At 72.5% G+C, this 43,205-nt stretch carries 33 protein-coding genes (1 of these 33 only partly in view); 18 read left to right on the top strand and 15 right to left on the bottom strand.

Annotated elements, in window-relative coordinates; all coding sequences use genetic code 11:
• Positions 1 to 257: 257 nt before the first annotated feature.
• Positions 258 to 1,433, bottom strand: coding sequence for a PP2C family protein-serine/threonine phosphatase (locus IG64_RS24320; protein ID WP_037859831.1), 1,176 nt, complete (start codon positions 1,431 to 1,433; stop codon positions 258 to 260).
• 162 nt (positions 1,434 to 1,595) lie between these two features.
• On the opposite strand from IG64_RS24320, the gene IG64_RS24315 reads away from it, so the two are divergent.
• Entirely contained in the window at positions 1,596 to 2,837 is a 1,242-nt protein-coding gene (locus tag IG64_RS24315; RefSeq protein ID WP_107474342.1) for a GNAT family N-acetyltransferase, read from the top strand.
• Between the two features lie 31 nt (positions 2,838 to 2,868).
• Here the strand turns inward: IG64_RS24315 and IG64_RS24310 are convergent, their stop codons facing one another.
• Entirely contained in the window at positions 2,869 to 3,678 is an 810-nt protein-coding gene (locus IG64_RS24310) for an Fpg/Nei family DNA glycosylase (protein WP_037859829.1), read from the bottom strand.
• 428 nt (positions 3,679 to 4,106) lie between these two features.
• The gene (locus IG64_RS24305; protein WP_037859828.1) at positions 4,107 to 4,592 is read right to left on the bottom strand and encodes a ribose-5-phosphate isomerase; all 486 of its coding nucleotides are present in this window, start codon (positions 4,590 to 4,592) and stop codon (positions 4,107 to 4,109) included.
• A 292-nt stretch (positions 4,593 to 4,884) separates the two neighbouring features.
• Here IG64_RS24305 and IG64_RS24300 point away from each other — a divergent pair, with 292 nt between their 5' ends.
• The gene (locus IG64_RS24300; RefSeq protein WP_037859827.1) at positions 4,885 to 6,363 is read left to right on the top strand and encodes an amino acid permease; all 1,479 of its coding nucleotides are present in this window, start codon (positions 4,885 to 4,887) and stop codon (positions 6,361 to 6,363) included.
• Between the two features lie 83 nt (positions 6,364 to 6,446).
• On the opposite strand, the gene IG64_RS24295 is transcribed toward IG64_RS24300, so the two are convergent.
• Positions 6,447 to 7,028 (bottom strand): biotin transporter BioY, encoded by a 582-nt coding sequence (locus IG64_RS24295; RefSeq protein ID WP_037859825.1) that lies wholly within the window; start codon positions 7,026 to 7,028, stop codon positions 6,447 to 6,449.
• A 323-nt stretch (positions 7,029 to 7,351) separates the two neighbouring features.
• On the opposite strand from IG64_RS24295, the gene IG64_RS24290 reads away from it, so the two are divergent.
• The 4 genes from IG64_RS24290 to IG64_RS24275 all read left to right on the top strand — a co-directional run bounded on the left by IG64_RS24290 (position 7,352) and on the right by IG64_RS24275 (position 11,274).
• Complete coding sequence (locus IG64_RS24290; protein ID WP_158771632.1) at positions 7,352 to 7,699, top strand: hypothetical protein; 348 nt, start codon at positions 7,352 to 7,354, stop codon at positions 7,697 to 7,699.
• Between the two features lie 352 nt (positions 7,700 to 8,051).
• The gene (locus IG64_RS24285) at positions 8,052 to 8,957 is read left to right on the top strand and encodes a TauD/TfdA dioxygenase family protein (RefSeq protein ID WP_037859819.1); all 906 of its coding nucleotides are present in this window, start codon (positions 8,052 to 8,054) and stop codon (positions 8,955 to 8,957) included.
• A 122-nt stretch (positions 8,958 to 9,079) separates the two neighbouring features.
• Positions 9,080 to 10,477, top strand: a complete 1,398-nt coding sequence (locus IG64_RS24280) for an amino acid permease (protein WP_037859816.1) — start codon at positions 9,080 to 9,082, stop codon at positions 10,475 to 10,477.
• Positions 10,478 to 10,632: 155 nt separating this feature from the next.
• On the top strand, positions 10,633 to 11,274 hold the full coding sequence (locus tag IG64_RS24275; RefSeq protein WP_037859813.1) for a superoxide dismutase: 642 nt from the start codon (positions 10,633 to 10,635) through the stop codon (positions 11,272 to 11,274).
• 130 nt (positions 11,275 to 11,404) lie between these two features.
• On the opposite strand, the gene IG64_RS24270 is transcribed toward IG64_RS24275, so the two are convergent.
• Complete coding sequence (locus tag IG64_RS24270) at positions 11,405 to 12,076, bottom strand: DsbA family protein (RefSeq protein WP_037859811.1); 672 nt, start codon at positions 12,074 to 12,076, stop codon at positions 11,405 to 11,407.
• Positions 12,077 to 12,240: 164 nt separating this feature from the next.
• Between IG64_RS24270 and pepN (IG64_RS24265) the strand changes: the two genes are divergently transcribed.
• Together pepN (IG64_RS24265) and IG64_RS24260 are read left to right on the top strand one after the other, a co-directional pair.
• Positions 12,241 to 14,826, top strand: a complete 2,586-nt coding sequence (gene pepN / locus IG64_RS24265; RefSeq protein WP_037859809.1) for an aminopeptidase N — start codon at positions 12,241 to 12,243, stop codon at positions 14,824 to 14,826.
• 206 nt (positions 14,827 to 15,032) lie between these two features.
• Complete coding sequence (locus tag IG64_RS24260; RefSeq protein ID WP_037859807.1) at positions 15,033 to 16,091, top strand: hypothetical protein; 1,059 nt, start codon at positions 15,033 to 15,035, stop codon at positions 16,089 to 16,091.
• 81 nt (positions 16,092 to 16,172) lie between these two features.
• Here IG64_RS24260 and IG64_RS24255 read toward each other — a convergent pair whose 3' ends face one another.
• Both IG64_RS24255 and IG64_RS24250 read right to left on the bottom strand, forming a co-directional pair.
• Entirely contained in the window at positions 16,173 to 17,318 is a 1,146-nt protein-coding gene (locus IG64_RS24255; RefSeq protein ID WP_037859805.1) for a serine hydrolase domain-containing protein, read from the bottom strand.
• A gap of 100 nt (positions 17,319 to 17,418) precedes the next feature.
• Entirely contained in the window at positions 17,419 to 17,886 is a 468-nt protein-coding gene (locus tag IG64_RS24250; protein WP_037859802.1) for an NUDIX hydrolase, read from the bottom strand.
• A 480-nt stretch (positions 17,887 to 18,366) separates the two neighbouring features.
• Between IG64_RS24250 and IG64_RS24245 the strand changes: the two genes are divergently transcribed.
• Complete coding sequence (locus IG64_RS24245; RefSeq protein ID WP_037859800.1) at positions 18,367 to 21,699, top strand: S8 family serine peptidase; 3,333 nt, start codon at positions 18,367 to 18,369, stop codon at positions 21,697 to 21,699.
• Between the two features lie 537 nt (positions 21,700 to 22,236).
• Complete coding sequence (locus IG64_RS24240; protein WP_037859798.1) at positions 22,237 to 23,253, top strand: aspartate-semialdehyde dehydrogenase; 1,017 nt, start codon at positions 22,237 to 22,239, stop codon at positions 23,251 to 23,253.
• 23 nt (positions 23,254 to 23,276) lie between these two features.
• Here the strand turns inward: IG64_RS24240 and IG64_RS24235 are convergent, their stop codons facing one another.
• Positions 23,277 to 23,792: a DUF1203 domain-containing protein gene (locus IG64_RS24235; protein WP_051813298.1), complete on the bottom strand. Its 516-nt coding sequence runs from the start codon at positions 23,790 to 23,792 to the stop codon at positions 23,277 to 23,279.
• 112 nt (positions 23,793 to 23,904) lie between these two features.
• On the opposite strand from IG64_RS24235, the gene pepN (IG64_RS24230) reads away from it, so the two are divergent.
• On the top strand, positions 23,905 to 26,484 hold the full coding sequence (gene pepN / locus IG64_RS24230) for an aminopeptidase N (RefSeq protein WP_037859794.1): 2,580 nt from the start codon (positions 23,905 to 23,907) through the stop codon (positions 26,482 to 26,484).
• 252 nt (positions 26,485 to 26,736) lie between these two features.
• On the opposite strand, the gene IG64_RS24225 is transcribed toward pepN (IG64_RS24230), so the two are convergent.
• From IG64_RS24225 to IG64_RS24215, 3 genes are all read right to left on the bottom strand, one after another.
• Entirely contained in the window at positions 26,737 to 27,657 is a 921-nt protein-coding gene (locus tag IG64_RS24225) for a LysR family transcriptional regulator (protein ID WP_037859793.1), read from the bottom strand.
• A gap of 49 nt (positions 27,658 to 27,706) precedes the next feature.
• A complete protein-coding gene (locus IG64_RS24220) occupies positions 27,707 to 28,717 on the bottom strand; it encodes a DMT family transporter (protein WP_078884194.1) in 1,011 nt (336 codons plus the stop codon).
• A 160-nt stretch (positions 28,718 to 28,877) separates the two neighbouring features.
• On the bottom strand, positions 28,878 to 30,407 hold the full coding sequence (locus IG64_RS24215) for an FAD-dependent monooxygenase (RefSeq protein ID WP_078884193.1): 1,530 nt from the start codon (positions 30,405 to 30,407) through the stop codon (positions 28,878 to 28,880).
• Positions 30,408 to 31,026: 619 nt separating this feature from the next.
• On the opposite strand from IG64_RS24215, the gene IG64_RS24205 reads away from it, so the two are divergent.
• On the top strand, positions 31,027 to 31,740 hold the full coding sequence (locus tag IG64_RS24205) for a TetR family transcriptional regulator (RefSeq protein ID WP_078884192.1): 714 nt from the start codon (positions 31,027 to 31,029) through the stop codon (positions 31,738 to 31,740).
• A 232-nt stretch (positions 31,741 to 31,972) separates the two neighbouring features.
• Here IG64_RS24205 and IG64_RS24200 read toward each other — a convergent pair whose 3' ends face one another.
• The 4 genes from IG64_RS24200 to IG64_RS24185 form a co-directional block, all read right to left on the bottom strand.
• Positions 31,973 to 32,233 carry a hypothetical protein gene (locus IG64_RS24200; protein ID WP_037859790.1) on the bottom strand — a complete coding sequence of 87 codons (261 nt, stop codon included), beginning with the start codon at positions 32,231 to 32,233 and terminating at the stop codon, positions 31,973 to 31,975.
• An 82-nt stretch (positions 32,234 to 32,315) separates the two neighbouring features.
• Entirely contained in the window at positions 32,316 to 34,565 is a 2,250-nt protein-coding gene (gene malQ, locus IG64_RS24195; protein WP_037859789.1) for a 4-alpha-glucanotransferase, read from the bottom strand.
• Positions 34,566 to 34,844, bottom strand: a complete 279-nt coding sequence (locus IG64_RS24190) for a hypothetical protein (RefSeq protein WP_051813302.1) — start codon at positions 34,842 to 34,844, stop codon at positions 34,566 to 34,568.
• 355 nt (positions 34,845 to 35,199) lie between these two features.
• Positions 35,200 to 35,736, bottom strand: a complete 537-nt coding sequence (locus IG64_RS24185; protein WP_037859785.1) for an HNH endonuclease — start codon at positions 35,734 to 35,736, stop codon at positions 35,200 to 35,202.
• 347 nt (positions 35,737 to 36,083) lie between these two features.
• On the opposite strand from IG64_RS24185, the gene IG64_RS24180 reads away from it, so the two are divergent.
• The 6 genes from IG64_RS24180 to IG64_RS24155 all read left to right on the top strand — a co-directional run.
• Positions 36,084 to 37,184, top strand: coding sequence for a mechanosensitive ion channel family protein (locus IG64_RS24180; RefSeq protein WP_037859784.1), 1,101 nt, complete (start codon positions 36,084 to 36,086; stop codon positions 37,182 to 37,184).
• 319 nt (positions 37,185 to 37,503) lie between these two features.
• Entirely contained in the window at positions 37,504 to 38,715 is a 1,212-nt protein-coding gene (locus IG64_RS24175; RefSeq protein ID WP_037859781.1) for an ROK family transcriptional regulator, read from the top strand.
• Between the two features lie 90 nt (positions 38,716 to 38,805).
• Entirely contained in the window at positions 38,806 to 40,143 is a 1,338-nt protein-coding gene (locus IG64_RS24170) for an ABC transporter substrate-binding protein (protein WP_037859780.1), read from the top strand.
• A gap of 7 nt (positions 40,144 to 40,150) precedes the next feature.
• Positions 40,151 to 41,092 carry a carbohydrate ABC transporter permease gene (locus IG64_RS24165; protein WP_037859779.1) on the top strand — a complete coding sequence of 314 codons (942 nt, stop codon included), beginning with the start codon at positions 40,151 to 40,153 and terminating at the stop codon, positions 41,090 to 41,092.
• A 2-nt stretch (positions 41,093 to 41,094) separates the two neighbouring features.
• A complete protein-coding gene (locus IG64_RS24160) occupies positions 41,095 to 41,991 on the top strand; it encodes a carbohydrate ABC transporter permease (RefSeq protein ID WP_037859777.1) in 897 nt (298 codons plus the stop codon).
• A gap of 5 nt (positions 41,992 to 41,996) precedes the next feature.
• Positions 41,997 to 43,205 carry the 5' portion of a 6-phospho-beta-glucosidase gene (locus tag IG64_RS24155; RefSeq protein ID WP_037859774.1) on the top strand. The gene runs 57 nt beyond the window's last position, so only the first 1,209 of its 1,266 coding nucleotides appear in the window; its start codon is at positions 41,997 to 41,999; its stop codon lies beyond the right edge, outside the window.

Genomic DNA, 43,205 nt, shown 5'->3' with positions numbered 1-43,205 from the left:
AACGACCCCAGATCATCACTCGACCCACGCGAATCACGCATCAACGTCGACAACGTCTGCGCACCCATGTCGAACTTCACGCCGAACTCGCCTCCCCCAACAGCACACCAGGACTCACGCTCACCGCGGATCCGGCCCGGCGGGGTCCGGAGCCACGGCACAGCTGGGTTCCATCTCTACCAACTCACGCCGCGGCGGGGCAGTCCGGGGTCGCGATGTACACAGATGCATTACAAACCGGCCAGGGTGGCCAGTCCTCAGCGGACCGCGGCGGTCGGGCCCTCGCGGCAGATCAGCAGCAGGGCACGGTCGTCGTTGACGTCCTTGGCCACCGCCTCGATCAGGTGCCAGGTGGCACCGTGGAAGCCGCCGGCGACATAGCGGTCGGCCTCTCCGGTGAGGCGGTCGATGCCCTCGGCGATGTCGCGTTCGGCGGTCTCCACCAGGCCGTCGGTGAACAGCATCAGGACGTCACCGGGGCGCAGGGAGCCCTTGACGGAGTCGAACTGGGCACCGTCGTACACCCCGAGGAGCGGTCCCTCGGCGGCCTTCTCCTCCCAGCGGCCGGTGCCCGCGCTGAGCTGGAGGCCCGGCGGGTGCCCGGCGGAGTACAGCTCGTAGTCGCCGGAATCGAGGTCGAGGACCAGGTGGATGGAGGTGGCGAAGCCCTCCTCCCAGTCCTGGCGCAGTAGGTAGCCGTTGGCGGCGGGCAGGAAGGCGTGCGGGGGCAGGCTGCCGAGCAGACCGCCGAACGCGCCCGAGAGCAGCAGGGCCCGCGAACCGGCGTCCATGCCCTTGCCGGAGACGTCGGTGAGGACGACCTCCAGGGTCCGGCCGCCGTTGGTACGGGCGGCGACCACGAAGTCGCCGGAGAAGGACTGGCCGCCGGCCGGGCGCAGTGCCATCTCGTGGTGCCAGCCGCCGGGCAGCTGGGGCAGCTGGCTCTGCACGCGGATGCGTTCGCGCAGGTCGAAGAGCATGGTGCCGCCGCGCCGCCAGGGCACGCCCACCCGGCTGCGGAACTGGGCGATCAGCAGCCCGAAGAAGCCGCAGGCGGCGACCACCAGCACCACGCCCGGGGTGACCCGGGAGGGGCCTTCGGTGTAGGGGCCGAGCCGTACCGACTCCACGATCAGGGCGGTGGCCGCCGCCGCGTACAGGCCGAGCAGGCTGGCCGGGCGCAGCAGGAGGCCGCCGGCGACGATGGGCAGCACGAGCGCGACCGGGGAGAACCACACCGAGTCGACGAGGGTGAGCGCCGCGATCACCGGGATGGTCAGCAGCAGGCCGCCGAGCGCGATCCAGTCCGAACCGTCGCCGCGGAAGTAGTCGACGGCGGCTCTGCGCACGCCGACGCGGACCCGGTGCCACTGCATCTTCCACCGGGCCGTGAACGTCTCGGCTTCCGCGCGCCGCCCTCGTCCTGCTGCCATTAGTTCGGGACCCTATCCATCGGAGCCGCCGGTTGGCACGGGAGGTCCGACTTATCCCCCGTCCGGGGCTCGACTTCACAGTGAACTTCACGGTGAGCAACCGCGCCGCCACTCCGGCGAAATCTGTTCGACCGGGGCCCGGGCCGCTGGTAGGGATGGCCTATGGCGACTGACCTTGCGACCGAGCTGAGAGTGCTGCGACCGGACGAGTGGGACACGTGGTACGGCCACCTGATGCGTGCCTTCGGCGGGGTTCCGGAGCCGGCCGAGGAGCTGGAGCTGTACCGGAGTCTCACCGAGTACGACCGTTCGCTGGGCGTCTGGGACGGGGAGGCGTGCGTGGGCTCGGCGGGGGCGTTCAGCTTCCGGATGACCGTGCCCGGCGGCGCCCTGGTGCCCGTGGCGGGCGTGACGATGGTCGGCGTGGCCGCCACGCACCGGCGGCGCGGTGTGCTGACGTCGATGATGCGGCGGCAGTTGGACGACGTACGGACCTGGGGCGAGCCGCTGGCGGTGCTGACGGCCTCGGAACCCGGCATCTACGGACGGTTCGGTTACGGAACGGCCAGCTTCCAGCTGAGCGCCGAGATCGACACGGGCCGGGCCGTACTGTCCGTTCCGGCCGGCACGGACGGCGTACGGCTGCGGTACGTGGCGCCCGCCGACGTGCTCGACGCGTGTGAGGCGGTGTACGCGCGGCTGGTGCCCGGCCGGCCCGGGATGCTGGCCCGGCGGCCCGGCTGGGAGCGGCTGGGGCTGCTCGACCCGGAGAGCCTGCGCGAGGGCGCCTCACCGCTGCAGTGCGTGGTCGCCGAGCGCGACGGGGAGGTCACGGGGTACGCCCGCTACCGGGTCAAGCCCGGCTGGGAGTCCGGCGTGCCCGAGGGCACGGTGGTGCTGGACGTTTTGGACGCGCTCGATCCGGCGACCGACGCGGCGCTGTGGCGGTTCCTCTTCGACATCGACCTGACGTCGAAGCTGTCCGTCGGGAACCGGCCGGTCGACGACGCCTGGCAGTACCTGGTGTCCGACATCCGGCGGTGCCTGCCGCGGCTGCAGGACACGCTGTACGTGCGGCTCGTCGACCTCGGGGCGGCGCTGGCCGCGCGGACGTACCAGGCGCCGGTGGACGTCGTCCTGGAGGTCGAGGACGCGTTCTGCGGCTGGAACACCGGGCGGTGGCGGCTGAGCGGCGACGCGAAGGGCGCGGTCTGCGAGCGGACGTCCGAGGCGGCGGACCTGGCGCTGTCGGTACGGGAGCTGGGGGCGGCGTACCTCGGTGGTGTGCCGTTGACGGCGCTGGCCGCGGCCGGGCGGGTGCGGGAGCTGCGCGGTGGGGCGCTGGCGGAGGCGTCCGTGGCGTTCGGGTCTGCTGTCGCCCCCTGGCTGCCGCACGGGTTCTAGTCGTCCTCCGGCGGCGTTCCCGGGGCCGGGGTCACCGGTTCTGGCAGGTGGGGCACCAGAAGAGGTTGCGGGCGGCCAGGTCCGCGGTGCGGATCTCCGTGGTGCAGACGTGGCAGGGCAGGGTCGCCCGGCGGTAGACGTAGACCTCGCCGCCGTGGTCGTCCACGCGCGGCGGCCGGCCCATGGCGTGCGGGGTGTGCTCGGGGCGGACCGTGTCGATGCGGTTGTTGCGGACGCCCTCGCGCATGAGGGCGACGAGGTCCGTCCAGATCGCGTCCCACTCGGCCGGGGTGATGTCCCTGCCCGCGCGGTACGGGTCGATGCCGTGCCGGAAGAGGACCTCGGCGCGGTAGACGTTGCCGACGCCCGCGATGACCTTCTGGTCCATCAGCAGCGCCGCGATCGTCGTACGGCTGCGGCTCACGCGGGCGTAGGCGGCGGCCGGGTCTGCGTCGGGGCGCAGCGGGTCGGGGCCGAGGCGGTCGTGTATCGCCTGCTTCTCGGCGTCGGTGACCAGGGCGCAGGTCGTGGGGCCCCGGAGGTCGACGTACGACGTCGCGTTGGCGAGGCGGAGGCGGACGGTGTCCGTGGGCGGGGGCGCGGGGGCGTCGCCGAAGGTGACCTTGCCGAAGAGGCCGAGGTGGATGTGGATCCAGTCGGCGGCGCGGAAGCCGAGGAAGAGGTGTTTGCCGTGGGCCTCGGTGCGGGTGAGTTCCGCTCCGGTGAGGAGGGCGGCGGCGTCGGTGAACTTGCCCTGCGGGCTGGTGACGCGGGTGGGGGTGCCGGTGAAGCGGGTGGCGTAGTCCTGGGCCAGCCGGTGGATGGTGTGCCCCTCTGGCACGGTGCGGTGTCCTTCCCTGCGGTTGCCGGCCCGTCCCGGGCCCGCTGTTTCGGGCCGGGGTGGGGAAGCCGGCCTCCCGGGCTGCGGCCCGGACCCCTCGGTCTCCCACTCGACTCGGTGAGCTGAGAAGGCGTCCTCCCCGGGCTGCGCCTCCGGCCCCTCGGTCTCCCGCCCGCCCATTCGGCTCGTGGGCTGAAAAGGCGCCCTCCCGGGGCTCCGCCCCGGACCCCGGTCTCCCGCCCGCCCGACTCGGTGGGCGACAAGGCACCCTCCCGGGGCTGCGCCCCGGACCCCATGCGGGGGCTGCGCCCCCTGCACCCCTCGCGGGGCTCCACCCCTGCACCCCGGCGCGGGGGCCTCGTCCCCGCCCACGGGGCTGCGGCTCCGCCGTCTCCCCCAGCGTGGGGAACGGCGGAGCCGGTCCTCTCCTACTGCTGCGGGTGGTGCGCCGGGATCGGCGGGAGTTCTCCGGTCGTCTCGTACGCCGACAGCATGTCGATGCGGCGGATGTGCCGCTCGTCACCGGAGAAGGGGGTGTTGAGGAAGGTCTCGACGAACTTCGTCGCCTCCTCCACCGAGTGCATGCGCGCACCCACGGCGACGACGTTGGCGTTGTTGTGCTGGCGGCCGAGGGACGCGGTCTCCTCGCTCCAGGCGAGGGCGGCCCGTACACCCTTGACCTTGTTGGCCGCGATCTGCTCGCCGTTGCCCGAGCCGCCGATCACGATGCCGAGGGAGCCGGGGTCGCCCGCCGTGCGCTCGGCGGCGCGGAGGCAGAAGGGCGGGTAGTCGTCCTGGGCGTCGTAGATGTGCGGTCCGCAGTCGACGGCCTCGTGGCCGGCCGCCCTGACCCATTCGACGAGGTGGTTCTTGAGTTCGAAGCCCGCATGGTCCGAGCCGAGATACACGCGCATGGTCCGAGTGTGACACGGCGGGTGCGGGGCGGGCGGCTCGGGTCGGGAGCGGCGGCCCCTCCCGGCGGCACGGGGAAAGCGGCCGGGATTTGTCCGGGACGGGTCACCGGGCGGGTACGCGCCGTGTCCGTAATACCGCCGAGGGATATCCGAGCCGGGCTACAAACCTCAAGGAAAGCTCAAGTAACGATTACGTTTCGAAGGTTCACGAATTCCGTCACCTCGGATTCACTGGATCGACTCGTGCACCGCTCGCACGCGTAACCGCACACCGGCGCAAAAGGAATCCCCCATGACCTCGCAGCCGACCCTGCAGCAGTCTGGAAGCGGCCCAGCGAACCCGGACGGACACGGTTCCGGGCTCCAGGCCGGACTCAAGAACCGCCATCTCACCATGATCGCCATCGGCGGCGTCATCGGTGCCGGACTCTTCGTCGGCTCCAGCTCCGGCATCGCCACCGCCGGACCCGGCATCCTCCTCTCCTACGCCCTCGTCGGCACCCTCGTCGTCCTCGTGATGCGCATGCTCGGCGAGATGTCCGCCGCCAACCCCACCTCCGGCTCCTTCTCCGCGCACGCCGACCGCGCGCTCGGCGGCTGGGCCGGCTTCTCCATCGGCTGGCTGTACTGGTTCTTCTGGGTCGTCGTGCTCGCCGTGGAGTCCACGGCCGGCGCCAAGATCCTCTCCGACTGGATACCGGCCGTCCCGCAGTGGGGCTGGGCGCTCATCGTCATGCTGGTGCTGACCGCGACCAACCTGGTCTCCGTCGGCTCCTACGGCGAGTTCGAGTTCTGGTTCGCCGGGATCAAGGTCGTCGCCATCGCCGCGTTCATCGTCGTCGGTCTGCTGGCCGTCTTCGGCGTGCTGCCCGGCGTCCACGCCGACCAGGCCTCCTTCTCCAACCTGACCGGCCACGGCGGCTTCCTGCCGCACGGCCCCGGCTCGATCCTCACGGGCGTGCTGCTCGTCGTCTTCTCGTTCATGGGCAGCGAGATCGCCACGCTGGCGGCCGGTGAGTCCGAGGACCCGCAGAGCGCGGTCACCAAGGCGACCAACAGCATCATCTGGCGCATCGCCGTGTTCTACCTCGGTTCGATCCTCGTCGTCGTCTCCCTGATCCCCTGGAACGACAAGGCGATCACCGACAAGGGCTCCTACGTCGCCGCCCTCGACTCCCTGGGCATCGCGCACGCCGGCCAGATCATGAACTTCATCGTGCTCACCTCGGTGCTGTCCTGTCTGAACTCCGGTCTCTACACCGCTTCCCGCATGGCCTTCTCGCTCGGTCAGCGCGGGGACGCGCCGAAGGTGTTCGCCCGGACCACCGGCCGCGGTGTGCCGAGGACCGCGATCCTCGTCTCGGTCGCCTTCGGCTTCGTGGCCGTGTTCTTCAACTACAAGTTCCCGGACACCGTCTTCCTCTTCCTCGTCAACTCCTCCGGCGCGGTCGCCCTGTTCGTCTGGCTGGTGATCTGCTTCTCGCAGCTGCGCATGCGGCGGATCATCCAGCGCGAGGCGCCGGAGAAGCTGGTCGTCAGGATGTGGCTGTACCCGTACCTGACCTGGGCCGCGGCCCTCCTGATCGTGTTCGTCCTCGGGTACATGCTCACCGACACCGAACACGACGGCCGGGAGACCGTACTGCTGTCGCTGCTGGTGGCGGCGGTCGTGCTGGTGATCGCCGTGGTCAAGCAGAAGCTGGCGGGCGGCCACGGCCACCGGGCGGCGGCCGACGAAGCCGCCGGGACCGAGCAGATCCCGGCCGGCTGACCCGCCGGGGGCGGTCCTGGAAAAGCGGAAAGCGGGGGAGCCCCAAGGAGGCTCCCCCGCTTTCCGCTTTCCGGTACGCGCTGTCAGCGCCGGCCGGCGAACTTCCAGGCGGCCGGCAGCGCGCCCATCGCCAGGGCCGCCTTGAGGGCGTCGCCGACCAGGAACGGGGTGAGGCCCGCGGCGACGGCGGCGGAGGCGGACATGCCGGTGGACAGGGCCAGGTAGGGGACGCCGACGGCGTAGATGACCGCTTCACCGAGGATCATCGTGCCGGCCATGCGCCAGGCCGTGCGGTCGGCGCCGCGGCGGGCCAGCTCGCCGACGACGGCGGAGGCGATCAGCATGCCGAGGACGTAGCCGAAGGAGGGGGCGCCCGCGCCCGAGCCGCCCTCCGCGAACCACGGCACGCCCGCGACGCCGGCGAGCGCGTACAGCATGAGGGAGAGCAGACCGCGGCGGGCGCCGAGCGCGGTGCCGACCAGCAGGGCGGCGAAGGTCTGGCCGGTCACCGGCACCGGGGAGCCGGGCACGGGCACGGCGATCTGGGCGGCGATCCCGGTGAGGGCGGCGCCGCCGAGGACGAGGGCGGCGTCCCGGACTCGGGAGGAGGGCAGGAGGTCGGCGAGGACCTGGCCGGTGCGGACGGGGGCGGCAGCGGTGCTCATGGGGACTCCGCGGGGTGAGGGCAGTCGGGAACACCGCGACGCTATCCCAGCGCGCTCGAGCCGATCACCGTCTGCGCTCGACAAAGGGTGGAACGCGGGCTTGGTCGGCTCCGGACAAAGACCGTCGCTTACACCTGGTCCGGCGTGACGCCGGTCACTGAGGTGGGGTGGTCTTCCCTGCACGGGGACGGCGTACGGGGGCGCCGTCCTTCTGTAAGGTCCCGCCAAACCGGAGACGGCGCCCGACGATCCGAGGGGAGTCACCGTCACAGCGGAAGCGGAGCCCGACGATCCAGGGGCAAGCCACCGTCAGGGCAGAAACGGTGTCCGACGACCCAGGAGGGCGGGGCGGGCGTCCGCACGTGCCCGCCGGACTGGACGGCCGCCGGTTCGTGGCCGACGGGGCGCACCTGTCGGTGCCGTGCACCACGGTCGCGCCGCTCGACCAGGAGACGGTGGTGGTCACCGAGGTGGACGCGCTGTGCCGGGGCGACTGCCTGACGGCGTCAGGGACGCCGTCGGGGCGGAGCGGTACGCGTGCCGTGGTGCCGACCGCTTTCACGGATTCCGTGCTCGCGGTGACGGGCGGTTCGGTGGCCCTGGACGTGTTCTACCGGGGTCCGCCGAGCGTGTCACATGACGTTCACGGATTCAGAATCTCCGGTCGTTGACAGGGGTTGCGCGGGACCGGGAGCATTCATCCATGAGCCCGCTCACGAGCTGTCGCACTCTTTGTTGCTGACCCGTTGACGCGCCCCGGAGCGCATTTCCTCCGGTTCTCCTCGCGTGCTCCGCACCGATCCTCCGTGCGCGAATTCCCTTGGCGTCGCCCGGCCCTGACCGTCTGTCTTCCCGCTCGTCCTCCCGCTCGCCCTCCGTATTCCGCCGCCCGGAATCGCGCACGTCTGCCACCCCGTGAACCCACGGAGTTCTGCCATGCCGTCCGCACCGGTGTCCGGATGCGGCCGGCGCCCGGCCGTCCGCCCGTCCGCCGGTCCGTCCGTCCGTCTGAAGGGAACTTCCATGTCCATCGAGATCCGCAAGGTCACCGCGCGCATCGGCGCCCAGGTCACCGGGGTCGACCTGTCCCGGCCGCTCGGCACCGGGACCGTCGCCGCGCTCCGGGAGGCGCTGAACGTCCACAAGGCGCTCGTCTTCGACGACGTGCGGCTGGACGACGCGGGCCAGGAGGCCTTCGCCCGCCACTTCGGGGACCTCACCACCGCCCATCCGACCGTGCCGGCCGTCGAGGGCGCCCCGAACGTGCTCCCCGTGGACAGCGAGCGGGGCCGCTCCAACCACTGGCACACCGACGTGACGTTCGTGCTGAACCCGCCGCAGGCCAGCACCCTGCGCAGCATCACCGTGCCGCCGTACGGGGGCGAGACGCTGATCGCGAACGCCGCCCGGGCCTACCGGGACCTGCCCGAGCCGCTGCGGCGCCTGGCCGACACGCTGTGGGCGGAGCACACCAACGACTACGACTACGCGGTCCCGGACGAGGCGGTCGACGCGGCCGAGGCGGACCGGCGCGCCCAGTTCACCTCGATCCGGTACCGCACCGCGCACCCGGTGGTCCGGGTGCACCCGCTGACCGGCGAGCGCGGACTGTTCATCGGCGGGTTCGCCCAGCGGATCGTGGGCCTTTCGGTGCCGGAGTCCCGCAAGATCCTGGACCTGCTCCAGGCGTACGTCACCCGCCCGGAGAACGTGCTGCGCTGGCGCTGGTCGGAGCGCCAGCTGGTGCTGTTCGACAACCGGATCACGCAGCACTACGCCATCGACAACTACGACGGCCTGCCGCGCCGGCTGAACCGGGTGACGGTGGCCGGGGACGTCCCGGTCGGTGTCGAGGGCAAGGAGAGCCACTCCCTGGAGGGGGACGCCTCGCACTACACGCCCCTCGCGTCGGCGCCCGCCGCGGCGTAGCGTTCCGTGCACACTGCGTAGGGCAGGTGTCCGGATGGTGGGCAGCGGCTTCCCCGGAGCGGACGGGCTGCCCAGACTGTGGGAACTTTTGCCCCCTCTCCCCCCACTGGACGAGCGCGCCCATGCCCAGCAGCAGCACCCGCGCCAGCACCGCCGCCGGGACGACCCCGGCGGCGGAGGCGGCCCCCCTGTCCCACGGCCTCAAGCAGCGCCATCTGTCGATGATCGCCCTCGGCGGGGTGATCGGCGCCGGGCTGTTCGTCGGTTCCGGCGCGGGCATCGCCGCCGCCGGGCCGTCGATCGTCGTCGCCTACGCCCTCTCCGGCCTCCTCGTGATGCTGGTGATGCGGATGCTGGGCGAGATGTCGGCGGCGTACCCGTCGTCGGGCTCGTTCTCGGCGCACGCCGAGCGGGCGTTCGGCCCGTGGGCCGGTTTCACCGCCGGCTGGTCGTTCTGGGTGCTGTTGTGCACGGCGGTCGGCCTGGAGGGCATGGGCGCCGCGAAGATCGTCACCGGCTGGCTGCCGGGCACCCCGCAGTGGATGTGGGTGGCGCTGTTCATGGTGGTGTTCTGCGGCACGAACCTGGCCGCGGTGAAGAACTTCGGCGAGTTCGAGTTCTGGTTCGCCGCGCTGAAGGTCGGCGCGATCACCCTGTTCCTGGTGCTGGGCGTGCTGGCCGTCGCCGGGGTCCTGCCGGGCACCGACTCGCCGGGCGCCTCGCACCTGAGCGACTTCCTGCCGCACGGCGGCCAGGGCCTGATCGTCGGCCTGCTCGCCTCGGTGTTCGCCTACGGCGGTCTGGAGACGGTCACCATCGCGGCGGCCGAGTCGCAGGACCCGGTGCGCGGTGTGGCGAGCGCGGTCCGCACGGCGATGTGGCGCATCGCGCTGTTCTACGTCGGCTCCATGGCGGTCATCGTCACCCTCGTCCCGTGGAACGCGCCGGAGGTCGTCGAGAAGGGCCCCTACATCGCCGCGCTGGACCGGCTCGGCATCCCCGGCGCGGGCCAGCTGATGAACGTGGTGGTGCTGGTCGCGCTGCTGAGCGCGATGAACGCCAACATCTACGGGTCCTCGCGCATCGCCTACTCGCTGGTGCAGCGCGGGATGGGCCCGCGGGCCCTGGCCCGGGTCTTCGGTGGTGTGCCGCGGATCGCGGTGCTGGTGTCGAGCGTCTTCGGTTTCCTGTGCGTCCTGCTCAGCTACTGGCGGCCCGACGACGTCTTCCCCTGGCTGCTGAACATGATCGGCGCGGTGATCCTGGTCGTGTGGATCTTCATCGCCGTCTCGCAGCTGCGGCTGCGGCGCGCCCTGGAGCGCGAGGCGCCGCAGAAGCTGGTGGTGCGCATGTGGGCCTTCCCGGTGCTGACCTGGGTGGCGCTGGCCGGCATGGCGGCGGTCTTCGTGCTGATGGCGCGGGAGCCGGACACGCGGGTGCAGCTGTACTCGACCGGCGGCATGACGCTGTTCCTGGCCGCGGCCGGCTACCTCTGGCAGCGCACCCGCGCCCGGAACTGACACCGCGCGCCCGGCACGGCGCATCCGGGAGGGCGCATCCGGTACGGCGAGGCCCCCACGTGACACGTGGGGGCCTTCCTGTTGCCCGCGCCCGCATTGTTGTTGATAACTTGTAGTTGCAAGCTCTTTGCAATAACTGCCGGAGGGGATCTGCCATGCCCGTCTACACGCTGCCTGAACTGCCGTACGACTACTCGGCGCTCGCGCCGGTGATCAGCCCCGAGATCATCGAGCTGCACCACGACAAGCACCACGCGGCCTATGTGAAGGGCGCCAACGACACCCTGGAGCAGCTCGCGGAGGCGCGGGACAAGGAGTCGTGGGGTGCGGTCAACGGCCTGGAGAAGAACCTGGCCTTCCATCTGTCCGGGCACATCCTGCACTCCATCTACTGGCAGAACATGACGGGCGACGGCGGTGGCGAGCCGCTGGAGAAGGACGGCGTGGGCGAGCTGGCCGACGCCATCGCGGAGTCCTTCGGCTCCTTCGCCGGTTTCAAGGCCCAGCTGTCCAAGGCAGCGGCCACCACCCAGGGCTCGGGCTGGGGCGTACTCGCCTACGAGCCGCTCAGCGGGCGCCTGGTCGTCGAGCAGGTCTACGACCACCAGGGCAACGTCGGGCAGGGCTCGACCCCGATCCTCGTCTTCGACGCCTGGGAGCACGCCTTCTACCTCCAGTACAAGAACCAGAAGGTCGACTTCATCGAGGCCATGTGGCAGGTGGTCGACTGGCAGGACGTCGCCCGGCGCCACGCCGCCGCCAAGGAACGCGCGAACGTGCTGCTGCTCGCGCCCTGACGTGCGCCCCCGGTCGTCCCTCCTCGTGATCGTCTTCTCACCTTTCACGCGGGCGGGCGGAAAGAAGGAGACCCCCGCGAGGACAGGACTCGCGGGGGTCTTCCCGTAGGAGGGGCCTGTGGCGGAGGCCCTACAGGTTGCTGAAGTCCGGGGCCGCCGTCCGGGTCCGCTTGATCTCGTAGAAGCCGGGGACCGAGGCGACGGCGATGGTGCCGTCCCACAGGCGCAGCGCCTGCTCGCCCTGGGGCACCGGGGTGACGACCGGGCCGAAGAAGGCGATCTGCTCGCCGTCGGCACCGGGCAGCGCGATGACCGGGGTGCCGACGTCCTGGCCGACCTTGTCGATGCCCTCCTTGTGGGAGGCGCGCAGCTCGGCGTCGAACTCGAAGTCCTCCTGGTCGGCGTAGTCGATCAGGTCGGCGGGCAGGCCCACCTCCGCCAGCGCGGCGGCGATCGCCTCCCGGGTGGGGCCCTGGCCCTGGTTGTGGAAGCGGGTGCCGAGGGCGGTGTAGAGCGGGCCGAGGATGTCGTCGCCGTGCTTCTGCCAGGCCGCGGTCACCACCCGGATCGGCGCCCACGCCTTGGTGGTGAGCAGCTCGCGGTACTCCTCGGGCAGCTCGTCCAGCTTCGGCTCGTTGAGGACGGCGAGGCTCATGATGTGCCAGCGGACCTCGATGTCGCGCTGCTTCTCCACCTCCAGCACCCAGCGGGAGGTCATCCAGGCCCACGGGCACAGCGGGTCGAACCAGAAGTCGACGGGGGTCTTGCCGGAGGGGGTCGCCGCGGGGGCGGTCTGGGACATGGCTCTCCTCGGTACGGGGTGTGCGCGTACGGGACGGACCCGGCGGGGCCCTCGCAACGGGAACATCGACCGCCGCGCAGGGAATTCCCTGATGTCGCGGATCTGGACCGCATGGCAGGATCGGTGCTGTCCGCATCCTGAACACATCCGAGGGAGTGCCGTCTGTGCCCGGTGAGAATCTGTCCCGCGACGAGGCCCGGGAGCGGGCCGCCCTGCTGTCCGTCGACGGGTACGAGGTGTCCCTCGACGTGCGGTCGGCGGTCGACGCCGGGGAGGGCGCGGGGCCGCGCACGTTCCGGTCCGTCACCACGATCCGGTTCCGCTGCAACGAGCCCGGCGCGTCCAGCTTCGCGGACCTGATCGCGCCGAGCGTCACGGCCGTCTCCCTCAACGGCAGGGACCTCGACCCGAGCGAGGTCTTCGACGGCTCGCGGATCCTCCTGGAGGACCTGGCCGCCGACAACGAGCTGGTCGTCGACGCGCAGTGCGCCTACTCGCGCACCGGTGAGGGCCTGCACCGCTTCGTCGACCCGGAGGACGGCGAGGTCTACCTCTACACCCAGTACGAGCCGGCCGACTCGCGGCGCGTCTTCGCGAACTTCGAGCAGCCGGACCTCAAGGCGCCGTTCCGCTTCGAGGTGCGGGCGCCCGAGGAGTGGACGGTGTGGAGCAACGGGGCGGGTGAGCGGCACGACGGGGTGTGGCGGTTCGCCGAGACCAAGCCGATCTCGACATACATCACGTGCGTGGTGGCGGGGCCGTACCACTACGTGACGGACTCCTACGAGCGGGTGCTGGAGGACGGGACGCGGCTGGAGATCCCGCTGGGCGCGCTGTGCCGCAAGGGGCTGGCCAAGCACTTCGACGCCGACGACGTCTTCCTCGTCACCAAGCAGGGCCTGGACTTCTTCCACGACAACTTCGACTACCCGTACCCGTTCGGCAAGTACGACCAGGCCTTCGTGCCGGAGTACAACCTGGGCGCGATGGAGAACCCGGGCCTGGTCACGTTCCGCGAGGAGTACATCTTCCGCGGCAAGGTGACGCAGGCCTCCTACGAGGCGCGGGCCAACGTCATCCTGCACGAGATGGCGCACATGTGGTTCGGCGACCTGGTCACCATGGAGTGGTGGGACGACCTGTGGCTGAAGGAGTCCTTCGCGGACTTCATGGGCTCGTTCTCGCTGGTGGGCGCGACCCGGTTCACCGACGGCTGGATCACCTTCGCCAACCGCCGCAAGGCGTGGGCGTACCGCGCGGACCAGCTGCCCTCCACGCATCCGGTCACCGCGGACATCCGTGACCTGCAGGACGCCAAGCTGAACTTCGACGGCATCACCTACGCCAAGGGCGCCTCGGTGCTCAAGCAGCTGGTGGCGTACGTCGGCCGGGAGGCGTTCCTGGAGGGCGCCCGCCGCTACTTCAAGCGGCACGCGTACGGCAACACCCGGCTGGGCGACCTGCTGGCGGTCCTGGAGGAGACCAGCGGCCGGGACATGGGCGCGTGGGCGCGGTCCTGGCTCCAGACGGCCGGCGTCAACGCGCTGACCCCGCAGGTGGTGCTGGACCCCGAGGGGCGGATCCAGGAGCTGGCGGTGGTGCAGGAGGCGGCCGAGTCGCACCCCGAGCTGCGCCCGCACCGGGTGGCGGTGGGCCTGTACCAGCGCTCGGAGGTCGGCGCGCTGGAGCGGTACGCGCGCGCCGAGGTGGACGTGGACGGTGCCCGTACGGTCATCGCGGAGCTGGCCGGGCAGGACGCGCCCGACCTGGTGCTGGTCAACGACGACGACCTCACCTACTGCAAGATCCGCTTCGACGAGACGTCGCTGGCCACCCTGCGCGAGCACCTGGGCGCGCTCACCGATCCGCTCGCCCGGGCGCTGTGCTGGTCGGCGCTGTGGAACCTGACCCGGGACGCGCTGCTGCCGGCCCGCGACTTCATCGCTCTGGTGCTGCGGTTCGCGGGCCGCGAGACCGACATCGGCGTACTCCAGATGCTGCACGCGTGGGCGCAGTCGGCGCTGGTGCACTACGTGGCGCCCGCGTGGCGCGAGACGGGCGGGCGGGCGCTCGCCGAGGGGGCGCTGGCCGAGCTGCGGCAGGCCGAGCCGGGCAGCGAGCACCAGCTGGCCTGGGCGCGTTTCTTCGCGTCGCTGGCGTCGGCACCGGCCGATCTGGAACTGCTGCGGGCCCTGCTGGACGGCACCGAGGAGATCACCGGGCTGGAGGTGGACCAGGAGCTGCGCTGGGCGTTCCTGGAGCCGCTGGCGACGTACGGGGCGGCCGACGAGAAGGCGCTCGGCGACGAGCTGGCCCGTGACGACACCGCCTCCGGCAAGCGGCACCAGGTGCGCTGCCTGGCCGCGCGTCCCTCCGCCGCCGTCAAGGAGCGGGCGTGGACGCAGGTGGTGGAGTCGGACGCGCTGTCGAACGCGCTGGTGGAGGCGACCATCGCGGGCTTCGTGCGGCCCTCGCAGCGGGAGCTGCTGGCGCCGTACGCACAGCGGTACTTCGCGGTGATCGAGCGCGTGTGGCAGGAGCGGTCGATCCAGATCGGGATGGACGTGGTCCGCGGGCTGTTCCCGTCGCTGCGGGACTCGCGCGAGACGCTGGACGCGGCGGACGCGTGGCTCGCCGCGCACGAGGGGGCCGCGCCCGCGCTGCGCCGGCTGGTCCTGGAGGCGCGCGACGACCTGGCCCGTGCGCTGCGCGGGCAGGCGTGCGACGCGGCGGCCGGATCCGCCGGCTGAGCCGTCACCCGGACGGCCGCAGCTCTGGCCACGGCTCAGGCGTGGAGTAACCGTTACAAAGTTCCCGTAACCCCTGGCCCGTCCCTGGACGGACCAGGGGTTTTCGGCATCCGAACATGCGTCCTTTAGTGCAGGGTTGTCCTCATTTGTCGACGGGTGTGTAACAGCGGTTAGCGGGCGGGCCGGGTACGGGAACGTCCCGGGACATGAACCACGACACCCCGCTCTCCCCCCGCCCCCTGAGCCACCTGGCCGAGGCGCACCGCCGGGTCCTGACCACCGCCCAGCTCCGCGCCCACGGCGTGTCGGCGGCCGAGACGACCGAGCAGTGCCGGGCCGGCGGGCCCTGGCAGCAGTTCCTGCCGGGCGTCTACCTGCTCCATCCGGGCCCGCCGACCGGCGAGGAGCGCCTGCGCGCCGTGCTCCTGTACGCGACGCGCGGACCCGTGCCGCGCCCGGCGCCCGGGGTGCCGGCCCAGCCGACCGCGCGGCAACCGCACCGCCCCGCCCACCCGGACGTGATGATCACCGGACTGGCCGCCCTCACCCTGCACGGCTTCTCGGCCGCGCCCGCCCTGCTCGCGCTGGAGAAGATCGACGTGCTGGTGCCGCGGCTGCGGCGGCTGCGCTCGACGGGCTGCGCGCGGGTGGTCCGCACGGCCGAGCCGCCCGTCCCCGAGGTGGTCACGGGCGTCCCGGTGGCCCCGGTGCCGCGTGCCCTGGCGGACGCGGTGGCGCAGTCGCGGGACGCGGTCGCGGTGCAGCGGCTGCTGACGGAGGCGGTGCGCGGCGGGCACTGCGAGCCGGCCGCGGTGGTCCGCGCCCTGACCGCCGCGCGGCTGCTGACCCGCCCGTACGTGGTCGACGCGGTGGACTCGCTGCTCGCCGAGGGCCGCTCGATCGCCGAGGACCGGCTGTACCGGATGGTCGAGGAGCACGGCCTGCCCGACCCGGTGTGGAACGTGGACCTGCGCCTGCCCGGCGGTCCGCACCTGGGCGGCCTGGACGCGTACTGGCCCGATCAGGCGGTCGCCCTGGAACTGGACACCCGCGCGCCGCTCCAGGGCCGCCCCGACGAGGACTCCCTCTGGTCGGAGTACGCCCGCAAGCGCGAACACCTGGAGCGGCTGGGCATCACGGTCGTCCACATCACGCCCAGGAAGCTGCGCGACGCGATGGAGCAGCAGGCGACGGTGGTCCGCACGGCCCTGATGGCGGCGGCCGACCGCGATCCGGCCGCGTACGTGGTGGTGCTGCCGCGGTAGGCCGTCGGGGCGGCGGCGCGGGAGGGGGGAGCGGGGTCACGGACGGCGTCCGTGACCCCGCCGCGCCGGCGCCGGGACCGTTCAGCGGCCGCAGTACTCCGCCTCCACGACCGCGTCGGCGTCGCCCGCCCAGTCGCCGTTGAAGTTGAAGGCCAGGGCGTGGCGGCCGTCGGCGGTGGTCGTCGCCGCCGAGGACGAGCCGTGGATGCCGCCGTCGTGCCCCCACACGTGGACGCCGCAGGAGAGCCGGCGGTCCATCAGGCCGAGCCCGTAACCGATGCCGGGACTGCCGGTGCGCACCGTGGTCCGCATCTCCGCCAGTTGCCGCGGCGGCAGCAGCCGCCCCCGCAGCAGGGCCGTGTAGAAGCGGTTCAGGTCGGCGGAGTCGGAGACCATCTCGCCCGCCGAGGAGGCGAGGGAGGGGTTGAGTTCGGTGACGTCGTACACCGGTCCCGTCGTCTTGTCCGACAGCTTGGAGTAGGCGCGGCCGCTCGGGTGCGCGACGGTGACCCGGGTGCCGGGCAGCGACGTGGCCGTCAGGTGCAGGGGCCGCAGGATGCGCTCGCGGATCTCGTGGGCGTAGGAGTGCCCCGTCACCCGCTCGATCACCATCCCGGCCAGGACGTAGTTGGTGTTGGAGTACTGCCAGGAGGTGCCGGGGGCGAAGTCGGGCCGGTGGGCCATGGCGATCCGCACCAGGTCCTCGGGCCGCAGGGTGTCGTAGCGGTGCGCGAAGAAGCCGTCCTTGAGGAAATGGGCACGGCCGAAGCCTTCGTCGGCCGTGTAGCTGTAGACGCCGCTCGTGTGGTTGAGCAGTTGGCGCAGGGTGATGCGGCGGCCGTCGTGGCCGTGGCCGCGCACCACGCCGGGCAGCCACCGGTCCACCGTGTCGTCCAGCGACAGCCGTCCCTCCGCCTCCAGTCGGAGCAGCACCGTGGCCGTGAAGGTCTTGGTGATGCTGCCCACCCGGTAGCGGTCGTGCGCCCCGCGCGGGGCGCCGGTGCGCAGGTCGCCGACGCCCTCGGTGATGTTCCGGGTGCCCGAGCGGTCCCGCGCGGTCGCCGTCACGCCGGGCACGCCGTCCGCGACGGCGGCCCGGACCGCCGCGCGGGTCGCCTCGTGGCGGCCGTGGCCGTCCGGCGCGGCCGGCGCCCCCACCGCGGGTCCCGCCGCCACCGCCGCCAGCACCAGGGCCGCCGTCCCCGCAAGGCCCGCCCGTACCGACATCGTCTTCCCCTCTCCGCCGTCCGACCGGTTCGCGCTCAAGGACCGGGGACCGGGCGGGACGGTTGCCGGGCGGTGACCCGGTTGAGCGACATCCGGCCGTTCACGCCCCGCCGGACGGTTCCGGTGCCACGCGTCCCGCGGCCGGCCGCTCCCGCCACAGCCGCAGGCCGACGTCGACCAGGCCGACCCGCTCCAGTTCCGGCACCGCGTCCAGGTCGTGCCAGGCCGCCATGTCCGTGGAGCCGCCGGTCTCGTGGCGCAGGTCGCCGCCGGTGACCCGGGCCTCGTAGACGATGCGCAGCCCGTGGAAGTCGGCGTGGCTGCCCAGGGGCCGCGGGTAGGTGCGCCGGATGGAGTCGAGGCCGAGCAGGGCGACCGGCTCGACGGCGTACCCGGTCTCCTCCTCGGCCTCGCGGACCACGGTGTCGTAGGGGTCCTCGCCGTGTTCCATGCCGCCGCCGGGCAGGGTCCACCGGCGGGCGCCGTCCCGCGCGACCCAGCGGGCCAGCAACATCCGTCCGTCCCGCACACACACGGCGTAGGCCGCCACCCGCAACTCCTCACGCATGGGGAGACGTTACGGCAGCGGGCGGAGCGCCGGGGGCCGTTCGGGAGCCGTTCGGGCCCGGCGGGGCGCGCGGGGGCGGACGCGGGGTGGGCGGACGCGGGCCGGTGGCGGGGTGGTTGCCGGGGGGGCGGCGAAGAGGCTGCGGGGGGTGCCCGGGCGGTGCGGTGCGCCTGTCCGGATCGTCAAGGGACGGCAGGGGGACCGGGCGCACGGGCTCCTTCGGCGGGCACCGTGCGAACGCGGGCCGCCACCATGCGCGTTCACCGGCCCTCGACATGTGGCGGAAAAGGGCGCTTTGCCGCCTGGTGTCCGCCGTGGCGCATGGCGGGATTGCGCCATGCGTCCATCCCGCCTCGGTCAACTCTCCCCAAACATTGTCCTCTTGGGTAAAGCTGAGCGATCGTCCGGCACCGATTTCCGGACGACTGCGATCACAACCGGTCGCACCCCGCCTGGTTCCTCCACCGACAAGGGATGCCGATGACCTCCGACTCCCCCCGCGCCCCGGGCGCCAGACGCCTGGCCCGCATCGCCGCGGCCACCGGCGTGGTGGCCGCGCTCTGCGCGGCCGGACCGCTGCCCCTGGCCGCCGCCGCCGACGGCGGCCCCGTCCCCTCCGGTCCGGCCGTCCGGCCGGCGAGCGCGAAACTCGGCGCCGACGACGCCGGCCTGCTCGCCACGGCCAAGGCCGACGGCGCCAAGAACGTCACGATGATGATCGCGACCGCGCCCGGGAAGACCGAGCAGGTCACCCGGCAACTGGACGCGGTCAGGGGCGGCTCGGTCGGTCTCACCCACGACGGGCTCGGCTACGTCCGCGCGACCGTGCCGACCGCCGCGGCCGACTCGGTGATCAGCGCAGCCGAGAAGCTGTCCTCGGTGCACGCCATCGACCTGCGCCAGGAGATACCGCTCGACGACCCGGCACCGGACGCGGGCACCGCCCAGGACGCGCCGGGCGAGAGCGCGCGGGGCAAGGGCGGGCAGGGCAAGGGCGACAGCGCCGCCTACCCCGCGCCCGGCAGGAACACGCCCGCGGCCAACCCGTACAACCCGTCCTTCGAGACGGGCGCCGTCGACTTCGTGCGCCGCGACGCGCAGGCGGACGGCCGGGGCGTCACCATCGGCATCCTCGACTCCGGTGTGGACCTCGGCCACCCGGCGCTCCAGCGGACCACCACCGGCGAGCGCAAGATCGTCGACTGGGTGACCGCGACCGACCCGATCATCGACGGCGACGCCACCTGGCGCCCGATGGTCAACCCGGTCTCCGGGCCGGCCTTCACCTACGGCGGCCAGAGCTGGAAGGCCCCGGCGGGCTCGTACGAGATCAGCACCTTCAAGGAGTCCGCGACCGCGGGCGGCGACGCCAAGGGCGACGCGAACCGCGACGGCGACACCACCGACTCCTGGGGCGTCCTGTACGACCCGGCCGCCGGCACCGTCCGCGTCGACCTGAACAACAACAACGACTTCACCGACGACACGCCGATGAAGCCGTACAAGGACGGTTTCCAGGTCGGTTACTTCGGCACCGACGACCCGAAGACGGACGTCGTCGAGCGGCAGCCGTTCGTCGTGCAGATCCGCAAGGACGTGCCGATGGACCCCTACGGCGGGTCCTGGACCGGCAAGAAGGCCGACTTCGTCAACATCGGCGTCATCGAGTCCGAGCACGGCACCCACGTCGCCGGCATCACCGCCGCCAACGGCCTGTTCGGCGGGAAGATGAACGGCGCGGCCCCCGGCGCGAAGATCGTCTCCTCGCGCGCCTGCACCTGGAGCGGCGGCTGCACCAACGTGGCGCTCACCGAGGGCATGATCGACCTCGTCGCGAACCGCGGTGTCGACATCGTCAACATGTCCATCGGCGGTCTGCCGGCGCTCAACGACGGCAACAACGCGCGCGCCGAGCTGTACACCCGTCTGATCGACACCTACGGCGTCCAGCTCGTCATCTCCGCGGGCAACTCCGGCCCCGGCGCCAACACCATCGGCGACCCGGGCCTTGCCGACAAGGTGATCTCGGTCGGCGCCGGCATCTCCAAGGAGACCTGGGCCGCGAACTACGGCTCCGCCGTGCGGACGCGGTACGCGATGATGCCGTTCTCCTCGCGCGGCCCGCGTGAGGACGGCGGCTTCACCCCCACGCTGGTCGCCCCCGGCGCGGCGATCAACACCACCCAGACCTGGCTGCCGGGCTCCCCGGTCGCCGAGGCGGGCTACCCGCTGCCGGCCGGCTACTCGATGCTCCAGGGCACCTCGATGGCCTCCCCGCAGGCCACCGGCGCCTCCGCGCTGCTGCTGAGCGCCGCCAGGCAGCAGCACATCGACCTGACCCCGGCGAAGCTGCGCACCGCGCTCACCTCGACCGCCCACCACATCCCGGGCGCCCAGGCCTACGAGGAGGGCGCCGGCCGGATCGACGTCGTGGACGCCTGGAACGCGATCCGCCGCGGCGCCGACGCCCACGAGTACACGGTCCGGGCCCCGGTCGACACCGCGATCGACCAAGCCCTGAAGACCCCCGGCTACGGCACCGGCCTCTACGACCGCGAGGGCGGCCTGAAGGCGGGCCAGCAGAAGACCTACGACATCACGGTCACCCGCACCTCCGGCCCGGACCGGGCGGTGTGGCACACGCTGCGCATCGCGAACAACGCCGACCACACCTTCCGTGTCGTCGGTTCGCCCCTGGTGCGCCTGCCGCTGAACGAGCCGGTGACCGTCAAGGTGCAGGCCGCTCCCCGCTCGGCGGGCCTCAAGAGCGCGATCCTGGAGGTCGACGACCCCTTCACCACCGGCGTCGACCGGCAGATCCTCACCACCGTCGTGGTCGCGGACCCGGTCCGGTACACCTACTCCGACACGTCCTCGGTGGAGCGCAACAGCACCCGCTCCTACTTCCTGACCGTGCCCGAGGGCGCCAAGTCGCTGGAGGTCGCGATCGGCGGGCTGAAGGACAAGAGCCAGACCCGCTTCATCGCCGTCCACCCCTACGGCGTCCCGGTCGACAACACCTCGACGCCCTACTGCTACAACAACTACCTCGACGGCAACGGCTGCAGGCCCGACGTCCGCTCCTACGCCGACCCGCAGCCGGGCGTGTGGGAGGTCGAGGTCGAGGCGCGCCGCACCTCGCCGCTGCTCGACAACCCCTACCGGCTGGACGTCGCCGTCCTGGGCGCGTCCTTCGACCCGCAGACCGTGACCGTGCCCGAGGCGAAGGCCGGCACGCCGGTCACCGCCTCCTGGAAGGTGACCAACGCCTACGCCGCCCTGGACGGCAGGCTGGCCGGCGGTCCCCTCGGCTCCGCCAAGTCGGACCGGCCCACCGTGCGCAACGGTGAGAAGCAGACCACGACCGTGACCGTCCCCGAGGGCGCCAAGTCGCTCGACGTCGCCATCGGCGGGGTCTCGGACAAGTCGGCCGACCTGGACCTGGTCGTCTACGACGCGAGCGGCAAGGAGGTCGCGAAGTCCGCGGACGGCGACTCCGAGGAGTCGGTGTCGATCGCCTCGCCGGCGGCCGGCACGTACACCGTGGAGGTCACCGCGTACTCGGTGCCCTCCGGTTCCACGGCGTACGACTACCGGGACGTGTTCTTCTCCGCCGCGCTCGGCACCGTGTCGGTGGACGAGTCGGCGGCGGTCAAGCTGGGCACCGGGGCGTCGGCGACGGTGACCGGCCAGGTCACCGCCGCGGCGCAGGCGCCCGAGGGACGCGAGTTCTTCGGGCAGGTGCAGCTGGTGAACGCGCGGGGCACCGTCGCGGGCACCGGCAGCGTGAAGATCGGCAAGGTCCTGCCGTAACCACGGCGACCGGTGCCGGTGGCCGCGGCGGCCACCGGGACCGGTCGGACCGGTAGGACCGGCGGGGCCCGGGACCAGTGGGGCCCGGGACCAGTGGGGCCCGGGACCAGTGGGCCCGGGACCAGTGGGACCGGTCGGGGAGGGCGGGCGTCCGTGCGGGCGCCCGCCCTTCGCCGTTCCCGGCCGTTCCCGGCCGCCGCCCTCGCCAGCCCGGCCGCCCCGGCCGTCCGTCCCCCGGCCGCCCGCGCCGTTGCGTACGTCACATCGCCGTATACGGCCGGATCGCACGGGCAGGCACGGAGCAGCACAGCTTGCGGTCCGCGCGCCCGGGCGGACGAATTTCTGCAGCTCACCCGGGGTGAGCGCCGCAGAACCGCAACCGCGCGGCTGCCGGACTCGTCCCTTTCGGCGGGACGCCGGCGGGCACGCGGCGCAAAGAAGTGGACACCCGGGCCGGGGCCGGCCGCATGATGGAAAGGCCGCGGCCGGGCGACACGCACGGCACACGCACGTACAGCACACGCCAAGGGAGACACCGTGAGGGTCGGAATCGTCGGAGCCACCGGTCAGGTCGGCACGGTCATGCGCAGGATCCTCGCGGAGCGCGACTTCCCGCTCACACAGCTGCGCCTGTTCGCCTCGGCCCGCTCGGCGGGGACGGTCCTGGACGGCGTGACGGTCGAGGACGCGTCGACCGCCGACTACACCGGCCTGGACATCGTGCTGTTCTCTGCGGGCGGCGCCACCTCCAAGGCGCTGGCCGAGAAGGTCGCCGCGCAGGGCGCCGTGGTGATCGACAACTCCTCGGCCTGGCGCCGCGACCCGGACGTGCCGCTGGTGGTCTCCGAGGTGAACCCGCACGCCGTCGCGGACCGCCCCAAGGGCATCATCGCCAACCCGAACTGCACGACGATGGCCGCGATGCCCGTGCTGAAGCCGCTGCACGCCGAGGCCGGGCTCGAGGGCCTGGTCGTCGCCACCTACCAGGCGGTGTCCGGCTCGGGCCTCGCGGGCGTGGCCGAGCTGCACGGCCAGACCCAGAAGGTCGTCGCGGACGCCGACAAGCTGACCCATGACGGCGCGGCCGTGGACTTCCCCGAGCCGTCCGTCTACAAGCGCCCGATCGCCTTCAACGTGCTGCCCTTCGCCGGCAACCTCGTCGACGACGGCCTGAACGAGACCGACGAGGAGCAGAAGCTCCGCCACGAGTCCCGCAAGATCCTGGAGATCCCGGAGCTGAAGGTCTCCGGCACCTGCGTGCGCGTACCGGTCTTCTCCGGCCACTCCCTCCAGGTCAACGCCCGTTTCGCCCGTCCGATCAGCGTGGAGCGCGCCACCGAGCTGCTGTCCGGCGCCCCGGGCGTCGCCCTCTCCGACATCCCCACCCCGCTGCAGGCCGCCGGTCAGGACCCGTCCTACGTCGGCCGCATCCGCCGCGACGAGACGGCGGACAACGGCCTGGCGCTGTTCATCTCCAACGACAACCTGCGCAAGGGCGCGGCCCTGAACGCGGTGCAGATCGCGGAGCTGGTGGCGGCCGAGCTGAAGGGCTGACCGGCCGGCCGCCCGCCCCGGCGTCAGGGCCTGCGCACCTCGTAGAGGAAGCAGCCGTACTCGACGGCCCGGACGTGGACCAGTGCCACGTCCGGATCGTCGAACGCCTGCGCGATGGCGGCGCCGAGGTGCGCGGCGCCCGGCTCCACCAGCCGCCCGCCCAGGATGCGCCCCCCGGCCGAGTAGCGGCGCACCACCCGATGCGCGTTCGTGAAGGGAAGGTCCGCGCCCTGCGGCCCCGCACACTCGCGCCCGTGGACGAAGACGGGCCCCTGCTCGTCGTACGCCCCCGGCGCGGCGCCCGTCTCGGCCGCCCAGCGCCGCAGCGGCGCGTAGCTGACCAGCGCGATCACCTCGCCCGGCGCGCTCCTGCGCAGGCAGCAGCGCAGCGGCGCACCGCCCTCCTCGTCGGTGAACGGCGCCGCCGGGCGTCCGGCGTCGTCCCGCTCCCGCAGTCCGGCCAGCACGGCCGGGCCGATGGCACGGGCGCGTCCGACCGCCCGCTCTTCCACTTCTCGCGTCGCTTCCGCTGTCGTCATGCCTCCAGGCTCGCCTGTTCGAACGCCGTCCACCGGCGGAAATCGGTCGTCGCGTCGGGCGCGGGTCGCATGGAAGGATGACGCAATCCACACATCACGAGGAGATGACCGCGTGCCTGGCACAAACCTGACTCGCGAAGAGGCGCAGCAGCGGGCGAAGCTGCTCACCGTTGACTCGTACGAGATCGATCTCGACCTCTCCGGCGCGCAGGAGGGCGGTACCTACCGGTCCGTGACCACGGTGCGCTTCGACGTCGCCGAGGACCGCGCCGAGTCCTTCATCGACCTGATCGCCCCGGCCGTCCACGAGGTGACCCTCAACGGCGACGCGCTGGAGCCGGCGGAGGTCTTCAAGGACTCCCGCATCGCCCTGCCCGGCCTGCTCCAGGGCCGCAACGTCCTGCGGGTCGTCGCCGACTGCGCCTACACCAACACCGGTGAGGGCCTGCACCGCTTCGTCGACCCGGTCGACGACCAGGCGTACCTGTACACGCAGTTCGAGGTGCCGGACGCCCGCCGGGTCTTCGCCTCCTTCGAGCAGCCGGACCTGAAGGCCACCTTCCAGTTCACCGTGAAGGCGCCCGAGGGCTGGACCGTCGTGTCCAACTCGCCCACCCCCGAACCGCAGGACAACGTCTGGGTGTTCGAGCCGACGCCGCGCATCTCGACGTACATCACCGCGCTGATCGTCGGCCCGTACCACAGCGTGCACAGCACGTACGAGAAGGACGGGCAGTCCGTGCCGCTGGGCATCTACTGCCGGCCCTCGCTCGCCGAGTTCCTCGACGCGGACGCGATCTTCGAGGTCACCCGGCAGGGCTTCGACTGGTTCCAGGAGAAGTTCGACTACGCCTACCCGTTCGCCAAGTACGACCAGCTCTTCGTGCCCGAGTTCAACGCGGGCGCGATGGAGAACGCGGGCGCGGTCACCATCCGCGACCAGTACGTCTTCCGGTCCAAGGTGACCGACGCGGCGTACGAGGTGCGGGCGGAGACGATCCTGCACGAGCTGGCCCACATGTGGTTCGGCGACCTGGTCACCATGGAGTGGTGGAACGACCTGTGGCTGAACGAGTCGTTCGCCACCTACACCTCCATCGCCTGCCAGGCGCACGCCCCCGGCTCGCGCTGGCCGCACTCGTGGACGACGTTCGCCAACTCCATGAAGACGTGGGCCTACCGGCAGGACCAGCTGCCCTCCACACATCCGATCATGGCGGACATCAACGACCTGGACGACGTCCTCGTCAACTTCGACGGCATCACCTACGCCAAGGGCGCCAGCGTCCTCAAGCAGCTGGTGGCGTACGTCGGCATGGACGAGTTCTTCCGCGGCGTGCAGGCGTACTTCAAGCGGCACGCCTTCGGCAACACGCGCCTGTCCGACCTGCTGGGCGCCCTGGAGGAGACCTCCGGGCGCGACCTGAAGACCTGGTCGAAGAAGTGGCTGGAGACGGCCGGTATCAACATCCTGCGCCCGCGGATCGAGACGGACGCGGACGGGGTCATCACCTCCTTCGCCGTCCGCCAGGAGGCCCCCGCGCTGCCCGCCGGCGCCAAGGGCGAGCCGGTGCTGCGCCCGCACCGCATCGCGATCGGCCTGTACGACCTCGACGAGGCGAGCGGCAAGCTGGTGCGCGCCGAGGACGGCCGGATCGAGCTGGACGTGGACGGCGAACTGACCGCCGTACCGCAGCTGGCCGGCCGGCGCCGTCCGGCGGTCGTCCTGCTCAACGACGACGACCTGTCCTACGCCAAGGTCCGCCTGGACGAGCAGTCGCTGGCGTTCGTCACCGAGCACCTCGGCGACTTCGCGTCCTCGCTGCCGCGCGCCCTGTGCTGGGCCTCCGCCTGGGACATGACCCGCGACGGCGAGCTGGCCACCCGCGACTACCTGTCCCTGGTGCTGTCCGGGATCGGCAAGGAGTCCGACATCGGCGTGGTGCAGTCGCTGCACCGCCAGGTGAAGCTGGCCATCGACCTGTACGCCGACCCGGCCGCCCGCGACGCCCTGCTCACCCGCTGGACCGACGCCACGCTGGCCCACCTGCGCGCCGCCGAGGCGGGCAGCGACCACCAGCTCGCGTGGGCGCGCGCCTTCGCGGCGACCGCCCGCACCCCCGAGCAGCTCGACCTGCTCAACGCCCTGCTGGAGGGCACGCAGACCATCGAGGGCCTGGCCGTCGACACGGAGCTGCGCTGGGCGTTCGTGCAGCGGCTCGCGGCGGTGGGCCGGTTCGACGAGGCGGAGATCGCCGGCGAGTACGAGCGGGACCGGACCGCCGCCGGTGAGCGGCACGCGGCCACCGCCCGCGCCGCCCGGCCGACCGAGGAGGCCAAGGCGGAGGCCTGGGCGTCGGTCGTCGACTCCGACAAGCTCCCGAACGCCGTCCAGGAGGCGGTCATCGCGGGCTTCGTCCAGACCGACCAGCGCGAGCTGCTGGCGCCGTACACCGAGCGGTACTTCGAGGTGCTCAAGGACATCTGGGCCTCCCGCTCCCACGAGATGGCCCAGCAGATCGCGGTCGGCCTGTACCCGGCGGTCCAGGTCGAGGAGGACACGCTGCGCCGCACCGACGAGTGGCTGGCCTCCGCCGCCCCGAACGCGGCCCTGCGCCGGCTGGTCTCCGAATCGCGCGCGGGTGTCGAGCGCTCGCTGAAGGCCCAGGCGGCGGACGCGGCCGCCAAGTAGCGGCGGCGCGACAGGCGCGGTACCGCGCCGTACGCGCGGCACGGCATGCGGGGAGCGCCCGGTCTCGGCCGGGCGCCCCCCTCCTTGCCGGTACGACGCCCCGGCACGGCATGCGGGGAGGGGGCGCCTGGTCTGGGCCGGGGCGACGCCCCGTCTGGGGTGGGGCTCTCTTGCCGGTGGGACGCCCGGTTCGAGTTTCGCCCCCTTGCCGGGTGCCGGTGCCGGTGCGGCCGGGCCGCGGTCGTCCGGGGGTCAGGCCGGCTGTTCCTCGCCGGTGAGGCCGGCGGCCGCCGTCCGCAGGGCCGCCAGGACCGTCCTGCGTGCGGGCGCGTCCCGCGCTCCCTTCCGCAGGGCCGCGACCACGTGCCGGTACGGGCGGTCCGCGCCCAGGGCGCGCATCACGACCCCGTCCCGGCGCACGGCCGCCATGCGGGGCACGAGCGCCACGCCCATGCCCGCCTCCACCATCGCCAGGATCGCGGTCCACCCGGCCGCCGAGTGCCCCTGGTACGGGCTGAACCCGGCGGCCTCGCAGGCCGTCCGCGTGATGTCCGACCAGGGGCCGCTGCCGCCGAAGATCCACGCCTCGGCCGCGAGGTCGGCCAGGCGCACCCGGGGCGCCGCGGCCAGCGCGTGGTCCGGCGGGAGGGCGAGGTCGAGCGGGTCGGCGAGCAGCGGCACCCGGGTGAAGCCCGGGTCCACCGGGGTCGGCGCGTGCGCGGCCAGCGACAGCGCGAGGTCCACCTCGCCGGCGGCCAGCAGGTCGTACGCCTCGCCCGCCTCCGCCTCCCGCACCCGCACGGTCACCCCCGGGTGCGTCGCCCGCAGCGCCCGCGCGGCCGGCACGACGAGGGCGGGCACCGCGGTCGAGAAGGCCCCGACCCGCACCTCGCCGGTCTCCCCGTGCGCGTACGCGGACAGTTCGGCCTCCGCGCGCTCCAGTTGCTCGAACACCGCCTCCGCATGCCGGAGCACGAGCCGGGCCGCGTCCGTGAGCCGCACCCGCCGTCCCTGCGCCTCCAGGAGCGGCACCCCGAGCTGGGCCGCCAGGTTGGTCAGCTGCTGGGAAACGGCGGACGGGGTCATGTGCAGCGCCTCTGCCGTCGCCGTCACGGTCCCCCGCTCCCCCAGCGTCCGCAGGATGCGCAGCTTCCGGATCTCCCACTCGGCCATGGCGGCAACCTATACGCCGGGGCCGGGGCGGGCGGCGCCACCGCGGGCCTCAGCGGCGCGAGGCGGTCCCGAGGACGACACCGCCCAGGATCAGCGCCATGCACAGCGCCTGCAACGGGCCGACCGCCTCTCCGAGCAGCGCCCAGGACAACAGGGCCACGCAGACCGGCTGGACGTAGTAGACGAGTCCGGCGCGGGTGGGTCCGACGAGGGAGATCGCCTTGTTCCAGGAGAAGAAGGCGACGGCGGAGGACAGCACACCGACGTAGAGGAGGGGCAGGACCGTGCCGGGCCGGACGTCGAAGCCGCCCTGGACGGCGAAGCTGGCCACCTGCACGGGCAGCAGCATGACGGTGCCGAACAGGAACGTGGTGAACAGGAAGGCGGCACCGGCCAGTTCGGCCGGGCGGCGGCGCAGCAGGGCGCTGTAGGAACCGAACGAACAGGCCGCCGCGATCATCCACAGGTCCCCGGCGGAGAACGACGCCGCGCCGCCTCCGCCGATGAGCAGCACCACACCCGCACACGCGGTCAGCAGTCCGGTGACCCGGCGCGCGCCGAGCCGTACGCCGCCCGCCCGTTCGAGGACCGCCATCAGCACCGGGGAGGCCGCCATGATCATGCCCATGTTGGCGGCCGGGGTGGTCAGTCCGGCCTGGTTGACCAGGGTGTTGTAGACGGTGACGCCGAGCAGGGAGGCCAGCAGCACGAATCGCAGGTGGCGGCGGATCAGCGCGCGCTGCCGCCAGGCGGCGCGGGCGCCGAAGGGGGCCACGGCGACGAGCGCCACGACCCAGCGCCAGAAGGCGTGCTGCACGGGCGGCACGCTGTCGTGCAGCGCCCGGGAGGTGACGAAGCTGCCCGCCCAGACCACGGTGGCGAGGGCGGCGAGCGCGACGCCGAGGGCGACCGGCCTGGGGGCGCGGGCGCCGGAGGGCGGGGCGGGAGTGCCGGGGGCGGCGGTGCCGGGATTGGGGGCAGGGGTGCCGGAGGCGGAGGTGCCGGAGGCGGAGGTGCCGGAGGCGGAGGTGGGTGTGGTCCGGTGCAGGACTTCGGCCACGTGGGTCCTTTCGCTGTGCGGGGCCAGGACGACGAGCCCACCGTGACAGCGACCGACCTGTCAGGTCCATCGAATCTTTTCGAGCATTCCTTTCAGCCCGCCTGAAAGGTGCAGGAGAGGGACGGAGAGGGGCGGCGCCCCGTTGTGATGCCCCTGCCGGTCACCCCACGTGGGCGGCGAGCGCCGCCTCGATCGCGGCCGGGTCGGCCGTGTCCGCCGCCCAGGCCACGTAGCCGTCGGGGCGGACCAGCAGGGCCGTACGGCGTCCGCTCGCCCAGCGTGCGACGGCGAGCCGCCCGGCGCGGCCCTCCCCCGCCTCATGGGCGTCCGGAGTGACGAGGGCGAAGCGGCCGCCGCGCAGCGCCTCGTAGAGCCGGCCGCCCCCGGCCAGCGCCACGTCCGGGGCCCGGACCCCGACGAGGCGGTGGGAGCCGCGCGGCGCGCGGTACCGGAAGGCGATCCCGGTGACCTGACCGGCGGCCAGCCGGCGGGCCGGCGGGAAGGCGTCGAGAACGGCGACGAGCGCGGCGCGCAGCGCCCGGGTCCAGGGACGCCTGGCCATGGCGAGCCGCACGATGCCGCCGCTGCTGCGCAGCACGGCCCTGCCGACCGGGTGGCGTTCGGCCTGGTAGGTGTCCAGGAGCGCGTCGGGTGCGCGGCCGGTGACGACCTGGGCGAGCTTCCAGCTGAGATTGGCCGCGTCCTGCAGGCCGGTGTTCATGCCCTGGCCGCCGGCGGGGCTGTGCACGTGGGCGGCGTCCCCGGCGAGGAGGACCCGGCCGACGCGGTAGGCGGGCGCCTGGCGCTCGTCGCTGTGGAAGCGGGACGTCCAGCGGGCGTCGTGCATGCCGAAGTCGCGGCCCAGGGCGAGCCGGGTGATCTCCTTGACCTCGTCGAGCCCGACGGGCGTGTCGTCGGGCACGTCACGGTCGCGGCGCCAGCAGATGACGCGGTGGTAGCCGTCGCCGAACGGCGCGAGGAAGGCGAAGGCGTTCCCCACTGCGTTCACGGTCAGCAGCGTCTCGGGCGGCTCGGCCAGCCGTACGTCCGCCAGGACGACGGAACGGATCACCGACCGCCCCGGGAACGGCAGCCCGACCGCCGCCCGCACCGCGCTGCGCATCCCGTCCGCGCCCACCGCGTACGCGGCCCGCAGCGCCGCGGTCCGCCCGTCGGCGTCCCGCACCTCCACGGTGACGCCGTCCGCGTCCTGGGACAGCCCGGTCACCTCGGTCTCGTAGCGGAAGTCCACCCCGTTCTCTGCCGCGCGACGCTCCAGCACCTTCTCCACCTCGTACTGCGGCAGGACGAGGACGTGACGGTAGCGGGAGGGCAGGCCGCTGAGGTCGATGGCGAGCCGGCCGAAGAGCTCCAGCCGGTCCAGGGGGCGGCCGACGGCCTCCAGGCGGTCGGCGAGGCAGCGGGCGTCGAGCATTTCGAGGGTGCGGGCGTGCAGGACGAACGCGCGGGAGAGGTTGCTGATCCGGTGGGGGCGCTTCTCGACGAGGGTGACGGGCACCCCGGCGGCGGCGAGGTCACCGGCCAGAAGCAGCCCGGTGGGGCCGGCGCCGACGACGATCACGGAAGCGTTCACGGGAGAGGCCGGAGGGGTCGGCGAGGCCGGAGAAGATGCCTGAGACGCCTGAGATGCCTGAGAGGCAGGAGCGGCCGGAGAGGCGTGAGGGTTCATCGAGGCCTCCTCGAAGGCTACGCGTAGGCCAACAGTTGTTGACTGACGTCCACTGTCAAGGTAACTCCGAGACGAGAGAGCGTCAACAGGTGTTGGCATACATTTGTGGGCCTACGTTTGTAGGCATACGGGTGTTGGCCTGCACTTGTCGCCTGCACTCGTTGGCGTACGCCGGTTGACCTGCACTTGTTGGCCTGCGCCCGTTAGCCTACATCTGTTGGCCTACGTCTGTTGGCCTGCGCTCGTCGGCGTACGCCCGGTTGGCCCGCACTCGTTGGCGTACGCCCGTTGGCCGCGCGTATGGGCACACCGCCGTAGGCCTGCGCCTGGGGGCCAGCACTTGTGGGCACGCGGTCATAGGCCTGCGCCTGCGGGGCAACATTTACGGGCACACGCGCAGCCATCGACCTACACGCCGGGGCCGGCGCTCGTTGACGCACGGCCGTTGGCCTGCGCGGGTGGGCCAGCACTCGTTGGCGCACGGCCGTAGTCCTGCGCGGGTGGGCCGGCACTTGTCGGCGCGCGATCGCAGGCCTGCGCGGGTGGGCCGGCACTTGTCGGCGCACGAGCGTTGGCCTGCGCTTGTTGGCGATACGCCTGTTGGCCTACGTTTGTTGGCATGCCTAGCCAAGCCTCACCCGGCCCCGCCGCTTCGCCCGCCCCCACCCCCGACACCAAGACCACCCCTGGCACCACGACCACCTCTGGTCCCACGACCACCGCCGGCACCACAGCCACCCCCGGCACCCACAAGCCCGCACCGGCTCCCGCGCCTGCCCCCGCCCGGCGGTCCGATGCCACCCGTGCCGCCATCCTCGCCGCCGCGCGAACACGGTTCGCGGCGGACGGGTACGAGCGGGCCACCATCCGGGCGATCGCCAAGGACGCGCGGATCGACCCGTCCATGGTCATGCGCTACTACGGCAACAAGGAGAGCCTGTTCGCGGCGGCCGTCTCCGTCGACCTGCGACTGCCGGACCCGTCGGCGCTGCACCGCGACGAGGCCGGCCACGCGCTCGTCTCCCACTTCCTGGCGCTGTGGGAGGAGAACGGCGAACTGACGGCGATCCTGCGGGTCGGGGTCACGAACGCCGCCGGGGCCGAGCGGTTGCAGCGTGTGTTCCGGGAGCAGTTGCTGCCGGTCGCCCGCGCGCTGTGCCCGGATCCCGAGCAGGTGCCCGCGCGGGCGGCCCTGTGCGCGTCGCAACTGCTCGGACTGGCCCTCACCCGCTACGTCCTGCGCATCCCGGCGGCGGTCGCACTGGCGCGCGAGGAGGTCCTGGCGTGGCTGGCGCCCACCGTGCAGCGGTACCTGACGGCTCCCAGCCCCTGACGGCTTCGGTCCTGCCTGCTGCCCGCCTGTGCCGGCTCCCAGCCCCTCCCCTGACGGCTTCGGCCCTGCCGGCTCCCTGCCTGTGCCGGCTCCCCGCTCCTGCCGGCCGGGGTGGAAGAACGCACGGAGGGCGCCCGTTCCGCCCCGGTACGGCGTTGCGTACGCGGGGCGGGACGGGCGCCCTCGGTGGAAGACCAGCAGGTCCCGGGCGGACCGTGTCCGGAGGTGGGCGTCAGGCCTTGACGTTCACGTTCCGGCTGGTGCTCTGCTGCTTGCGGGACTTGTCCAGCACCATGACCAGACCCGCGATGATCACGAACAGGGCGAGCGGGATACCGACGAAGAGCCCCAGCGTCTCGGCGACGCCCAGACCCTTGCCGGGGTCGTCACCGTCGTCGCGGGTCACCGCGAGCGCGGGGGACGACATGAGCAGCATCATCAGCGTCGTACCGGCCGCCAGGGTGCCGGCGCGCAGGGCGTTCTTCTTGTCCACGATGCAAAAGTAGCGAACGCCGGAACGGGGCGCGCGTCCGGGGTGCCGTATGGACACGGCCGCTGTCCGCGCGCCCCCGCGCTCACCCCTCCGCGCCCGCCGTACCGCGCGCTCCCCCGTCCGCTCCCGTTCCTGCTGCCGTGCCCGTGGTCCCGGCGCGCAGCACGTCCGTCAGCGCGTGCAGGCGGGGTGCGGCGGCGAGGTCCTCCAGCGTCACGGGCCGGCCCTCGGCGTCGGCGACGGGCAGCCGCCAGTTCGGGTACTCGTACCAGGTGCCGGGGAGGTTCTGCGGGCGCCGGTCGCCGACGGCGTCGGGCAGCCAGAGGCCGACCATCCGGGCCGGGGTGCGCAGCAGGAAGCGGTGCACGGCCCGGATCCCGGCCTCGATACGAGCCTCCGCCCCGGCCTCCTTCTCCGCCCCGCCCCCGTCAGCGGTCCCGTCCCCGGCGTGGTGACCGGCCTGGCCGCCGGCCTGGTATCCGGCCTGGTGACCGTCCTGCCCGGTCTCCTGGAGCAGGCCCAGTTCGCCCAGCAGCGCCAGCCACTCCGCCGCGTCGGCCGCCGCCTCCGCGCGTTCCTCCTCCAGCGAGCGGGTGAGCAGGCCGAGCCGGTGGCGCAGTGCGACGTGCTCGCCGGTGAGGCGGGCGGCGGTGGGCGGCAGGTCGTGCGTGGTGGCCGTCGCCAGGCAGTCGGCCCGCCAGCGCTCGGGCGGCAGGGGGCGGCCGTCGCCGTCCCAGTCCCGTTCGAACCACAGCACGGACGTGCCGAGCACGCCCCGCCGGTCCAGGGTCTCGCGCACGCCGGGCTCGACGGTGCCGAGGTCCTCCCCGATCACCACGGCCCCCGCCCGCGAGGCCTCCAGCACCAGGGTCGCGAGCATCGCCTCGGCGTCGTAGCGGACGTACGTGCCCTCCGTGGGCGGGCGGCCCTGCGGGACCCACCACAGCCGGAACAGACCCATGACGTGGTCGATGCGCAGGGCGCCGGCGGAGCGGAACAGGGCGCGCAGCAGGCGGCGGAACGGGGCGTAGCCGGAGGCGGCGAGACGGTCGGGGCGCCACGGCGGCAGGCCCCAGTCCTGGCCGCGCGCGTTGAAGGCGTCGGGGGGCGCGCCGATGGACATGCCCGCGGCGAAGTGGTCCTGCTGCGCCCAGGCGTCGGCCCCGCCGGGGTGCACGCCCACGGCGAGGTCGTGCACGATCCCGATCGGCATGCCCGCCTCGCGGGCGGTGCGCTGGGCGGCGGTGAGCTGCTCGTCGGTGAGCCAGGCGAGGCGGGTGTGGAAGTCGACGCGGTCGGACAGTTCGGCGCGGGCGCGGGCGGTGTCGGCCGAGCGGGGGTCCCTGAGCCCCTCGGGCCACCGGCTCCAGTCGGGGCCGTGCACCTCGGCGAGCGCGCACCAGGTGGCGTGGTCCCGCAGTGCCCGGCCCTCGCGGGCGCGGAAGGCGTCGTAGGCGGCGGTGCGGCCGGGGCCCAGCGGTACCCGGTGCAGTATTTCCAGGGCCTGGCGTTTGAGGTCCCACACCGCGTCCCGGTCGATCAGGGCGCCCTTGCCGAGGACGTCGGCGCGCAGCCGTTCGGCCTGTTCCCGCAGGGCGCCCAGCCGGTCGCGGTCCGCCTGGCCGGTGGCGTAGGGGAACTCGGGGACGTCCTCGACGCGCAGGTGCACGGGGTCGGGGAAGCGGCGGGAGGAGGGGCGGTAGGGCGAGGGGTCGGTGGGGGTGCCGGGGACGGCCGCGTGCAGCGGGTTGACCTGCACGAAACCGGCTCCGAGGGCCCGTCCGGCCCAGCCGCTCAGCTCGGCGAGGTCGCCCAGGTCGCCCATGCCCCAGGAGCGCCGTGAGAGCAGGGAGTAGAGCTGGACGAGCAGTCCGTAGGAGCGTTCGGGCGGGGTGGGGAGGCGGGGCGGGGCGACGATCAGGTGGGACTCGCCGGTGCGGCCGTCGGGGGCGGTGGCGGTGAGGCGGTGGACGCCCGGCGGGAGGCCGTCGGCGGTGCGGCGGGTCTCGCCCTGCTCGGTGACGACGGCGAGGCGGGTGCCGGCCGGCAGCGCGGTGAGGGCCTGCGCGGGGCCGCTGTCGCTCCAGGAGACGACGGTGGGGGGCAGCAGGCGTTCCCGGAGTTCGCGCGTGCGGGCGGCGAGCGCGGCGCGGGTCGCCGCGGGGCCGCTCGCGTCGACGTCCAGGGCGGCCAGCGCCGCGACGACGGCGGCGGTCGAGGCGGCCACCGTGCGCCCCGGTGAGGGGCTGTAGGAGGTGGCGACGCCGTGCAGCGCTGCGAGCCGGGTGAGGTCGTCTTCCCCGGAGGGCTCGGCCGGCCGTGGCGCTGTCATCTACCGCTCCGCGCCGCAGGGGTCGGTGTCGGCGGTGGACTCGCTGGTCAGCGGCGCGGCCTCGGCGAAGGGGGGCTCACTGGTCAGCGGCTCGGCGTCGGGCAGCGGCGGCTCGCTGGTGAGGGGGGCCTCGGCGTAGGCGGCCTCCGAGGTGAAGACGTCGGTGAAGGCGTCCGTCTGCGGCTCGTCGAGGTGGAGGTCGTCCGGGGTGGACGCGTCCGGGCGGTGGTCGGCGGGCGGCCGGTGCCCGGGGGCCGGCTCCGCCCCGGGTTTGGGCAGGGCGGCCTCCGGCCCGGCCGGGCCGGACAGGGCGGTGTCGGACAGGGCCGGGAGCAGAAGGTGGGCGGGTGCGGTCACGGGGGGTCTCCTTGTTCGAGGTGCGGCATCGAGCGGATTACCGCAGCCCTACCCAGTGCGCGCGAGGGCAGGCGCACCAATGCGAACTACGTGCTCCTGGTCACATTCCCCACCACCCTTGCCCGGGCAAACACGGCATAGCGCCACCATTCCCTGCCCGGGCTTTCACCGCCCGGACCCGCCCCGGCGGTCAGCGGGCGGCTGTCCGCAGCGGGTGCGACCGGCGTGAGCCGCCCGGCCGGCCGTACGGCCTCCGAAGACGCGAAGGCCCGGTTCGTCAGGCGGAGATGCCGTCGATCCGGGCCAGGGCGTCGTCCGCGCCGTAGGGCTGCAAGTAGGGCAGCCAGCGCGGGTCGCGGTGCCCGGTGCCGATGATGCGCCAGGCCAGACCGGTGGGCGGGGCCGGCTTGTGCCGCAGGCGCCAGCCCAGTTCGACGAGGTGGCGGTCGGCCTTGACGTGGTTGCAGCGGCGGCAGGAGGCCACCACGTTGTCCCAGGCGTGCTGGCCGCCGCGGGAGCGCGGGATGACGTGGTCGACGCTGGTGGCGACGCCGCCGCAGTACATGCACCGGCCGCCGTCGCGCGCGAACAGCGCCCTGCGGGTCAGTGGAACGGGCCCCCGGTAGGGAACCCGCACGAAGCGCTTGAGCCGGACCACGCTGGGTGCGGGGACGGTGACGGTCGCGCTGTGCAGATGGGCGCCGGACTCCTCGAGGCAGACTGCCTTGTTCTCCAGCACGAGGACGAGCGCGCGGCGGAGCGGTACGACGCCGAGGGGCTCGTACGACGCGTTGAGGACCAGGACATGCGGCACAGGGGCCTCCTTGTACGCCGGCGGCGCGTGGCTCGCGCCGGGACGATCTGCAGTCAGTCTCCCCTCATGCCTGGTGAACGCGCCACCATGTCCCGGTAACGGGCTGGGAGTGTTTTCGACCACACCTCATACATCCCCCGGATCACGGTTCGCCCACACGGCCTGATCAGAGCGGGGTGCGCGCCTTGCCCACGGGATCCTCCTCGAAACTTCACGGGAACCCGCACACCGTGCCCCGTTAGTGTGGTTGCCCTGCCCGTCCGGTGACCTCTTCGTGACCCAGACGATATCGACCGCCGCGTTCGGATCGCGGCGCCGGCGGGCGGACGCACCTGGAGGTACCTGCCGTGTCCTTGTCCGCCGTCCTGCCGGCCGCCGCCGGTTCGTCGCCGTCGCCGTCCCCCTCGGAGTCGCCCTCGGTGACGGTGCCCACGCTCCAGGACGCCCAGGAGAGCGCGAACCAGGCCGCGAGCTGGGTCGAGCAGAACTGGTCCACGTGGCTGGCGGTCGGCATGCGGGTCGTGCTGATCCTGGTGGTGGCGAGCGTGCTGCGCGTGGTGGTCCGGCGGGCCATCACCAAGCTGATCGATCGGATGAACCGCACCGCGCAGCAGGCGAGCGGCACCGCGCTGGGCGGTCTGCTGGTGAACGCCGAGCGGCGCAGGCAGCGCTCCGCCGCGATCGGTTCGGTACTGCGTTCGGTGGCGAGCTTCCTGATCATGGGCACCGCCGCGCTGATGGTGCTGTCCGCGTTCCAGATCAACCTGGCCCCGCTGCTGGCGTCCGCCGGTGTGGCGGGTGTCGCGGTCGGTTTCGGCGCGCGGAACCTGGTCACCGACTTCCTCTCCGGCGTCTTCATGATCCTGGAGGACCAGTACGGCGTCGGGGACACGATCGACGCGGGCGTCGCCTCCGGCGAGGTGATCGAGGTCGGCCTGCGCGTGACCAAGCTCCGCGGCGACAACGGTGAGATCTGGTACGTCCGCAACGGTGAGGTCAAGCGCATCGGCAACCTGTCCCAGGGCTGGGCGACGGCGGGCGTGGACGTGACCGTCAAGGCGAGCGAGGACCTGGACCGGCTCAAGGCGACGCTGAGCGAGGTCGCGGAGAAGATGGGCAAGGAGGAGCCCTGGAACGAGCTGCTGTGGAGCCCAATCGAGGTGCTCGGCCTGGACAGCGTGCTGATCGACTCCATGGTGGTGCGGGTCTCGGCCAAGACGATGCCGGGCAAGTCGACGGCCGTCGAGCGGGAGCTGCGCTGGCGCGTCAAGCGCGCCTTCGACGCGGCCGACATCCGCATCGTGGGCGGTGCGACGGCCCCGGTGGACGAGGAGTCGGCCCCCGACCCGATGGCGGCGGTCGCCGCCCCGTCGGTGCACTCCGAACCGGCGTCCTCGGAGACCAGGGCGGCCGCACCGGTCCCGCCGCAGCAGACGGCCGGCAAGTAGGGGCACGGCCGCGGGTCGGGTCCGGGGGCGGGTCCAGGGGACGGGTCCGGCGGGGCCGGGACGGCCGCGGGGCCGGGGTGGGGGCAGAAGCCCAGGGGCGTCCCGGGTCCTCCGCAGCCGCACCTCCGGCCCTCCCCGGGGATCCCCGGAGCCACCCGCTGAAACCACCTCCGAAGCCCCCGCACATAACGAGTCCGTTGCCTCCCGTCCGCCCACCCTTGACGCCCCCTTCATCCCGGGCTTAGGTTCCTGGCACTCGAACAGTAAACTTTCCTAACAGTGATCCTCGGTGATCTTCCAGTGCAGGGGGGCGAGACGCATGGCAGGGACCACCGGCACACCGGGCACCCCGCGTGTCCTGCGCGCCATGAACGACCGGGCCGCCCTCGACCTGCTGCTGGAGCACGGGCCGCTGTCGCGCACCCGCATCGGCAAGCTCACCGGGCTGTCCAAGCCGACCGCCTCGCAGCTGCTGGCGCGCCTGGAGGCCGCCGGGCTGGTCCTGGCGACCGGGACCAGCGAGGGCCGGCCGGGACCGAACGCGCAGCTGTACTCGGTCAACCCGGCCGCCGCGTACGCGGCCGGGCTCGACGTCAACCCGCACCGCATCCGCGCCGCGGTCGCCGACGTCACCGGCCGCACCGTCGGCGAGTTCCACCTGCCGACCCCCGGCCGGCACCCGTCCCAGCCGGTCGTACGGCAGGTCACCGACGCGCTGGACGGTGCGGTGAAGGCGGCGGGCGTGGCCCGCGCCGACGTCCACCGCCTCGTCATCGGCACCCCCGGCGCCTTCGACCCCGGCACCGGCCGCCTGCGCTACGCCTCCCACCTGCCCGGCTGGCACTCCCCCACGATCCTCGACGAGCTGGCCGCCGCGCTGCCGATGCCGGTGGAGTACGAGAACGACGTCAACCTCGTCGCCGTCGCCGAGCAGCGCCTGGGCGCGGCCCGCGGCCACCAGGACTTCGTGCTGCTGTGGAACCAGGAGGGCCTCGGCGCCGCACTGGTCCTCGGCGGCAGACTGCACCGCGGCTGGACCGGCGGCGCCGGCGAGGTCGGCTTCCTGCCGGTTCCCGGCGCGCCCCTGTTCCGCCAGGTCACCAAGGCCAACAGCGGCGGCTTCCAGGACCTGGCCGGTGCGCAGGTCGTGCCGAAGCTGGCCCGCCGGCTCGCCATCGAGGACCTGCCCTCCGGCCCGTACGCCGAGGCCGCCGCCGAACTCGTCGCCCGCGCCGCCGATCACGCGGGCGGCCCGCACCGGGAACTCCTGACCCAGTACGCGACCCGGCTCGCCACCGGCCTGGCCTCCCTGGTGTCCGTCCTCGACCCCGAGCTGGTGGTGCTCAGCGGCAGCGCGCTCACCGCCGGCGGCGAGGTGCTGCGCGCCCTGGTCCAGGCCGAGCTGGAGGAACTGGCCGCCTCCCGGCCCCGCCTGGTGGTGGGCGACGTACGAGAACGCCCCGTGCTGCGCGGCGCGCTGGAGAGCGCGCTCGCGGCCACCCGTGACGAAGTCTTCGACACCTCACGCTGACCCCCGCGCCCCTCCCGCCGTCCCCGCGTCCCCCTGCTTCCGCTCCGTCCCCCTTCCTCACCGCCCCGCCCGTCCCAGGGAGATCCAGCCATGCCCGAAGTGTCCCGGAAAGCGGCCCTCGCGCTCGCCGCCTCCGCCTCCATCGCGCTGTTCGCCACCGCCTGTACGGGCCAGCCGGAATCCGGCGCGAACGACGACGCCTCGAAAGACACGACGATCAACTTCTGGCACGCCTGGAGCGCGCCGAACGAGGTGAAGGCCGTCCAGTCGCTGATCGACGGCTTCGAGAAGGCGCACCCCAACATCCACGTCAACGTCGTCGGCAACATGACCGACGACAAGATGAACCAGGCGCTGCGCACCGGCGGCGACAAGGCGCCGGACGTGATCTCCTCCTTCACCACCAACAACGTGGGCAAGTTCTGTTCCTCGGGTGCGCTGGTCGACCTCAACCCCTTCTTCAAGAAGGCGGGCGTCGACCCGGAGAAGACCTTCCCGAAGGCGATGAACGAGTACACGCAGTTCGACGGCAAGCGCTGCACGGCGCCGCTGCTGGGTGACGCGTACGGGCTCTACTACAACAAGACGGCGTTCGACAGGGCGGGGATCGGGCGGGCGCCGAGGACCTGGTCCGAGTTCGAGGCGGACGCCAAGAAGCTGACGGTCCCCGACGGGGACGGCTACAAGCAGCTCGGTTTCATGCCGACCTACCACGGCTGGGAGTCCACGACCGAGCACCTCTTCGCGCAGTTCTCACCGAAGTACTTCGACACGGACGGCAAGTCGAACGTCGCGAAGGACCCCGCCTTCGAAAAGGGTTACACCTTCCAGAAGAAGCTCGTCGACGAACTCGGCGGGTTCCAGAAGCTGGAGAAGTTCCGTGCCACCCTCGGTGACGAGTGGGGCCCCAGGCATCCCTTCCACACCGGCCAGGTGGCCATGCAGCTCGACGGCGAGTGGCGCCTGGGCATGGCCGAGGAGGCCAAGCCGAAGTTCGAGGTCGGCGTGGCGCCGCTGCCCGTCCCCGACGACCAGGAGAGCCAGTACGGCAAGGGCTACATCACCGGAACCATCACCGGTATCGCCGCCACCAGCCACAAGCAGAACGCGGCCTGGGAGTTCGTGAAGTACATCTCCACGGACACCGACGCGGTGGTCGGATTCGCCAACGACATCCACAACGTGCCCTCCACCCTCGCCGCCCTGAAGTCCCCGAAGCTGAAGTACGACCCGCGTTTCAAGACGTTCCTGGACATCGCGGGCGACACGAACTCGACGACCACGCCCGCCTCCATCAACGGCGGCCAGTACCTGGTCACGATCCAGCAGCTCGGCTACGACTACGAGAGCGGCAAGCAGAAGGACCTGAAGGCCGGCCTGGAGAAGGCGGCCCACCAGATCGACACGGACATCGCGCAGGCGGAGTAGGAAAGCGATGACCACTCTCACCCTGGCGTCCAAACGCCGCCGCGCGGCACTGAAGACCCTCGCCTTCATGTCGCCCTGGCTGATCGGATTCGCGGTCTTCTTCGCGTACCCGCTGCTCTCCACCGTCTATTTCTCGTTCATGCACTACGACGGTTTCAACGCGCCGGTGTTCAGCGGCGCGAAGAACTGGACGTACGTCTTCGAGAACTACCCGCTGTTCTGGCCGGCCCTGCGCAACACCCTGTGGCTGGTGGTGATCATGGTCACCCTGCGGGTCGCGTTCGGGCTCGGCGTGGGCCTGCTGATCACCAAGATCAAGACGGCCACGGGCGTCTTCCGCACCCTGTTCTACCTGCCCTACCTGGCCCCGCCGGTGGCGGCGACCATGGCCTTCGCCTTCCTGCTCAACCCCGGCACCGGCCCGGTCAACTCCCTGCTGGAGAAGACCGGCATCCCCGCGCCCGGCTGGTTCAACGACCCCACCTGGTCCAAGCCGGCCCTGACCCTGCTCGCCCTGTGGGGCGTCGGCGACCTGATGGTCATCTTCATGGCCGCGCTCCTCGACGTGCCCACCGAGCAGTACGAGGCCGCCGAGCTGGACGGCGCCTCGCCCTGGCAGCGCTTCCGCTACGTCACCCTGCCGAACATCTCGCCGATCGTGATGTTCGCCGTGGTCACCGGCGTGATCCAGACGATGCAGTACTACACCCAGCCACTGATCGCCGGGAAGGTCGCCTCGGGCGTGATCCAGGGCGCCGGCACGATGTTCGAGCCCGGCTACCCCGACAAGTCCACGCTGACCCTCCCCCAGCTCGTGTACAACCTCGGCTTCCAGCGTTTCGACTACGGCTCGGCCTGTGTGGTGGCGCTGGTGCTGTTCGTCCTGTCCATGGCGTTCACCGCACTCCTGATGCGGCGCCGCGGCGGTCTCATGCAGGCAGGTGACTGACGATGACCCAGGTCCTGGACCACCCGGCCACCCTGAAGAAGGCCCCCGTCTCCCCGGCCGGGCGCACCGCCCGCCGCAAGGCCCTCCTGGAGTGGGTCGCCGTCCACGCGCTCGGCGTGGCCACCGCCCTCTTCTTCGTGCTGCCCTTCGTGTTCGTGTTCCTGACCTCGCTGATGAGCGACAGCCAGGCACTCAGCCGCGACCTGATCCCGCACACCTGGGAATGGGGCAACTACCGGAAGGTCTTCGACACCCCGGGCTTCCTCACCTGGTGGAAGAACACGCTCCTGTACGCCGGGCTGGGCACCGTCCTCACCGTCGTGTCCTCGATCCCGGTGGCCTACGCGCTGGCCAAGTTCCGCTTCCGGGGCCGCAACCTGTCGCTCATGCTGGTGATCTCGATGATGATGCTGCCCCCGCAGGTGATCATCATCCCGATGTACCTGTTCTGGGCGAAGCAGCTGGGCCTGTCCGGCACGCTGTGGCCGCTGATCGTCCCGATGGCGTTCGGTGACGCGTTCTCCATCTTCCTGCTGCGGCAGTTCCTGACCACCATCCCGAACGAGTACCTGGACGCGGCGAAGGTCGACGGCTGCGGCGACCTGCGCACCCTGGTGCGGGTGGTGCTGCCGATGGCCAAGCCGGGCATCGCCGCCGTCGCCCTCTTCCAGTTCTTCTACGCCTGGAACGACTACTTCGGCCCGCAGATCTACGCCTCGGAGAACCCGGCCGCCTGGACCCTGTCCTACGGCCTGGAGTCCTTCAAGGGCGCCCGCCACACCGACTGGAACCTCACCATGGCCGCCACCGTGCTGGTCATGGCCCCCGTGATCCTCGTGTTCTTCTTCGCCCAGAAGGCGTTCGTCGAGGGCGTCACGCTCACCGGAGTAAAGGGTTGACACACATGAAACTCACCGTGGTCGGCGGCGGTTCGACCTACACCCCCGAACTCATCGACGGATTCGCCCGGCTCAGGGACACCCTGCCGGTCGGGGAACTGGTCCTGGTCGACCCCGCGGCCGACCGCCTGGAGCTGGTGGGCGGCCTGGCCCGCCGCATCTTCGCCAAGCAGGACCACCCCGGCCGGATCGTCACCACCTCCGACCTGGACGCGGGCGTGGAGGGCGCCGACGCCGTCCTGCTCCAGCTGCGCGTCGGCGGGCAGGCCGCCCGGCAGCAGGACGAGACCTGGCCGCTGGAGTGCGGCTGCGTGGGCCAGGAGACGACCGGCGCCGGCGGCCTGGCCAAGGCGCTGCGCACGGTCCCGGTCGTCCTGGACATCGCCGAGCGCGTACGGCGCGCCAACCCCGACGCCTGGATCATCGACTTCACCAACCCGGTCGGCATCGTCACCCGCGCCCTGCTGGAGGCCGGGCACCGCGCCGTCGGCCTGTGCAACGTGGCGATCGGCTTCCAGCGGAAGTTCGCCGCGCTGCTGGACGTGGCACCCCACGACGTCCACCTGGACCACGTGGGCCTGAACCACCTCACCTGGGAGACCGGGGTGCGCCTGGGCGGCCCCGAGGGCGAGGACGTGCTGCCCCGGCTGCTGGCCGGGCACGGCGACGCCGTCGCCGCCGACCTGCGCCTGCCCCGCCAGGTCCTGGACCGCCTCGGCGTCGTCCCGTCCTACTACCTGCGCTACTACTACGCGCACGACCAGGTCGTCGACGAGCTGCGCACCAAGCCCTCCCGGGCCGCCGAGGTCGCCGCCATGGAGCGCGAACTGCTCGCGATGTACGGCGACCCGGCCCTGGACGAGAAGCCGGCCCTGCTCGCCAAGCGCGGCGGCGCCTACTACTCGGAGGCGGCCGTGGACCTGGCCGCCGCGCTGCTGGGCGGCGGCGGCAGCCCGTACCAGGTGGTCAACACCCGCAACCGGGGCACGCTGCCGTTCCTGCCGGACGACGCCGTCATCGAGGTGCAGGCGGCGGTCGGCCCCAAGGGCGCCACCCCGCTGCCCGTGGCCCCCGTGGACCCGCTGTACGCGGGTCTGGTGGCGAACGTGACGGCGTACGAGGAACTGGCCCTGCGGGCGGCGCTGCACGGCGGCCGCGACCGCGTCTTCCGCGCCCTCCTCGCCCACCCCCTGATCGGCCAGTACGCCTACGCC

The organism is Streptomyces sp. NRRL S-340, from assembly GCF_000720185.1.
Lineage (GTDB): Bacteria > Actinomycetota > Actinomycetes > Streptomycetales > Streptomycetaceae > Streptomyces.
The sequence above is the reverse complement of the archived record's forward strand: the minus strand, read 5'-3'. Positions and strand labels throughout refer to the sequence as shown.

What these genes read in the sequence shown, in the direction of transcription:
- IG64_RS24285 (WP_037859819.1), top strand. Translation starts at nt 8,052, where the DNA reads ATGTCCATCGAGATCCGCAAGGTCACCGCGCGCATCGGCGCCCAGGTC.
- IG64_RS24205 (WP_078884192.1), top strand. Translation starts at nt 31,027, where the DNA reads ATGCCTAGCCAAGCCTCACCCGGCCCCGCCGCTTCGCCCGCCCCCACC.
- IG64_RS24270 (WP_037859811.1), bottom strand. Translation starts at nt 12,076, where the DNA reads ATGTCCCAGACCGCCCCCGCGGCGACCCCCTCCGGCAAGACCCCCGTC.
- IG64_RS24235 (WP_051813298.1), bottom strand. Translation starts at nt 23,792, where the DNA reads ATGACGACAGCGGAAGCGACGCGAGAAGTGGAAGAGCGGGCGGTCGGA.
- IG64_RS24315 (WP_107474342.1), top strand. Translation starts at nt 1,596, where the DNA reads ATGGCGACTGACCTTGCGACCGAGCTGAGAGTGCTGCGACCGGACGAG.
- IG64_RS24295 (WP_037859825.1), bottom strand. Translation starts at nt 7,028, where the DNA reads ATGAGCACCGCTGCCGCCCCCGTCCGCACCGGCCAGGTCCTCGCCGAC.
- IG64_RS24275 (WP_037859813.1), top strand. Translation starts at nt 10,633, where the DNA reads ATGCCCGTCTACACGCTGCCTGAACTGCCGTACGACTACTCGGCGCTC.
- IG64_RS24170 (WP_037859780.1), top strand. Translation starts at nt 38,806, where the DNA reads ATGCCCGAAGTGTCCCGGAAAGCGGCCCTCGCGCTCGCCGCCTCCGCC.
- IG64_RS24305 (WP_037859828.1), bottom strand. Translation starts at nt 4,592, where the DNA reads ATGCGCGTGTATCTCGGCTCGGACCATGCGGGCTTCGAACTCAAGAAC.
- IG64_RS24300 (WP_037859827.1), top strand. Translation starts at nt 4,885, where the DNA reads ATGACCTCGCAGCCGACCCTGCAGCAGTCTGGAAGCGGCCCAGCGAAC.
- IG64_RS24225 (WP_037859793.1), bottom strand. Translation starts at nt 27,657, where the DNA reads ATGGCCGAGTGGGAGATCCGGAAGCTGCGCATCCTGCGGACGCTGGGG.
- IG64_RS24255 (WP_037859805.1), bottom strand. Translation starts at nt 17,318, where the DNA reads ATGTCGGTACGGGCGGGCCTTGCGGGGACGGCGGCCCTGGTGCTGGCG.
- IG64_RS24250 (WP_037859802.1), bottom strand. Translation starts at nt 17,886, where the DNA reads ATGCGTGAGGAGTTGCGGGTGGCGGCCTACGCCGTGTGTGTGCGGGAC.
- IG64_RS24260 (WP_037859807.1), top strand. Translation starts at nt 15,033, where the DNA reads ATGAACCACGACACCCCGCTCTCCCCCCGCCCCCTGAGCCACCTGGCC.
- IG64_RS24175 (WP_037859781.1), top strand. Translation starts at nt 37,504, where the DNA reads ATGGCAGGGACCACCGGCACACCGGGCACCCCGCGTGTCCTGCGCGCC.
- IG64_RS24245 (WP_037859800.1), top strand. Translation starts at nt 18,367, where the DNA reads ATGACCTCCGACTCCCCCCGCGCCCCGGGCGCCAGACGCCTGGCCCGC.
- IG64_RS24215 (WP_078884193.1), bottom strand. Translation starts at nt 30,407, where the DNA reads ATGAACCCTCACGCCTCTCCGGCCGCTCCTGCCTCTCAGGCATCTCAG.
- IG64_RS24280 (WP_037859816.1), top strand. Translation starts at nt 9,080, where the DNA reads ATGCCCAGCAGCAGCACCCGCGCCAGCACCGCCGCCGGGACGACCCCG.
- IG64_RS24320 (WP_037859831.1), bottom strand. Translation starts at nt 1,433, where the DNA reads ATGGCAGCAGGACGAGGGCGGCGCGCGGAAGCCGAGACGTTCACGGCC.
- IG64_RS24165 (WP_037859779.1), top strand. Translation starts at nt 40,151, where the DNA reads ATGACCACTCTCACCCTGGCGTCCAAACGCCGCCGCGCGGCACTGAAG.
- malQ (WP_037859789.1), bottom strand. Translation starts at nt 34,565, where the DNA reads ATGACAGCGCCACGGCCGGCCGAGCCCTCCGGGGAAGACGACCTCACC.
- IG64_RS24160 (WP_037859777.1), top strand. Translation starts at nt 41,095, where the DNA reads ATGACCCAGGTCCTGGACCACCCGGCCACCCTGAAGAAGGCCCCCGTC.